We start from the raw sequence: 56,346 nt of genomic DNA, 5'->3' as shown, positions 1-56,346 counted from the left end.
CTCAACCAAATTGCACAACTTTGCGGTGTATCACGCGGCACGGTCGACCGTGCGCTGCATAATAAAGGCAATGTCCGCCCGGAGGTTGCCGCACGAATCAAAGCAGTTGCCACCGAGCACGGCTATACACCCAACCGCGCCGGTCTGGCGCTTTCCCGCGCCGCCCATCCGATCCGGATCGGTGTCGTCATGATTTCGGTAGAAACACCGTTCATGCAAATGGTGTTGGATTCCGCCCGCCGCGAAGCCCGCCGCCTGTCCGCCTTCAGCGTAGAAGTGATTTTCCGGCTGTCCCAGTCGCTTGATCCGGTCGAGCAGGTCTCCATGATTGAAGAACTGGTAGAACAGCATCATATCAGCGCGCTTGCGCTGACACCGCTCGACTGCCTGCTGGTTGAAACCAAGCTCAACGAGCTGACCGAACAGCGCGGCATCCCGATCATTACCTTTAACACCGATTTGGCCAACAGCCGCCGGCTGTGCTACATCGGACAGGATAACCTCGCCTCCGGCCGCACGGTAGCCGAGCTGATGCGTCTGGTAACGCGGGAGTGCGGCACCGTTGCCACCATCATCGCACCGTTTCTGTACCACAGCGCTTACCGCGAACGTCTGGCCGGCTTTAAGGAAGAGCTGCTCACCCCGGGTTCCCAGCTGCAGCTGCAGGAGGTCACCATTCCGAACGATAACCGCGATGTTGCCTACGAGCATACCCTCCGCCTGCTGCGTGACACCCCCAACCTGACCGGCATTTATGCCATCACACCGGGTTATGCAGGCGTATGCAGCGCGTTGGTCGATTCCGGACGCGCCCATGAAGTGCACCTGATCATGCACGACGAGATCCCCGCCAACCTGCACGAAATACGCCGCGGCGTCGCGGATTTTGTCATCGGACAGGATGCGCAGCTGCAAGGCTCACTGCCGCTGTCGCTGCTGGCCGATCACATCCAACTCAACCAGCGCCCGCAAAAAGAGTTTTATCATACAGATATCCGGGTGCTGCTGCGTCACAACATTGATAATTTACTCTAATCTTCAGGAGGTATCATGTCTATTCCGTTTCCGTCTTTCCACCATGTCCACCTAACGCAGCAATGTGTCATCCATCCGCATGGCACAGGCGGCAAATACCTGCCCTGTGCTCTGGAGGATTGGATCCTGTTCGTATCCCTTGCCCCCGCCGATGAGGGGATCACGCTGCAAACCGAGCACCGCTGCCTGCCAATCGTGCCCGGCGGCGCACTGCTGCTGCCGCCGCAGCTCTGCCACGTGCTTTCCGTCATACAGGCCCCCTGCCTGATGCTCTGCTTTTCCGCCGCCGCCGAACAGCAGATGGTATTCGAGTTCCCGCCGCTGCAAAATACACCGGCATGGCCGCTTCTCCTGCTGATTCGCTCCGAACAAACTGCAAGAAACGCTAAAACACCTCTGCTGCAAGCACTACTGCTGCAAATGAGCGCCCTTTCCCCCACCTCGCTCGCACCCTCCCCCTCGGGGGGGAGCGAATTTCCGCTTCCATTTGCTATGCTCCAACATTTGAACGCACACTTTACCGAAGATCTTTCCCTAAGCGAGCTGAGCGAACAGTTCCACGTTTCCACCAGTCATATGATCCACGTATTCAAGGCGCAGTTCGGCCTGACCCCGATCCAGTATGTGATCCGCCGCCGCATCGGAGAAGCCCAGCATCTGCTCCGCACCACGGAGGACAGCGCAGGCGATATTGCCGGCCGGGTCGGCATGGTCAACCGCAACTACTTTTACCGCATGTTCAAACGTCTGGTGGAGCTGTCACCTGTTCAGTACCGCGAAGTGACCTGCGGACAGCTTGAAGAGCACGCTTCGCGCTGATTCCGTCCACGCATCCGAAAACCGGCACCGAAAAAGCAAAAAAGCTGAGGTTATATCCTCAGCTTTTTTCTGTTGCATCGCAGCCGCAGTTCACTCCCGGTTCCATATGTACCATTCCACTGCACCGCACATTTTTGTGCCGCCGCGCACAAGCCTTCGGTCACAGCTCTGTGCTCTCCGGTAGGTTGAGACAGCGGGCGATCCGCTTTGCCACCGGCAGAAAAAGTTGCAGCCCAGGGCCAAACAGCGTCACCGCGATCACCGTTCCCATCCCCGGTGTTCCGCCCAGCAGCCAGCCTACCGCGATACACAGCAGATCCCACAGCATCCGCATCAGCCCCAGCATCCGGCCGTTCCAGCGTGATGCCGCAATCACGGGGATCAGATCGTTTGCACAGGCGCCTGCCTCCGACCGCACCGAAATACCAATCCCGATCGATACCAGCACGCAGCCCACTACCACCAGCAGCACAGTCAGCCACAAGGGCCGCTCCTGCGGCAAAAGGCGGGCAAACAACCACGCATAACTGTCTACGATCGGTCCGAGACAGAACATACAAAAAATCGTCCCCGGGCGTATCTGCCGCCGCGCAAACACAAGCAAAACCACAAGGCAAAGCAGCATCAGTACCGTGCTGCTCTGACCGTAGCTCAGCCCCAACCACTGCGATACACCCTGAACCAACACCATAAACGGATCTGCGCCAACATCGAGCGCAACGTAAAGCTGACTGCCGCATTCGGTCACCAGTACGCCAAACAGCAGCATCAGCAGCCGACGCATCCATAATTGCAATTCTGTCATACGTGTCCCTTCCCTCGCAGACATCCTCTTTATCATAAGCAAACAAAAAACCTTGTGAAACCCATGTTTCACAAGGTTTTTGTTGGTGGAAGTTAACGGGCTCGAACCGCTGACCCTCTGCTTGTAAGGCAGATGCTCTCCCAGCTGAGCTAAACTTCCATATGGTGACCCGTGGGGGAATCGAACCCCCGTTACCGCCGTGAAAGGGCGGTGTCTTAACCGCTTGACCAACGGGCCATGGGAAATGGTAGCGGTAATTGGACTTGAACCAATGACCTTTCGGGTATGAACCGAACGCTCTAGCCAACTAAGCTATACCGCCGTGTTTCCTCTATCGTCCGTTCGCCGGCGACAATGATTATTATAGAGTATGTCATCATAAAAGTCAAGCATTTTTTCAAATTATTTTAATTTTTTTATAACAGGCTGTCGAGCAGGCGTTCATAGAACGCCACATCCCACACATGGGTGCGGGCAAGCTGTGACTCCGTCATCAAAAAATACTGGGATGACACATAATCCCCCCGGTCAGGCACCGGATCATCAAACGTGCAGTCAATATAATAGGTCTGCCCCTCCAACCGCACGGCATTCCAGCCGTGGTTCATTTCCTCCGAAGAAACATAAACCGCCTGCAGACCGGCCGCTTCACACAACATGCTGAACGCACGGCCGTAACCCGCGCATACCGCGCGGTGATCGATCAGTGCGCCGTCTGCCGCAAAGGGGGCGGCTGCACCGTCCGGAGCATCCTCTTCGGCGGTCTGCTCATCATATGCGCACAGGCGCACCAGTGCATCGTGCAGGGCACGCAGCTTTTGCCGGTCACTCATCTCCCTGCTGATGCAGGAATCCGCCAATACCGCCGCATAGGTGCGCGCCTGCTCCTGCCGCGCGGCCCGCGATACCTCCACCCGCATCACAGTTGTGCGGCCCGGCCGCTCCACAGCATGCAGGGAAAACGCATAAGGATACCGCGCCTCCAGCGCGCGGTACACCTCGTCCGGATCGACCTCATCCGCGCGGAAGGTCACACCATTCCCGCCGTGCCGTGCATCCTGCTCCAGAAGCGATGCCGCCTCAAACACCGTCTGCACATGCGGCGTCATCGCCCACGGCGCCCACAATATCAATCCCGCCGCCGCCAGCAGCAGCGCCAGCATACCGACCGCGCGTTTCATCCTGCTCCCTCCAACAAAACAGGCGGACGGCTGTGCCGTCCGCCTGTTTTCCTCACATCAGCTTTACCGTATAATATACGGCGGTAATGAACAAATATGCCGCCGCTGCGCCAATAGCGATTGCCATTTGCGCCGGCATCGCCCAAACCAACAGCGTCAGTGCCGCCATCAGCAGCGGCGTGACCATCAGCATAATATAAGCGTTCCGGCTGAACTGTGTATCCACCTTTTTACCGCGGAACGTAAACTTCCCCTTCTGCCCGCGCAGGCGCACCACGCAAACCAGCTGCAGCACCGCCAACACGACCGCCGCGCCGACCGCCGCATACGGCATCCACCCAAAGCTGACCGAATCCAGCGTGCGATGCACAACAAACATCAGCCCCATGGCCAGCCCGGCATCCAACGCAATCAGGAAAAACTCCGGCGCATAGGAATGGTACACCAGATAATACACCGCCAAAACCGGCAGGATCACATACAGCATTTTGATCGGCTGCGTACCAATATAATGGATCACCGACATACAGAGTACGGTCATCACGCTGACGATCATCACATTCCGCCCGCAAACGATGCGCCGCGCTGCCGTCCGCTTTCCGGAAGCCTCGCGCGTCAGCAGCCAAACAGCCCAAAGCACACCGGCCGCTCCCACACCAATCAGCACACGCACCAACACCATACCGGCCGCCCATGTGCTAACATAATCCAACAGGCGTTCCACCACCATCAGCACCAACACGCCCAACAGGCAAACGCTGAACACCGTCAGCACCTTATTGGTCGTATACTCTTCTTCACTGATCGCCCTTTTCTTTACATTGCTTTTGGCCAATGCCTACACTCCCTCTTTTTATCCTTACATATTCCCGCCGGCAAACAGCACGGCAGCCAATGCCGCAACCGGCGCCGTCTCGCACCGCAGAATACGGGTACCGAGCGAAACGCTCTGCATCCCCGCCCGCACAGCTGCTTCGGCCTCCTCCGGGGCAAAGCCCCCTTCCGGCCCAACCATCAGCGACACCGTACCGCCAACGCCATCCGCAAGCGCATCCCGCAGCCCGGTGCGGGTTTCATTTTCATAAAAGAACAGTGCGGTTTCGCTTTGTACCGCCTGCTGCACTGCCTGCTGCACCGGTACAACACTGTGCACATAGGGCAGATAGCCCCGACCGCACTGCTTGGCGGCCTCTGCAGCGATCCTGCGCCAGCGCTCGACCTTTTTATCCGTTTTGTCCGGACGAGAAACGCAGTTTTTGCTCAAATACGGCACAATATCCCGCACACCAAGCTCCACCGCTTTCTGCACGATAAAGTCCATCTTATCGCCTTTGGGCAGCGCCATAAACAGTGAAAGATGCTGCCGCGGCTCGCTCCGTGCCGGATGGCTGTCCTGCACGCGGCAAAGCACCTCATCCGGTGTGATCTGTTCCACCACGCAGTCAAAATCCGTTCCGGCGCCGTCACACAGCGTCAGCGCTTCCCCCACGCGCAGCCGCAGCACACGTCCCGCGTGATGTGCGTCCTCGCCCCGCAGGAGCAGCATACCGTTTTCCGGCTGCCGGTCGATAAAAAATCTTGGCATGTCAATCGAATAACCTTTCCTATTCTAGCAAAAAAAACCTTGTTTGGCAAGTAAACATTCTGTAAATCATAGACAGGCAATAAATGCGCTCCAATCCTCGCTGTGCGCATGGTTTTCAACCGTAAAGCCCGCATCCGTAAGTGCAGCGCGCACCTCATCCGCCCGTTCATTCAAAATGCCCGAACAGATCAGCGTGCCGCCGGACACGAGCTTGTCCGCAAACATCGGCGCCATGCCGATAATGACATCCGCCACAATGTTGGCCACAATAATGTTATATCCGCCGCCGATCTCCTCCGCTAACGCAGGATCACGCAGGGCATCGCCGCATAGGCCGCGGCCGACCGACACATGGTTCTTTTCCGCATTCTCCTGCGCGGTTTTCAGGCAGTTTTCATCGATATCCACGATTGTACGCACCTCTGCACCCAGCATCGCTGCGGCAATCGCCAATATCCCCGAGCCGGTGCCCATATCCAGCAGGCTGTCCCCCGGATGCACTGCCTCCTCCAGCGCCGCCATGCACAACTGTGTGGTGTCATGGCTGCCCGTACCGAATGAGGAGGCCGGGTCGATCTCCAAAATCTGCCGTCCCTGCACATCCTCCACGGTTTCCCACGAGGGCTTAATTAAAAAGCGCCGCCCAACCGGGAACGGCTTAAAATACTGCTTCCAGCCCCATTCCCAATCCTCCTGCCGGGTCAGGGCGGTTTCGGTACACAGCCGGCCCCATGCATGCGTATCATCCCGCGCTTTCAGATTTTCCAACGCCGTGCGAAGCGCCGCATACTGTTTTGCACCCTCCTCGCTGTCCGGCAGATAAATCTTCAGGCAGGTCTCCTGTGCACGCTTTTCCCGCACCAGATCCTCGTCGACGTAGTCCCAGTATATTTCGGTATCCTTGAGAAATTCCTCAAAATCTGCGGCGTCCTCCAGCACATAGCCCTCTACACCGTGATCCTCCAACAGCGCTTCCACCGGGCCAATACCGGCTGTTGTTGTATAAATCGTAACTTCCTTCCAGTCCAAAACCAAACCTCCCGGTTATTTCTGTATGCCGCGCCCTTTTATAAACGAATCAGCCCGTATTTTTGTTCCAGATAATGTATCACTTCTTCGGGCTGCTCCCAGGTGCCGTCGTACAGGGCAAGACCCGCATATACCCGCAGCCCCTGCTCCAGCAATTCAGCGGATTCCGCACAAAGGCAGAGCGGCCGCGAGATCATATACTGGTATGCCTCCAGCGCGATTACATCGTCCTCACATTCCAGCACCAGCTTAAAGGCACCCGCATCTTCCTCCGCTTCGAGCAGCGCCTCCTCCAGCCGGGGACCGCACTCGATTTCATCCGAAATATCGATCGTCGGATCGATGAAGTGCGCATTGCACCCATCCGGCGCCAAAATAAAATCATCATGGTCACGCGGCACAATACGCCCCGCAGTGTGGCCCTCTATTGCCCGCAGCAGATTTTCCTCACTGTCGTGCTCTACCGGCACGAACACCTCGGTATTATACAGCGGCGTCTGCACCCGCAGCCATGCCGAATGCACCGCTGCACCCAGCGACAGCCGCGCATACGGTGCCGCCAATTCCAACGCTTCGCTCAGTGAATGCGGGTCGTGCGCCGTCAGGATCACTGTGGACACACCGATGCGCTGCAATACACCGACCGCCGCACGGATATCCGTCCCATCAGACAAACGGCCCTCGTCATCCTCCACTTCCAGCTCTGCGATCACCGTTCGGCCGGAAAGATCGGTCAGCGCCAGCACTGCTGCACGCAGCGCCTCAAAGGTCTGTGCGCCGCGCAGATAGTAAAAGGCTGCATCCTCATGCAGGATCGGGCGGAATACCTGTTTACACTGCCCGATATAATGCATGGCAACCGGCTTTTCGCAGGTATCCGTATCAGGCAGCGGCGGACAGTCGAGCGCCAGCCCGACCGGCAGGCCGCCCAGCGCCTCAGCCCACGCCGCGCATTGTGCGCCGTCCGGTGCAATCGCCCCGGCGAACCGTTCGGGCCGCGCCCGGTACAGCTCCAGCGCCTCCGCGCCGGTCAGCAGGATCTGTCCATGCTGTGCAGTATGACACAAAGGAATTTCCAACTTGACTCTTCCTCCCCAGAAGACGATTGTGACAACAGCGCCGCGGCTGCGCGGCGCTGCGTATGACTACTTGGCTTTCCAGCTTCCATCCGGCAGCGGCGTATACTGCTGCGGCTTTTCCGCTGCCAGCTTACCCATCTCCACCGCCAGCTGCAACTGGTCGTCGATCACATAGGTTTCGCCGTTCAGTGTCTGCATTGCCTGTTCCAGTGCTGCAAGCAGATCGGGCGATGCGTGCAGCAGCGATCCCATCTCATAGCTTTCCGCAAAAGCCGCAACCGCATCCAACACAACACGGTCGAACACACGGGACGGCTCTTTCAAAAGACCCAACAGGCTGAGACGTTCGGTCATCGCATACACCTGATCCGACTGCTCGCCGAAGCGCAGCGTCCCACCGGTATCCAACGGTGCCAGCGCGTCTGCACGCACGGTTACCGTGCGGTTTTCCAAACGGATATCCGGCACCAGACCGGCGCCCTCATATTGTCCCTGCCGGGGCAGCTCCATCGCCAACGTGGTAATGACCAACTTGTCCCCGTTGACCAGATCCAAATGGAACTGACCCTGTCCCTTGCCGTAGGTCGGCTCACCAACCAACGTGGCCAGCCCATTATCCTGCAGGCTGCCCGCCAGCAGCTCCGCCGCCGAGGCGGTGCCGCCGTCCACCAGCACGATGATCCGGTTAAGCGGCAGCGCCCCGCCGGTCGAATAGGTCTGTTCCAAGCCGCCCATATCCTCGCGCCAGCGCACACCGCCCAGATAAACGTCCTTTTCCGGTGTCATCGCATCCGCCATCTTGAAGGCAACATCGATCACTCCGCCGCCGTTGCCGCGCAGGTCAAGAATCACGGCGCGCGTATTTTTTTCGTCCAGACCGTCCCAGATATCGGAAAACGCCGTCCAGTCGTTTTCCGATCCCATCGCGCTTACCTTGATATACTCCACGCCGTCCGCCATCGTGCGGCCGGATACATAGACCTGATTGACCTGCCGGCGCGTGCAGGAAACTGTCACGCTCCTGCCCTGCCGCCGCACGGTCAGCCGGACGGCAGTCCCCTCCGCGCCGCGCAGCCGCTCAGCCACCTCGGTATGGGTCATCTCCGCCGCATCGGCGCCGTCGATTTCCACGATCATGTCGCCGATCTGCAAACCGGCCTCTTCCGCCGCAGAAAATCGCAGCACCTCGGTGATTTGAACACCGCTTTCGGTCTGCTGCAGCCCCACACCGATGCCGACGAAGCCCTCCAGCGTGGAAAAGCCCTGCGAATACTCCTCACTCGATAAATACATCGAGTGGGTGTCCATCAGCGAAAGGATATCGTTGATGACCTCATACATCTCTTCCGGATGCTTCTGTAAATATTTATTGATATAATTCTGCAGGATATACGGATCGTTTTCCGCCGTCAGACCGAATGCATCGATCAGCGCCCAAACGCCGTCAAACCACGTTTCGCTCTGTCCGTCCTGCGTGACCGCCCCCGCCGGCACGGTCAGCATCGCCGCTGACAGCGCCAAAGCCACCAGCTGTTTTGCTAATTTTTTCATGGCATATCTCCATCCCGGATACAACAAGCCTTGCGCGTCCCCCGCGCAGCAAAACCGAAAATTCCTGTTACACAGGAATTTTCATCAAAAGACAGGACGCATCTGCCTTTTGCACCCCATTTCGCCTTACATGCTCTCCGGCGCTTCCACGCCGATGAGCCCCAGTGCGTTGGCAATCGCCTGCTTTGCCGCCAGACACAGCGCCAAACGCGCCTCGCAAAGTTTGCGGTCGTCACACTTGATGCGGCAGGCATTATAGAAATGATGGAACTGCTGCGCCAGCGCCACCGCATACTTATTCAAACGCGAGGGGTCGCGGCTCTGCGCCGCCTGCACGATCTCCTCGGGCAGCAGCGCGATCGCCTTGATCAGCTGCCGCTCATCCGCGCCCGTCAGCACAGACAGATCGACCGCCGCAGAATCAGGCAGCGCCAGCCCGTCCTCCATGCAGTTGCGGATGACCGAGCAGATGCGTGCATGTGCGTACTGCACATAATACAGCGGGTTTTCCGAATCCTGCTTGACCGCCAGATCAAGGTCAAACTCCATCTGGGTTTCCGCCGCGCGCGAATTAAAGAAGAAGCGCGCCGCATCCACCGGGATCTCATCGAGCAGGTCGGTCAGTGTCAGGCTTTTGCCCGTGCGCTTGGACATACGAACCACTTCGCCGCCCTGCATCATGCGCACCAGCTGCATCAGCACGATTTCGAGCCGGTGTGAACCGTCGAGTCCAAGCGCGTCGAGCGCGCACTGCAAACGCTTAACATGACCATGATGATCCGCGCCCCAGATATTGATGACACGGTCAAACCCACGCTTTTCAAACTTGTTGCGATGATACGCGATATCCGCTGCAAAATAAGTGTAGAATCCGTTAGCGCGGCGCAGAACATCGTCCTTATCGCAGCCGAAGTCGGTCGAGCGCAGCCAAAGTGCGCCGTCCTCGGTTTCATAGGTCGCGCCCTTCGCGGTCAGCATATCGATGGTTTCCTTCACGTAGCCGCTGTTGTGCAGCTCGCTCTCGCGGAACCAGACGTCGTAGTCGATCTTATACCGCTTGAGGTCGCGCTCCATGCGGGCGATATTGGTCGGCAGGCCGTAGCCCTCGATCACGGCAAAGCGCTCCTCAGGGGTCTTGTCCAGCAGGCTGTCACCGTACTGCTCGACCAGATCGTGCGCCAGCGCCCTGATATCCTCGCCCTGATACCACGAGGGGTCGAATTCGATCGCATCCTCGCCGCGCAGCTCCTGAATATAGCGCCCCTCCACCGAATGGGCAAACTTATCCACCTGATTGCCTGCGTCGTTGATATAAAACTCACGCGTAACATCGTTGCCCGACCAGTCGAGCACCTCGCTCAGGCAGTCGCCGAGTACGCCGCCGCGTGCGTTGCCCATATGCATCGGGCCGGTGGGGTTGGCGGAAACGAACTCAACCATGACCTTTTCCGGCTGCTTCGCCTGCGTGCGGCCGTAGTCCGCACCCATCTCCAATACATTTTTGACTGCCTTTTCATACCAGCTCTGGTTAAGCGTGAAATTCATAAAGCCGGGTCCGGCAATTTCCACCGTATCAAAGCAGCTGCCCGCCAGATCCAGATGCGCCACAATCGCCTCCGCAATCTTGCGGGGCGCGATGCGCAGCGGTTTGGCACACTGCATGGCAAAGGTGGATGCCCAGTCGCCGTTCGCCGCATCCTTCGGGGTTTCCACCGCAACGGGCGGAATGTCGCCTGCGGGCAGTACACCCGCCTCCACAGCTTTGTGGTATGCCGCTTCAACCACACGGGTCGCTTCGGCGCGCGCAAATTCATATGCGTTCATTTGTTCACTCTCCGTTATTTTGTGATCGCCGCGCAATGCCGCGCGGCGCATTTTGCTTATGCCTGCACCGGTTCGGTCGATACGACCATTTCAAAATGATGCTCGCCCATCAGTGCGTTATCCACCTCGACCGTATAATCGATGACCAGCTCGCCGCCATTTTCCCCCACGGTGTTGCGCACCTGCGAGGTATGGGTCGCGATCGAGATCCCGCCGCCGACCGGCGTCTGATACAGCCCGACATGGCGGACATCCTCCGCAAACAGCATATGCGCCGGGCAGGTGCCTGTGCGGATGAGCGAGACCTTTTTGCCGTCCAGTTTCACAGTCGTGCGGGTGCCCTGCAGGCCGGTCAGCTCGCTTTCGTCATAGGCGATATAATATTTTCCGCTGCGCTCATACAGGGTCGCCGCAGTGACGAGATCGACCTGCTCCTCCTCGCAGCCTGTAAACTGCTGCCGGGATGAGATCGACAGCCAAACGTCCTTTTTCATGTTTTGTTTCTCCGTATGCTCTGTGTCAATAACCTGTAATATCCACGAGCCCCGCACCGGCGGCGGGGGCTTCTTGCAAAAACAGCCCTGCCAGCTGGTCAAACGCCGCGGGATCGTCGGATACGAAATAACGCGTCACACCGTTTCCGTCCCCCAGATCGAACTGGGTGGAAGCCAGATTAGCCGCCTCCGCGCCCGAGTCGATGAGCGTCACCTCCGGCCCCATATAGTCCGCGATGACCTCACCCAGCAGCGGATAATGCGTGCAGCCGAGGATGAGCGTATCCACCTCCGCCGCCTTGAGCGGCGCAAGGTATTCCGCCGCCACGGTTTCGATCACTACATCGCCGCGGCGGACGCGTCCGTTCTCCACCAACGGCACAAACAGCGGGCACGCCTGCGGAAACAGGCGCAGGCTACCGTCCGCCTGATGCAGATACTTTTCGTACGCGCCCGAGCGCATGGTCGCCGCCGTGCCGATCACCCCGACCCTGCCGTTGCGGGTCATCGTCATCGCGCGGCGGCAGGCCGGTTCGACCGTGCCGATGATCGGGATCTCGTTTTCCTGCGCGAGCAGGTCAAGCGCCACAGAGGATACCGTATTGCAGGCAATCACGACCGCCTTCAGCGCAAACTGACGCAAAAATGCCACATCCTGCCGCGCATATTTAATAATGGTTTCCCGGCTGCGCGTTCCATAAGGCACCCGCCCGGTATCGCCGAAGTAAATGATATTCTCCCCCGGCAGCAGCCGGTGCAGCTGGCGCACGGCGGTCAGCCCGCCGAGGCCGGAATCGAACACGCCGATCGCCCGGTTATCTGCCGGCCGTTCAACGATCCCCATGATGTTCCTCCATCGCCAGCGCGACCAGACGGTCGAGCAGGGCGGGATAGCAGATCCCCTCCGCGTCAAACAGCTTGGGGTACATACTGATCGAAGTAAAGCCCGGGATCGAGTTCAGCTCGTTAAACACGACCTCGCCCTCCGCACGGGTCACAAAAAAGTCCACGCGGGACAGACCGCGGCAGCCCAGTGCGGTGTAAACACGCAGCGCGTTCTGCCGCACGGTTTCGATCTGCCGCGGGGTGATCTGCGCCGGGATGTACAGCTTGGAGCTTTCATCCTTATATTTTGCATCAAAGGTGTAAAACTCCTGCGTCGGCGCAACCTCGCCCACGGTGGAAGCAACCGGCTCCCGGTTGCCGAGCACGGCACATTCTACCTCATGCCCGTCGATGAATTCCTCGACCAGCACCTTATCATCCAAGCGGAAGGCTTCGGTCAGCCCTTCCGCCAGTTCCACCATATCACCCGCCTTGGCAACACCCACGCTTGAGCCTTGCGAGCACGGCTTGACAAACACCGGGAACGCACCCAAACGATCCGCTGCGGTACGCACCACACCTTCGGGGTTCTTTTCAAAATCATAGCGCAAGGCAAGATAATACCGCGCCTGCCGCACACCGGCATCCTCCACGATCACCTTAGTGATGGATTTATCCATTGAGTTAGCGCTTGCCGCCACGCCGCACCCGACATACGGAATGCCCGCCAGCTCCAAAACGCCCTGAATCGTGCCATCCTCTCCGCCCACGCCGTGCAGCACAGGGAATACGCAGTCCAGCCGAACGGTTTCGGCCGTACCGTTTTGCAGCAGCACCAAGCCATGCACGCTGCGGTCGGGCGGGAGCAGCGCAGGCACCTTATCGGCCATGCGCTCCCATTCGCCGTTTTCCACGCAGTCCGCATCGCACGCCGGACAGTAGTACCACTGTCCCTCCCGTGTGATACCGACCGGGTATATTTCATATCGGGTCTTATCCAGGTTTCGGAGTATGGATGCGGCGGACAGGCACGAAATATCATGCTCGCTCGAAACGCCGCCGAACAATACAGCCAGTTTCATGGTTCCGGATTCGTCCTTTCTTCCTCTTTTCGTACTATCGATTCGTATACAGATATCATTATACGCTATCCATCGGGCAAATACAATGCGGAAATGTGCTTTTCCGCGCACCGTTCCTACAAAATTTACAATTCCTTCACAGGTTTTTTTGAAATGCCTGTTGACAATCTATATTATACTTCATATAATATTATCACAATCACAGAAATGAGGTGGCAGCATGTCTTATCCTATCGCCTCCTCCCTGCTGGACGGCATCGTGCTTGCTGTGGTCGACCGCGAAAGCACCTACGGCTACCGCATCACGCAGGATGTGCAGAAGGTGCTGGATATCTCCGAATCCACCCTGTACCCTGTACTGCGCCGTTTGCAGAAGGATGGCTGCCTGACAACTTACGATGAAGCCTTCGCCGGGCGCAACCGGCGCTACTACCGCATCACCGAGCACGGCAGGGCACAGCTCCGGCAGCACCGGATCGACTGGCAAAACTACCGGAACGGGATCGATACGATCTTTTTTGGAGGGTAAAACACAATGAACAGAAATGATTATATGGCTGCGCTGCGGCGTGCGCTGTCCATCCTGCCCGAGGAGGAGCGCGCCAGCGCCCTGCGCTATTATGAGGAATACTTTGACGATGCCGGCCCGGAAAACGAAGGCAGGGTCATTGCCGATCTGGGCGACCCACAGACCGTGGCTGCGCAGATTCTGGCGGACTACCGCGAGCTGACCGCCGTACCCCCGCAGCAGGATGCGCCCCCGCAGGATGCACCGCCCCGCCGCCGGTGGCGCGGCATCCCGCCGTGGCTGCTGATCGTGCTGGTGCTGCTCGCCATCCCGATCGGCCTGCCGCTGGCGGGCGGCCTGCTGCTCGCCGTGCTCGGTGTGATCGGTGCAGTGCTTGCGGCGATCCTTGCCATTGCGGCGGCCTTCATCCTTGTTCCGCTTTGCCTGCTGTTTGCCGGTTTGGTGCTGTGCGGCTTCTCTTTTGTCCTGTGGGGCATCCCGGCCAACGCTTTTGTTACCCTCGGCTGCGGGCTGGCGCTGTTTGCCGCAGGCATCCTGCTCGGTCTGCTGGTGATTAAGCTGTGCACCCTGTTTGTACCGCCCGTGTTCCGCGCGGCTGTCGCGCTCATCCGCTGGCCGTTCAACAAGATCCGCGGCCGTAAAACCGACTCCAACGGAGGTGGAAACGCATGAAAAAACTCATCATCGCCTGCTGCGCCGTCCTGACGATCGGCGGCTGCATGGCCATCGGCGGCTGGGCTGCCGGCGGGCAGCTTTACAGCAGCTATTACAACGGCGCGCTGCACAGCGTAACCGAACGCGTTGCAAACGCCGCGCACCACGGCCCGTTCCGCTACCGCTTCTGGCTGGATGACTACGGCTGGCACAGCGGCTGGTTTGATGACGACGATGACATCGACGATACCCTTGATGATATGGATGACACCCTCGACGACATCGACTATGGGTATCTGGCGCAGGAATGGAGCAACCGCACGAACACACAGAACGGTATTTTTGTGCCGAATGTCAGCGTTGATACCGTACAAAACCTGCATTTCGAGTTTCTCTCTGATGATGAGGCATCCGGAACTGCCCCCGTTCAAATCGTATTTGCAAACGACTATAATGTGACCGGCGCGGACATTCAGCAAAACAAGCTGGAACACGGGACATGGACGCTCCGGCTCCGACCCGCCAGCGCAGCAGACTGCGTTATCACGCTGCCCTTCAGCACTGCCGATGCTTTTTCCAACATTTCCTTCGAGATTGACGACCACCCTGTCCAAATTGACGGCAGCCTGACCGCACAGAGCATGGAGGTGGACATCGAGGGCGGCTCACTTACAGCCGATGTCCTGAACGCCGACCGGTTCGACATCGACATCGGCAGCGGACGCTTTGCGCCCAGCCAGCTATTCGTCGGCACGCAGGCTGACATAGAACTGGACAGCGGCACCATCACCTCTACTATTATCACACCGGGCGATGGCTCCGATCTGGGCTATCAGGTGTCAACAGACAGCGGCGTTTTCCTGTTCGACGGCCATGCGGTTGCAGGCGGGGATAGCGGCAGCCGCCACGCATCCCGCAAGGGTGCGCTTAACGGCAGCCCGATTCTGCGCGCCGAAATCGGCAGCGGCACGCTCGATCTGTTAACCCGGTAACCGCCTTCCCCCTTGACGAACCTGATAAAACACCGTATGATAGAGAAAAGGAGTTTTTTCCTATGAAAAACAAAAGATTGTACCGCAGCGAATCCAACCGTATGCTGTGCGGCGTTTGCGCCGGCATTGCGGAATATTTTGAGATCGACCCGACGCTGATCCGTCTGGTCTGGGCTTTCCTGTGCCTGTTCGGCCTGTTCCCCGCCCTGATCGGCTATATCATTGCCGCCGTTGTGATCCCGCTGCCGCCTGAGAATCTTTAACTTCACCAAACGAGAGGATGTTTCCACATGACTGAAAACCAGCAGCCGCTGACCGAAGAAGAGCAGACCGCTCCCCTATCCGAAGAGGAACAGGCCGCCCTGCCTGCCGGGACAGACGAAGCCGTGCCGGACGAACTGCCGGAAGAGGAAGATGCCCTGCTGTCGGAAGAGGACGCCGAAGGCACCGAGGACGAGGAAGAAGAGGATATCGACCCTGCCGACCTGCGTATTTTTGGTATGCCGCGTATGTGCTTCCACGGCGCCGCGTTCGGCGTTGCCGGCGGCTATATCCTCGCCGGCCTGATCGGCCTGATTTTCCATAAGGAGGTCAGCGCCACGATTTGTGCGATCGGCTGCGCCGTTGTCGGCTATTGGATCGGCAAGCACTTCAACAACAAGCGTCTTGCCGCCCGTGCAGTCGAAGAAGCCGCCGCACAGGCTGCCGAAGCCGCTGCCGGTGTGGAAAACACCGAAGCCTGACCCTCAAAAATAAAACCCGAGGAACATTGAACTGTCCGCACAATCTGGGGTAGTTCACATATCCTCGGGTTTTATTTTTGTCCGCATCCGCACCATCCGGCGCAATCAGAACCCTTCGTAGATAAACGCGCCGTGCCCGGAGAAAAAGGCCAAAACCGCCAGCAGCATCAGCGCATAGCCGAATATGCTGAGCACCATCCAGTAAGGACGGGACTTTTGCTCTTCCAGCCATTTTTTCAGGAAAGAAGCCATTGATCCAGCACCTCCGTGAACACCACCGCGCCATAGTCATAATCCAAATGCCCGGTATCATGAAAACATTTCGCGTCCAACGCATCCGTCATATCGTAAAACGTCACGCCCGCGGCTTCACTGGCTGCGCGGCACTGCTCGCGCAGCTCCACATCAAGCGGCTCCAGCGCAACCAGCGGATTTTCCGGCAGCCACAGTGCACGCACCCGGATGCCGTTTTCCGCACAGTACGCAAATACCTCGTCAAGCGCCGCAAGGTTATCCGCGTACAGCTCCATCCCGCCGTTGAAATACAGCCCATGCAACCGCTCCACGCGTTCCTCCAGCTCGGCCTGCGTCATATTGCCGTAGTAAAAAATCTTGTGCTGCGCGGTATCCGCCGTGCGGAAATCACCGCTGCCCAGCAGCGCGTTGACATTGTCCATCACAAAAGCCTGCAGACGGTCGCGCTGAAAATATACATACGGCTGATACCATTTTCGGTGCCACGGATAGGTCGGGTTGGTATCCATCTCATCATACATCGCGCCCCAGTTGAGCGCCAGCACCAGCTCGGAACCGACCTTGATATGTCCGCCCTCCAGCATCTCTACCAAATCGCGCACCGTACCGTAATCCATGCCGAGATTGACATAATCCGCCTGTGTCAGATCCTCCCGATAGGCAGAAACCAGCTCGGAGGAACCGAAGATGACCCGATCCCATACCTCCTCAGGATGATCGTGCCGGGTGATCTCAAAATCATTCAGACGGAACAGGCCGCTTTCCGGAATAAAGCCCGAAGCCGCAAGCCCGCAGTCCGCCAGCAGCGCAACGATCAGCACCGCTGCGATCCAGCCGCCGTGCTTCAAAAAACGAGTAAACCTCATGCTGCGCCCCCTCTCAAATGGTTACGAAGCCGCGCAGGACAGCCGCAAGCTGCGCCTGATCGAGCGTGTAAAAAATCGTTGTAAACGCGAACACCACGGTCACGATGCAGCGGCGGAACCACACATAATAGCGGTTTGCGCCGCGCTTTACCGTTGTAATGCCGAGCAGATGCTCGATAGCCAGCAGGCTGCCGTTCATCAGGCCGTCCAGCACAAAGGTGAGCGAAAAGCCGTGCCACAGCCCCATAACCATCATCGTGCCGAAGCCCATGAACGCGCCCTGAAAGCGGTTCAGCCGTTTTCCGTTGAGCACCACAAAAATGTGCTCGCGGATCCAGTCGGTCAGCGACACATGCCAGTTGCGCCAGAACTGCGTAAACGAAGCTGCCTTCAGCGGGCTTTTGAAGTTCTCCGGCACCTTCAGGCCGAGGAAGCCGCCCATTGCGATTGCAATATCCGCATAGCCGGACATATCCAGCCACAGCAGCAGATAGCTGACCAGACAAGCCGCCAGCGAAATCCACGGACGCGGGTCAAGCGCTGCCAGCCGCGACAGCACCGCGCCGACCAGCACCAGCAGCACGACCTTTTTGAAATACCCGCGGATCAGCCGCTTGCAGTCGCGCGTCAGGCTTTCGCCGTTCACCGACTCCGGCCGGGCAAGGCTGCGGGAAAAATCGCGGTAGCGCAGGATCGGCCCTGCCGTCAGCACCGGGAAAAACAGCATATAGTTGGCGTAGTGCAAAAAGTCCAGCCGTTCCCCCGTGTAATACACATAGTAAACCGCATCGACCGCCTTGAGCATATTGTAGGCCAGACCGGTCAGGGCAAACAGCAGGGGCAGCTCGGGGAACAGGTCGAGCAGCCGCAGATAGAAAAAGGGGACGGCGCACAGCAGGCAGCACAGCACAAACCGAACCCGGCGCACGGTATCCGATCCGCCGCGCCCCGCCAAATGCGCGATGCCATAGGTCACCACGGTATACACAGCGTAAAATACCGCCAGCCATTCGGACACATATGCAATCAGCGCCAGATCCAGAATGACCAGAAACCGGTTGAGGCTTGCCTGCGACCATAGCTTGCGGGCCAGCATACTGAGCACCGCCCACAGCAGGCAGCCGCCCAACAGCCGCAGCGCAATATCCGCTTCAAGGAACCACATTTAGCAAAGCCCCTTCTTGATGCCTACTACCTCGGCAATTTCATGAACGGTATTCATCGGATACAGCGTCAGGTCGCGCTGGCTGATGGACACACCGAAGGTCTCTTCCGCAAACACGATCACATCCATCGCGCCGACCGAATCCAGAAAGCCCGTATCAAACAGGTTGATATCCAGCCCGAATTCCGGATCATCCTCCGCTTCGCAAAGCTCCCGGATAAACGCTTCCAATTTTGCAATGATTTCTTCCATTTCAGTTTTCCTCCATCCATTTTGTCAGCCGCACACGGTCGATCTTATCGTTTGCATTGTGCGGCAGCTGCTCCATGCAGACGATGCGCCCCGGCATCATATAAGCCGGCAGTGTGCCGCGCATCTCCCGCCGGGCAATACGCAGCGGGATCTCCTTCTGCGCGGTTTCCACAAACAAAACGATCTCCTGCCGTGTGCGGTCAAACAGGGCGCATACATTTTCCGCACCGGGCAGCAGACGTCCTGCGTTCTCCACCTCGCCCAGCTCGATCCGGTTGCCGCGCAGCTTGATCTGACCGTCCCGCCGTCCGGCAAACATCAGCTCACCATGCGCATTGTACCAGCCCAGATCGCCCGTGCGGTAAAACCGCTCCTGCCATGCCGTGTTCCGCGGGTCGGCGGTGAAGGCCCGTTCGGTCAGATCCGGGCGGTTCCAGTAGCCGATGTTGACGCCCGAACCGGCTACACAGATCTCGCCGGTCTCGCCGGTTTTGACCGGCGCGCCGTCCTCGCCGAGCAGCAGCACCTTCATATTGGGCAGCGGCCTGCCGATGGGCAGCGCCTCCCCGTCGGCAAAGGCACGGTCTACCACATACGCCGTACAAACATCGGTTTCCGTCGGGCCGTACAGATTGGCGAAAATACGCCCGGGCAGCGCACGCCGCCATACATTCAGCTGTAAGTTGGGCATCACTTCGCCGGCAAACGCAATGCTTTGCAGCGCGGGCAGCTCTACATCGTCCAGCGCGCCGGAATTGGCAATGTTGATCATGACGGTCGGCACCCAGTAGATCGACGTGACCGCATTTTCCCGCAGGAATTCAGGCAGCTTGTTCGGGAAACGGAACAGCACCTCGGGCGTCAGGATCAGCTTGCCGCCGCAGCGGATCGCACCGTACACATCCATAACCGAAACATCAAAATACAGCGGCGCCTGATTGGCGATCACGGTCTCGCAGGTCCAGCCGAAGGTTTTCTCTGCCCAACGGGCAAACAGCAGCACCCCGCGGTGCGGGATCGTCACCCCCTTCGGCTCGCCTGTGGAGCCTGACGTATACATCACATAAACCGGGTCTGCATCCGTCACACGGGCAACTGCGGCATCCACCGCAGCCGCATCCTCCGCGCCCTGCACCAGATCCTCCACATACATAACGGGTACACCGCCCAGATCCACCGCCTGCAGCCCCTCTGCCAGACGACGGTTTGTCAAAATCGCCGAGGGCTGCAGGTTGGACAGGATCCGGCTCAGACGCTGCGCCGGTGCTGCGGCATCGGTCGGCACGTAGGGACGTCCGGCATACATCGCCGCATGAAAGCCGATCAGCATCTGCACACTTTTGGGCAGATACACCATCACCGGGGCGGTACTGTCCGCCGCCTGCAGCAGGCCGCTTGCCGCACGGCGGGCTGCTGTGCGCAGCTCACGGTAGGTCAGGCTTTCCTGCTCATCGGTCACCGCAATGCGCTCCGGCCAGCGGGCAGCTGCCCGCTCGAGCAGGCAAACAACTGAATTCATGTTCTCACTCTCCATATTCGATCACGAGCGTATCCGCCGCTCCGTATTTGATAAACCGTGTGCCGCCGTTTACGCCCGGCCGGGTCTCCCAGCCCGCAGATGCCGTCGCTGCCGGCACACTGGTTTCCGCCTCCATATAGCCGCCCGCCGCAAAGGCGACCTCCACCTGCCCTTCTGCCGCGGTGATCTCCGCCGGCAGGTTGACGAGCGTCAGATGCGCCGGATCATCCCCTTCCGCAGCCTCCTCCGTCTCATATACCCGTACCGGACGGTTCAGACCGATGCACAGGTCGTCACCATCCCAGTACCAGACGTCGGCATCCGTGCGGATCGCGCGGCCGCGCATTGCTTCCCCGAAGCACAGACGCACGCCGCAGGCATTCTGATACGCTGCGTCATACAGCGGAAAATCCGTCTCCTCCCCTGCGCCGCGCAGCATCAGGTCAAAGCCGCCTGTCCCATTGCGCTCCACAGAAAAATCGAGATTGATCGCCGCCGCCACCGCAGAAGCCAACTGGTTTTCCATTACAAAATTGTAGCCGTATTTTTCGCGGAACGCCTGCACCTGCCGGATCTTGTCCTCCGAAGCCGCGCTGTCTTCCGCCGTGAAATCACAGTGGTAATACACGCACATCGGCATTCCGTAACGCGCGGACATATCCGGCCAGCTCTCCTCCGCATACAGCAGCGAAGCGCAGTTCTGCAACAGGATCGTCCGCTCCCCGTTCCGCGTTACAAAAAACGGCATACTGATCACACTGTGCGCATTGTTCTGCGGATACGGATACGGATCGTTCGGCGCCGCATAGCCGGTGTTCCACAGCAGCCCGGCATCCCACTGGGAAAGGAAGGACTGCGAAGGGCTCAGGCTGCTGGTAAACCAGGTGTGCTGGGTCGCGCCGATCCGGTCGGTCGGCATGCCGTAGGACTCCAGCGCATCCAGATGCGCCTGCAGCTCATACGCTTCACGCTCTGCCGAGGAATAGGCAGACGTATAGTAGTGCATCCCCACATACATCTGGTTGTTAATAAAATAGGAAAGCTGCGCCGCCAGTTCTTCCCGATAGGGGAAGTACGGGCTGTCGATCGGATACGCCAAGCCGTACTCCAGGCTGCCGCAGAGCAGATCGTCACAGCCGTCGCCGTTCAAATCTGCCATCACGGGAACGCAGTTGTTGCCAAATTTGGCGTGGTGGTTCCCCTTGTAGTTCTGCTCCTCCAGATCGACAAATGCAGCCGGGGCAAAGGCCCCGTTTCCATCCCCGTGCAGGATAGCAACATACCCGTCAAACGTGCCGAGCAGCAGGTCGGCGGTGCCGTCACCATCCGCATCATACACACGCGGCGCCAGCCAGTTTCCGTCCACGCCCGACACTGCGACCGGCTGAAAACCCGATCCCGCCAGTCCCTGCGCTGTGCCGTACTGCACCAGCAGCTTGCCGGCGTTAGAGCCGCAGATCAAATCGGCGTATCCGTCGCCGTTCAGGTCGTTCCAATCGGGCAGCGCCTGCGATGCCAGACCGGTATCTGCCACCGCGCCCGCCGCCGCATAACGCAGACCGCCCAGCCCACGGAACAGGTACACTTTACCATCCGCCGCACCGCAAAGGATATCTGTTATTCCATCGCCGTCCCAGTCCCCGGTTGTCGGGGCGGAATAGCCGCCAACCGAAAGCTGCGCGCCGCTCTGATCGGTCAGCAGCACCGGGGCCTCGGTCACCATGCGGCCGTCATAGCCCTTTCCGCGGCAGAAATACAGCAGCCCGTCCGACGAGCCGCACAGCAGGTCAAGCGTGCCGTCCCCGTCCAGATCACACACCGCCGGATACGCCCGCAAATCATATTCGGGATAGTCCTTAAAATAGCTGCCGCCCTCTTCGATCATCGCCAGAGAGAGCCACTCCCCGCCTGCGGCAACATGCGCGCCCGAGGAATAGGCATTTTCATACAGATCCATCGCAAATGAGAGGGTATCCGCGCTTTGCCCAAGCAGGCTGGACACGGTTTCATTCCGCGCAAACCATGTATAGCTGTTGCGCACCGTGGTATAGGAGGGGATCTGTGCATATTTGCGGCAAAGCTCTGCAAACGCAACCCCCGAGCCATCGGCAAAGCCGCCCAGCTCTTCAAAATGCAGCTCCCAGCTCATCGCCGGCGTACCGAACGAGCCAAAAATCTTCCACGCGGAAAAACCGGCTGTGCGCTCCTGCCAGAACGCAGCAAACGCGCTTTCCAACAGGCGCGCGGCGCTCATCGCCGTGTCGGACAGATAGCGCTGCTCCTCCCCGCGCTGCTCCAGCATGGTTCCGCTGATGCAATACGGATTGGGCAGCAGACCGGATGCCCAGAAAACATAGCCTTCGCCGTACTCATTAACCGCAGAAAGCGTCAGTCCATCGCTCGCGCACAGCGTCACCGCAGTGGACGGCTTCATGCCAACGCCGCAGTCTAATCCTTCCAGCGCAGCAAAATCATCATACGCACGGTACAGGGTGTAAAAATCCTGCGTGACCGTCTGCATTTTTTGCAGGTCGCCGTTCACCGCGGGATAGGTCATCTCATACGGATAGGATTTGAGGGGTGTAAACTTCCGGGCGCCCAAAAATTTCCGGTCAAAAAACGAATAAAAGCCGTTTGTCAGATAAACGCCGCCGCCTTTTTCGACAAACGCACAGATCTCTTCCCGCAGGGCATCAGCGCCGTCCGCTGTCATGATGGTTTCATCCGGATACAGCAAGTCATACGCCGCAAGCGAATACGCCTGCGAAACATCCACCGCCTCCGCTTCCATACCCAGCAGCAGCGGCTGGCACAGACGCGAATACAGATCCTCCCATGTGGCATCACCGCTGCTGCCGTCATACAGCACGGCCACCCGCAGCCCGTCCTGCACGGCATCCAACGCATCGGATGACAGCACCGCTGCGGACAATTCATTTGGTTTCCCGCTGCCGGCGCAGCCGGTAAACAGCCCCAGCAGCATGGCGCAGCACACAGCGAGGGAAAGGAACTTTTTCAACGATCGCACCCCTTCCAAAAGCGGATTTTCCAGCTTTTCAATTCTTATATTCTACCATATAGCCCCTTTTTTTGCAATATCGCTTTTCGCCCCTGTCATAGATTGGATGGTCAGCGCACCTGTAAAGCAAAAGACGGCCGGTCCGGCCTCCCTTTCACAGAACAAAACACCCCATTTATCAAACAGCATGTCATACTGTCCGATAAATGGGGTGCAGTTTCCTTTGGATTTGTCCTGCTTTTGTATGGGGGTAAAGGCAGGCAGCTTATATCGTGCCGATCGCACCGACCAGAATGTTGAGTACCAGACTGGCGCCGGCGGCAATGGCACAGCCTACTGCACGGCGGCGGCAGGCAATGGCTTTGGGATCGGCCTGCTTATCTTCTCCCTCGGCACGGCCGCAGATCATACCGTACCGCATCTGCTGGAATACGGTAAGCCCTGCAAACAGGACAAACGCTGCCAGCAGCAAGCGCTGCAGCCAAATCATATCAGTGGATCAGGTTGAGCACGATCGCCGCGATCACGAAGATCACACCGACCACAGAGGTCAGGCGGGCAAAGATACGGTCGGACGCAGAGGCCTTGCCTGCGCCGAAAAAGGTTTCTGCGCCGCCGGAAATAGCGCCCAGACCCTGCTGTGCACCGTTCTGCAGCAGCACAACAATGATCAGAAACAGGCTGGCGACGATCATTACGATCGAAAGTACGTTTTGTGCGGTAGTCATAATTTACGATTCCTCCACTTGAATTTTCCTCACAGTCATCGCGCCCGAAGAAATGCGCGTCTGGATTGCGTACATGGTATCATATCATGATATGGGGGATTTTTCAAGCATTTTTTACAAAAAAGGGTTCAAAATATTCTTCAGCGGGTCTCCCATGCGGTTGGTGTGCACCTTGTGTGCGGAAAGGTCGATCACCGCCATCCGCACGGAGGACCAGCCGCTCTGCCCGTTTTTGAATTCCCGCTCGGCATTCAGCTTTTTCAGCGATTTGAGCGCGTTTTTCTCCACCGCACCTACCGCCAATATAAGGGATACGATCGAAAAATCGTGGTTGCGGTCCGGGCGGACCAGCTCCCGCTCGGCGGACCGGGCATACTGCCACCAATCCTGCAGCAGCGCTTCGTCCAGCGCGGGCACGGCAAACAGCAGACGGTACTCATGTGCGTGGCCGCTGTTGCCGGTCGGCATCAGGCCGAACAGCTTACGCTCGGCGCTCAGGTCGAAGGTGCTCAGCATGGCGGCGACCCGCCCGGCAATCTCAGCATTCTGGTTGCTGACAAAGGCCTTGTCCTGTCCGGCAAGCATCCGGTCGCGCAGAGCAACAAATTCGGTCGAAAAGTCCATGCCGCCCTCCTTACAGATCCGCAGGGTATTCGCCGCGCGCGGTCATTTCCGCAATCGCGGCGCAGACGGCAGGCTTATCCTCACGGTAGGTCACGCCGAACCACCGGGCGGTGGTGGTCAGCACCTGCGCTGTCGCGCGGCCGGCGCGGATCAGCTCATCCACAGCAAAGGGAAGGTAATACTCCCCCTTCAGCGGGTTGTGCGGCAGCTGCTCGGCAAAAAAGCGGCGCAGGCCATCCTCCAGCGAAGGCAGGAAGGACGGGGTGAAGCCCCACAGGTTGAGCGATACCGGCGTACCCGCGGGGATCTCACCGGCAGGCACCTCGCCGTCCGCCGCGTAAACAATGCGCCCATCCGCCGTGCGCGAGATCGCCGTCCGCTCGATGATATGATCCAGCAGCCCGGCTTCGTCCACCGTGCACACACCGCGCGAGACCGTGCCGTTTTCCGTCAGGGTGTTTTCCACCTGATAGCCGACCATGCAGTAACGGTATTTGCTGTCATCCTGCGCCGCTGCCAGATAGCGGTACATCTGGCGGAAGGCGTCCGCTCCGTAAAAATCATCCGCATTGATCACGGCAACCGGGCAGCCCTCGGCCAGCTCACGGGCACACCATACGGCGTGTGCCGTACCGAGCGGCTTTTCCCTCCCTTCCGGCGCGCACAGACCGGCAGGAAGACGATCCAGCGTCTGGTAGACATAGTCCACCTGCATCAGGCGGCGCGCCTTGCGGCCGATCGCCTGCTCGAATGCCTCCTGCAATTCAGGGCGGATGATAAACACCACCCGTTCGAAGCCTGCGCGGTGTGCGTCATACACCGAATAATCCAAAATGATCTGCCCCGCAGGGCCAACCGGGTCGATCTGCTTAAGCCCGCCGTAACGCGAACCCATGCCCGCCGCCATAATCAGCAATACCGGCTTTTTCATCCGTTCCCTCTCCTTTCGCCCCGGCACAGCGGGGCTTTACGATACACCTATTGCACTGCCCCCGCGCCGGCCGACCGGCAGGGACAGGGTTCATCCATTTTTTCTCTGGAATCCTTCTTATTATACAAGACCGTATCATAAAACACAAGATGTTTGCACCCCACCGCAGCTTTTTTGTCGAAAAGCATGAAAATCCCCGTGCACGGCGGCAGGTGATTGCAAACCACACGGAAAACTGATAAAATGTTACCGTTAATAATATATCAAAGTGGATAACCGATCACTTCAGAGAGGACTATGTTTCGATGCGCAAAACGAAAATCATTTGTACCCTTGGCCCCGCAACCGATGCTGTTCTGCCCGAGCTGATCAAAGCCGGCATGAATGTTGCCCGTATGAACTTCAGCCACGGCTCGCACGAAGAGCACAAGGCCCGTATGGATGCTGTGAAGGCAGCCCGCAAGGAGCTGGGTGTGCCGGTCGGCCTGATGCTGGATACCAAGGGCCCCGAGATCCGTACCAAGACCTATAAAGATGGTAAAATCGAGATTGTCGAGGGTCAGCAATTCACCCTGACGACCCGCGAGATCGAAGGCGACAATACGATCGTTGCCATCACGTACGCCGGTCTGCCGAACGATGTGAAGCCCGGCACCCGTATCCTGATCGATGATGGTCTGGTTGCATTTGATGTGGAAGAGGTCCGCGACGGCACGGATATCATCTGCCGCGCGCTCAACGGCGGCCCGCTCTCCAACCGCAAATCGATCAACGTACCGGGCATCAAGCTCAATATGCCGTTTGTTTCCCCCAAGGATCGGGAGGACATCGAGTTCGGCCTGTCGCAGGATATTGATTTTATCGCGGCATCCTTTACCCGTACCGCGCAGGACGTGCGCGACATCAAGGCCATCCTCAAGGAGCATGGCAAGGAGGATGTCGAGATCATCTGCAAGATCGAGAACATGGAGGGCGTTAACAACATCGAGGAGATCCTCGACGAGGCAAGCGGCGTGATGGTCGCCCGCGGCGACCTTGGCGTTGAGGTTCCCTTCCAGGAGCTTCCCGAAATCCAGAAAAACATCATCAAAACCTGCATCTCGCGCGGCAAGCGTGTTGTAACCGCAACCCAGATGCTGGAATCCATGGCGAAGAACCCGCGCCCGACCCGCGCAGAGGTATCCGACGTAGCCAACGCGGTATACGACGGCACCAGCGCTATCATGCTGTCGGGCGAGACCTCGGTCGGCAAATACCCGGTCGAGACCGTAAAGACCATGAGCAGCATTGCGGAAAACGCCGAGCGCACCATCCACTATGACCGCCGCCGTGCGACCCGTCTGGAGTTCCAGAACATGAATGTTTCCGGCGACCTCAAGACGCTGGCGATCTCGCACGCGACCTGCTCGACCACGGCCGATCTGGGTGCAAAGTGCATTGTGGCCTTTACCGAGGCCGGCTCCACCGCGCGTGCGGTATCCACCTACCGTCCGGGTGCGCCGATCATCGCGGCAACGCCGTGCGAGCGCACGTTCCACCGCCTTACCATGTCGTGGGGCGTTACACCGGTGCTCGTTCCCAAGCACCCGACCTGCGGCACCGAGCTGTATGACCTTTCCGAGCAGGCTGCCATTTCCGCAGTGGATCTGCGTGTAGGGGATGTCATCACCATTACCGCCGGTATGCCGGTAGGCCATGTCAACTACACCAATACGCTGCGCGTGCATCAGCTGACCGAGCGTTCGTTCGCGCAGTTCGTACAGGATTGATCTTATGTCTTTCAAACGCTTCCAGCGCAGACTCGTCCGCATACTGGCTGTTCTTGTAGCGCTGTCCGTCCTCTTTTGCATCGGCCTGTATGCATACCGCCGCTTTTTAGGCTACAACTATGATTCCTCCCTGTTTGAGGAGGATCTGGCCGCGGGCGTGCAGGCGGACCGCAACATTACGAATATCGCGCTTTTCGGGCTGGATACCCGGCCCGGCGAGACCAAAAGCCACTCGGACTGTATGATGATCGTTTCCGTAGATAACACACGCGGCAAGATCAAGCTGATCAGTCTGATGCGTGATTCACTCGTGCCGATCGACGGCTATGGCTCGGATAAACTGAACGCTGCTTATTATGCCGGCGGTCCCAGTCTGGCCATCCGCACGATCAACGAAAATTTCGGCACGGACATCACCGAGTATATCGCAGTGAATTTTGAACAGCTTGTCGAGATTATCGATGCGCTGGACGGCGTGGAGATCGATGTGCAGCAGGAAGAGCTTGCCGAACTGAACCGTGTCATCCGCGATTACGGGATCGAACAAGGCAAAGAATTTGCCGGCGTGCAGAATGCCGGCAAGCAGACGCTCGGCGGCGTACAGGCTCTGTGCTACGGACGCATCCGCAAGGGTACAGGCGATGACTGGGCGCGCGTCGAACGGCAGGGCATTGTGCTGAACGCGATGTTCCAGAAAGTGCAGACCATGAATGCCAACCGCCTGATCGGCCTGATGCAAAAGCTCGTCCCCTATGTAACGACCTCGCTTTCCGCAACCGAACTGGCGCCGCTTATTGTCGGCGCAGTGCAGGACGGTGTGCCCGCGTTTGAGCATACCCGCATTCCGCTGGATGGAGAATGGTATTATTCCGGCCCATCCAACACCTATATCGAATATGATCTGGATATAGCCGCTGATCATATCCATGCGTATATTTATAACGATGTTGCACCGGGCAAAACAGATGCAAATGACGGTGCCGCAGCCGGAGAACCAATGGACGGCATGGATTTTGACCAACCGCCGACCGGGCCTGTTGTGCAGCAGGAAGCACCGCAGCAGACGGTTGATCCCGCCTCGCTGGCCGAAGAAGGCGGCAGCTATGATCCTGTGACCGGCGACTACCGCGATTCGGACGGAGATTATTACAAACTTAATCCGGATGGTTCCCGTTCCTATTATGATCAGGAATCCTATCAGGCGAATCTGGCAGGCTGAAGCACATCGTATGAAAAGACAATTTTGCGGCCGGACGCAGCCCGACCGCTGAAACGGTCGAAAAACTTGCGTTTTCGACCATCTGTGTTTGGACTTCGCCAAACACAAACGCGAAAAGGTTCCCATATAGAAACCTTTTCTCTCTCAAAGCATAAAAAGTCAGGCACATGTCCTGACTTTTTTATGCATTTGCGCTGCAAACGCTGTTTCATACGCGCTGCTGTGCGTATGAGAGATTCTCGTCGAGAAGACGTTTTTTTCAGCAAACCGGGCGGCTGGGCACAGCCTGGCCGCTTGCACCTCCCGGACAAATTTACAGATAAAGAAGGAACGCAGCTATGTATGTCAAGCGGACTCTCCCCAACGGTGTGCGGCTGATCTCGGAACGGCTGGACACGGTGCGTACCGTGTCGGTCGGCATCTGGGTCGGCAACGGCAGCCGGTATGAACCGGCCGCGCTCAGCGGCATTTCACATTTTATCGAGCATATGATCTTCAAGGGCACGGAAAAACGCTCGGCACGCCATATCGCCATTGCAATCGATGCACTCGGCGGACAGGCCAACGCCTTTACCGATAAGGAGTGCACCTGCTACTATATGAAGGTGCTGGATGCGCGGCTGCAAAACGCCATCTCCATTCTGGCGGATATGTTCCTGCATTCCCGCTTTGCGCAGGAGGATATCGATCTCGAACGCGGCGTGATCCTTGAAGAGATCGATATGTACGAGGATTCGCCCGAGGATGTGGCGATCGACAAGCTGTTTGAACAGTGCTATGCGGATTCCGCGCTCGGACGGCCGATCCTCGGCACGGCGGAAACGCTGGCGGGGATCGATTCCGCCGCCATGCACGGATACATGAAGCAGTATTACCGGCCGGAGGATACCGTAATCGCCGTATCCGGTCACTTTGCCGATGAGGATCTGGAGTACATCGCAGAGCTGTTTTCCCAGACGGAGGGAACGGGCCGCAACCGGATCGCTCCGGCACAATACCATCCCAGCCTGCTGCTGCGCGAAAAAGAGATCGAACAGAACCACCTGTGTCTGTCCTTTCCCGGCGTTTCGCTGCTGAGCGAGGATCGCTATGCCATGAACCTGCTCAGCTCAATCATCGGCGGCGGGATGTCCTCCCGCCTGTTCCAAAGCGTGCGGGAGCAGAACGGTTTGTGCTACTCGATATATTCGTTCACAACGCCGCATCTGGATACCGGCCTGTTTTCCATTTACACCGGTCTCGGTGCGGAAACCGAACAGCAAGCGCTTGAACTGATCGTACGCGAGCTGCGCACCTTCTGCGAAAACGGCCCGGAACCGGATGAGCTGTCCCGCTGCCGCGAGCAGGTCAAAACCACGCTGCTGATGGGACTGGAAAGCACCGGAAACCGCATGATGACCATTGGACGCAGCGAGCTGCTGCGCGGTGAGGTATTGCCGATTGAGCGTGTGCTGGCTGCGTATGACAGCGTGACCGCTGCGGATGTGCTGTCCCTGGCCCGCCGCGTATTTGACTTTGCGCAGGTTTCACTGGCAGCAGTCGGGCAGCCCGGCAAGGAAGAAACATACCGTGCCCTGCTGCAGTAAGACGCTATCGTAAAAATAAGCAAAAACGCATCTGCGGCACCAGTACCCGCGGATGCGTTTTTATCTGTCAAACGCAGTGCAAAAAGCAGCGTTTCCTGCAACGCGTCTCTGCTGCTGAAAGCTGGGCTTCAATTCGAAAAGTTTACGGTTTTTTTCATTGCAATCCTATTTTTGGGATGCTATAATGCAGTTAACCCAAGCCCCGGAACGGTGGTTCGCCGTGTTCGGGGGCAAGCAAGGGCGGGGCGCTGCGCCCCGCAATCAACTCCCCGTGATGTGGGTGCGTTACGGTACAGACTCAAAGTTCAAAGCGCTGCACTTTGGGCTTTTTTTATTCTGTATTATGCAGCGCACCGCAGAACAGGAAAAAAGGAGCAATGACGGTATGAAGCCAATTTTCGTGATCGGGCATAAAAATCCGGATACCGATTCGATCTGTTCCGCGATCTGCTATGCCCGGCTCAAACATATCCTGACCGGAGACGAATATATCCCCTGCCGCGCGGGGCACATCAACGCGGAAACCAAATATGTGCTGGACGCCTTCGGTGTGGAACCGCCGCGGTATCTGTCTTCCCTTAACCCCAGCCTGTCGGATGTGCAGTACCGCGTGGTGGATGGCATCAGCTCGCACATTTCCCTGCGGCGTGCATGGAAATATATGAGCGAGAACAATATCCAAACCGTTCCGGTCGTGGATGAGGAAAACCATTTGCAAGGCCTGCTGACGCTGACCGATATCGCCCGTTTTTACATGGAGGATCAGGACGCAGACGCACTGGCCGAAGCCCGTACCAGCTACCGCAATCTGGTTGACGTGCTCAACGGAGAACTGGCGGTCGGCGATCTGGACGCGCATTTTGAACAGGGCCGCGTAGTCGTTGCGGCGGCCAACCCGGATGTGATGGAGGAATACATCGGCCAGAACGATATGGTCATCATGGGCAACCGATACGAATCCCAGCTTTGTGCGATCGAGATGAAGGCAGGCTGCATCGTGATCGGTCTGGACGCAGGGGTGTCACGCACGATCCGCAAGCTGGCAGAGGAAGCCAACTGCGCCGTCATCGTGACCCCGCTCGATACATACAGCTGTTCCAAGGTCATCAATCAGGCGGTACCCGTGCGCCATGTAATGCGCACCAAAGGGCTGCTGACCTTCCACCCGCATGATCTGGTGGATGATGTGAAAAAAACCGTTGCCAAAAAGCGTATCCGCTACTATCCGATCCTGGATGATGATGGAGTGTATATCGGCATGGTATCACAGCGCAACCTGCTGGATATCGAAAAGCAAAAGGTGATCCTTGTCGATCATAACGAGCGCGGGCAGGCGGCGGACGGCATCCAGTCCGCACAGATCATTGAGATCATCGACCACCATCGAATTGATGCGGTCGAAACCAGCAGCCCGATTTATTTCCGCAACCAGCCGCTCGGCTGCACTGCTACGATCGTGGCGCAGATCTATCGGGAGCACGAAGTCGAAATCGATCCGACAACCGCCGGTCTGCTGTGCTCCGCGATCCTGTCGGACACGCTGATGTTCCGCTCCCCCACCTGCACGCCGGTTGACCGCCGGGTGGCAGAACAGCTCGCCGCAATCGCAGGTATTGATATCCGCACCCACGCAACCGCGATGTTCCGCGCCGGTTCCAAGCTGGCAGACCGGCCGATGGATGAGATCTTCCACACGGACTACAAGTATTTTCAGGTGAATGGCAAGCGCATTGCCATCTCACAGGTGACGAGTGTCAGCCAAGAGGAACTGGATGAGATCCGCCCGCGTATTCTGGAATATATGCAAAGCTACCTGCCGGCATCCGGGCAGAACATCCTGTTTGCGATGCTGACCAATATCATTGACGAAAGCACCGAGCTGCTGTTTGTCGGCAAAGGGGCAGCTGCACTGGCTCGTGCCGCCTTCCAACAGGAAGGCAGCGATCATGCGCTGGTTCTGCCGGGCGTAGTCAGCCGTAAAAAGCAACTGGCCGGTCCGCTTCTTGCCGCACTGGAAACCGAAGATGAGCTGGACGACTGACCGGCGGCATCCCCATCAATCAAAGGCCCCGCGGCTGTGCCGCGGGGCCTTTGTGCGAGGAGCCTCATGTTTCGGGAACGGTATCCGAAAACGTCACAGTAAAGGCTTCGGTAAATACCGAGTCCTGCACCCGTTCCCGTGATGCTGCATCTGTAAACACCGCTGTGCTCATTACAGGCATGGTGTCATCCGTGCGAAAGGTGCGCACCAACAGGGGGATCTCTTCTCCATAGACGATGGATACCGTCTCGCTCTGTCCGCCCGCGCCGCTGCTGCACCCGTCAGGCAGCCCTTCGGGCAGCGGAGGGGCGTACAGACTATAACCGCCGCCGCCATCAAGCAGATTGAACGCAAACGAACCGCCCGGCGCTTCGGCCAGTGCCAGACGCCCCTGCGGCGGGATTCCCTCTTCGCTGTAAACCGCGCCGCCGTAATCCGGGTCGCGCTCCCATGTGAGCGCATCGGTCAGCACATAGCGCGCAACGGTAATGGCACACAGCCGCTCGTCCGCCTGATAGTCATACAGCACAAGCGCGGTATTGGCGCGATCCGTGTCGGCCAGCTTGAGAAGCGCCTGTTCCTCCTCGTTCAGTGCGTAGGGTGTGATGCACATGCCGGATGCCGGCGCCGGTTCATCCGATGTGCCGCAGGCAGCCAAACCGGCACACAGCAGACTGGCCAGCAGCATAGCGATCAATCGTTTCATATCAATCCCTCCCATCAGTGCGGCTGCACCATGTTCTTACGTATAGTATAGCAGAATCCTTGCAGTTTGCAACAGAATTCCCATAAACGGGAGAAACGGGATCTTGACCGCCTTATCGAATCAATTCCCGTGATCCGAGAGGATGCCTTTGCCCGTGCCCCGCCGGAGCAGCTTACAAATGACCGGAGCATCACTACAGTCCGCAGATTGCAGACGTTGTGATCCCTTGATGCATTATAATAATGCAGGACAACTCGAATCGTTTAGGATGTGATTTAGACATGTTATGAAATATAAAAAAAACAAGCGATTTCCGAAGAAATCGCTTGTTCCCACAATAAAAAGTGGTACGCCAGAAGGGATTCGAACCCCCGACCTTTTGGTTCGTAGTCCGTTCCGAATGATTTCAGTTGTGTATTTATACATCATATAAGCGCAATATATTGCGTTTTTACTCACTTATTAGCAACTTTTACAACCATATAAAAACACCTATTTTCGGGTGAATAAACACCAAGCAAACACCATACAAAACAGCCGTTCCTTTTGTGGCAACGGAGCCGCTGCCTTGCTCTTTTGGGCGGTTTCTGGTATACTGCATACAGGCGCAGCCGTGCCAGCGGTTGGCAGTTATTCCCACCATCCCTGAGAAGGGAGGTGGTGCTCATGGTTACATATTCCGAACTGGTTCAGTTTGTGATTATGCTCATAGCATTTGCCGGTCTGATCGTTCAGATAAGCAAAAGAAAATGACCGCCCCTGCTTCCAACAATGGCGGTCAAATTTCTTGACAAGTCTTTGAGGGAGTAACCGTCAATCAGCTGCGCCCTTTTCTATACTCAGTATACCCACAGCAAGAGAGATTGTCAAGTCGCTTGATTTGATTGTCGGCTTCTGTTATACTTCACTCAAGGCACTGTCACCAGACGGCAGGCGGTCGGCTACTCCCTTGTGAAAGGGGGTGATAGCGATTGTGGGAAAGCTCTTTCGGCTTTGTGTATGCGCAGCGTTCACGCTTTACATACTAACCATATACGCGAAATGACCGCCCTACCCTGACAAAGTATGCGGTCATTTCTTGATCTCTTAACTTGTTCGGGCTGACCGTCTGCCGACAGTGCCCTTTTTCTGTATTCAGTATACCCGCCCCGATCGGGATTGTCAAGCCGTCCAGTAGGGCGGTTTTCTTTTGCCCTCAGATCGCGCCTATTCGCCGTTATCCCGCTTGACCTGCTCATCTATCGCACGCCGGCCTTACTCAGGCGTATTGCAGTTTTCCGCGCGGCGCAGGAATAGGGCGCCCCAATTCGCGGGCAGTTTCTATCCATTCTGCAATTACAGTTTCGACATTGTCGAGCGCCATCCTCGCCGTTTCGCCATCAGCCATACAGCCAGGCAGCTCCGGCACTTCGGCAATATATGCTTCATCTTCACGGCTGTAGTAGATGATGATTTCATACTGATACATTACTCAGCACCTCCCATGCGATATTTTACGATCAGATCGCGGACTTGTTTCACCTGATAGGGCTTTGCCATTTTCCCTTTCGGCTGGATATTGATAATTTCCTCTATGCCGTCTTTTGTGTATATGAAATGATCGCCCTTTACGCGACAGACAAACCCAAACCGGTCTAAAATCTTGCACAAGTCATCAAATGCAATATTCTTATCTTGTGTACCGCTCAAGATGCTGTACAGTAGCTTTTCAAACCGGCTCATGCTTCATCACCCTGCTCACCGATACACTTCAATACATGATCCTTGAGTTCGGTATTAGCGGTCTTGCCCTGTGCTGCACAGTAGGCCTTAAATGCCGCCGCTTCTTCCTTCTTGACTTTGCACCCCAGCGTGGTCATGTGCTCGCGATTATATTTGTCGGATGCTTTCTTTTGTGCTTCACTTACTGCCATATATATGCCTCCTCTACTGTATTATATCGCATTTTGATATTGTTAACCATATAAACAATGCACAAAATATATGGTTAACTTTGTACATCATGTCTATTGATATATGGTTAACCATATAGTATACTATAATCACAGCAAGGGAACAGAGCCGAGGGCAAGACCACCCGACCAAGAGCCGTACCGCGTACCTGTGAGCGAGAGCAATAAACACCGGGGCGGACGGCTGGCACCGTTCCAAACTGACTGGCTGCAAGCAGCCTACTACTTGCCGCACGCGGTTTGCTCCGATAATGACCGCCGGTACAGCCCACCGAAACGGGCAACAGCCTAAAGGGAAGGAAAACCCTTGAAGCCTATGACCATATACCTTGTGAGCGAGAGCAATAGTCAGGAAGATGACGCAGGCGGGCGCGAGAGCGGCGTATATTGCTTTCTGCGGTTCAAAAATACCCAAGCCGCAAAGAGTGCACAGCGTCCATTATAAACGAAATACGGAGGTATCACACATGAGCAGAACAGAGTTAAACCACAAGATCACAGAGCTGCGCAGGCTGCGCCGTCTGGCAGATGAGATCGCCGCCGAGATCGAGAGCATCACGGATGCAGTCAAGCAGGAAATGACCATGCAGGGCGTAGACATGCTGGCCGGTGACGATTGGAAAGCCACATGGAAGCCGGTACAGTCTGCACGATTTGACAGCCGCGCTTTTAAGGCAGCAATGCCCGACCTGTACCAGCGGTTCACCCGATCCACCGAAACCCGCCGGTTCGTATTAGCGTAAAGGGGTGTACAGATGGCACTAACACTATCAGAGCGCGAAACAATCATTGTTTTCGATGAGCAGCACGACACGGCAGAGATATTCACCTATAACGCCAGATTATCCCGTAGACTTCGGGAGCTATGCAAACAACGACCAGCTGATGCACAACTTACAAAAGATAACAGTTCTGGCGGTCTAACGTTCCATTGTCCGAAAGCGTGGATCAGAATTAACCCGACCAGAGAATCTAAACCGTTAACCGATGAGCAGAAAGCCAAAATGCGCGAGAGAATGAGCGAGATTAACAAAGTCCGTTTGGCTTACACGGTGAGTACATCGAGCGGGACAGAATAACCACCGTTTGCCTTGTCATTTCATGTCGAGCAAGTATCGTGCCTCTATGCACGTTGTGCACATCGATCAGAAAGGAAAAAATCATGGATTTGACATCACCAAAAGAAAAGCCCCTTACCACCGCCGACCAAGCAAGGTAAGAAGCCAGAGTTAAACCACCGTAGGGCGGTTGTCTGTATGATAGCACAGCCGCCTGTCATCTGCAAGCATTTTTATACTACCGGAGGAGATTTATTATGACACAACCCACTGCACAAGATATTCTGCGCCAATATGAGCTGCCGAACATTCGGAAGGTAGCGCGCACGATTGCACAATGCAAGCATCGTCAAGAGGTAAAGGCCGCCTTGTCCATCCTTTTGAGCGCTTGCATGCCGGCAAAACAGCAAAACGGAGGGAATGCACATGAATCGGAATAACACCCTTCGGCGGCAATGCCGAACCATGATTGAGCAAATGTCACCCGAAGCATTGGCGTGCTGCTGCGAAGCGATTTCTTGGGCGTATTATTGGACGGACGGACACGATCCGAACCGACTGACCGCACAAGATGCTGCCCGGTATCATCTGTTGGGCGATTCCATGCATTGGGATGACCCTGATAAATTCCGCCTGATTGAAACCTTCGGCAATGCACTGCATGGCATAAAGCCTGCAAATCCATCAAGGAAGGGGACGAATATGCAATGAACCAGTCGAAAATTAACACGTCTGCCACCATCCAAGACTTTATCAACAGCGCCCGGCACAATGCCTGTCTGCTGCGTCAGATGATTGCAGCGGTATACGGCACCAGTGCAGACCAGATCAACGTACAGGTCAACATCTCTGCAAAGGGTGCGGAGAGATAGCCGAACGGCTTCCGGAGCAAAATACCCGGAAGCCGCTTTTTTTATTCCGGATGACGCGCGTCCTCCGCCTCATCCGCTTCCCACGATTCCAACTGTTCCTTTTGGTACTGTACAAAGTTTTCTACCATCTGTTCCGCCCGCAGGCGCATCCATTCTGTCAATGTCATGTTTTCACCTCCTATCCGCCTACCAAATCCACACCGAACCGCCGCGTCTGTTCTTTGTTCAGCTGATACGTAACACGCCCAAGCACCTGACGGTCAACCTCCAGAACGACGGTCTGACTGCCGCCGCCCCCAGAATTCTGCATACCGCGGGCAACTGCCGCTTCGATCTCGGAAACCGGCGCTTCGATGTTTTTGCCGCTTTTCTGATCGCCAAGCACAGCAAGGAATTCGCGGTTTGGGGGAATGACCGCACCACGGGCAAGGGCAGGGATCTCGGTTCTTTTTAACTTTGGCATACTCTGCATCGATGGCACCTGCATCGACTTACCCATTTGCTCTGCCCGGCTTTGTGCTGAATTGATCGCTGCCACAACGGCAAAAATACCGGCTGCAATCGCTGCAACACCAACGCCAAGCGTTAACGCCGACTGAAAAGCTCCGACCGCAATCGCCGCCGTTACCGCTGCAGCAGTCACCATCCCCAGCACGGCAACCAGCTTTTCATATCCGGTCATGCCGTTCCACGCCTGAACGAGCTGCAAAAAAACCGTTACCAACGCCCCAACCGCGATGGCCAGAATCCCGCTCTGCACCTTTGCCAAAAGCGCGGCTTTCCCGACTGACATCAGCGCAGCCGAAACACTCTGCAGCACCTCAATCCCTTTCATGGCCGCAAGGCCGGTGATTCCACCGATCAAAACGCTGAAAAATTCATCCAGTATACCGGTAGATTCCTGAAATTGCACAAATCCGCCCACGATTGCATTGATAATCTGTAAGATCGGGCTGAGTACCGACATCAGTCCCTCGCCGATGGTGCCTTGCAGCACGGTCAGGTTTTCGTTCAATATACGGCTCTGGTTTGCCCAGCTGTCCTGCGTTTTGACAAAATCCCCCTGTGCCAGCTTTGTTTGCTCCATGACGTATTTGTAACGGAGCTGCAGCTGCTCGGCCTGTGTCATCTCCTGCATGGTTTTATGTATCCCTTGCTGCATGGCATACTGCTCCAGATTGGCCTGCGTCATAACGATGCCATACCGCTTTAAGCTTTCGGTTTCGCCCGTCCAAATTGATGCCAGTGCAGTAGATGCTACATCCTGCGACACATTGTAGAAAGACGCCATATCCCCGGTCAGCCCGGTTACGGATAATGCCATGTCAGCGGCTTCCTGCTGCGAAAGCCCTAACGCTGTGGACATGGACATAAATTGCCCGGCTGTCTGCTTTGCTGCAAATTCGGACATACCGAAGCTCTCAATCGAACTGGCCGCGAACTCTTCCACTTTCCATGCCATATCCCCAAAGGCTGTGTCTACAACGTTCTGTACCTCCTGCAAATCCGAAGCCGTTTCAATAGCTGCCGTGCCGAAGCCCGCGATCGCATCCAGACTGAATGCCACGCCAACTGCTGACGCAAGCTCCCGCAGAGAAAGATCGACCCCATCCAAATCATCTTTTATGGATTCAGTAGCGGATTTTGCTCCGGCTTTAGCTTTTTTGAACCCATCGTCTAAGCCTTCCACCGCATCTGCGGCTTTCTCTGCCTTTTTGGTTACCCCCTCATTTAGACTTTTGCCGATACCGTCAATCGCTTTTTCTGCTTTTGATGGATCTGCATTTACTTCAATGACGATAGAACCATCCGCCGCCATCAGCCCACCCCGCTTCTTTTCTGGTACTTCTCGGTGTATTTGCGAATGCGCTTATTTCGTTCTACTGCCGCTTCTTTGATAAACGGGTGCAGCTGTCGGAAAAATTCCGCAAACAGCTCCAAGCTGGGGGTGATATTGCCGAACACCTTTTCACATACATGATCACGAAAAGCCGCATCCACCTCTGTTTTCAATTCCCGGCACAGCTGTGCACTGAATGCCGAAACCGCATGGGCTTGCGCAATCTGCTCCACTTCGGTTTCATGCGGCATCGTTTCGAGCTCCTGTATTTTCTGTCTGTATTCCTTTTGCTTGTCCTCAAACCGACGGACAACCCCGACAATGCCGGATACAAACTCCTGATCCTCCATATCGATGGAGATCGTTTGCCCGCTTTTGTTGACACAAATCGTTTTTACATGCCGTTTGACTGAAATCATATTATTCTCCATACTTGCACCTCTTGTCTTTATTGAAATAACATACAATTCAGCTCAATTTTGAGCCAATTTCTTATCTTTTTCCGCGCAGCATATCGTTAAAGAGCTGATTCCCCGCTCTGGTATCCTTGCGTTTTTCTGAAAGCTGGTTGGCATAGCGTTCAATTGCGCTGCCCAGCCCACTTGCGGGGATTCGCCCGGTCTGTTCCGATGTTCTTTTTTTGTTGGACATTTCTGATGATTTCCGGAGATTTGCGGGAAGCTTTTTTATGTTCTCGGTTTCTCGCGATTGTTCAAGATTTGCACAGCCTTTTTTTATGCGCATTTTTGTGCATTTTCGGTCAAACTGCAAGATCTTTTTTATGTGCTACTTTTTGTCTACTTTTCGTTACTTTCGACAGGGTATAAGGGTATCGATTCAACTGCCCCCTTACCGCTTCCCCCGGAAGCGGGGAAAAGCTGTGTCCCATCGCAACTTGTGGCGATGCTCTGCAAACCGGCTGGCCTTGCCCCTTTTCAGGGGCTCGGAAATTTCAGGATAGCACCCCCTTGCGTTCCAGCTTCAACACGGTTCGTTCCTCTACGCTGCCGCCGTTCTTCCAAGCGTTCCAGCCGGTACCGTGATATGCGCCCTCGCTGATGATCTGCTCGCGGTACTGTTTCAGCCGTTGGATGTTCTTGCCGCTTCGCAGCCGCCGAAGTCCTTTATCTGTAAGCTGGCGGGCATATTCCGTATTACAGCCTAGCTTTGCCCCGATCTCTGCCAGCGTCAGTCCGTCATAGTAGCGATATCGGATTGCCGCCGCCTGTGTCCGTTCTAACGCATCAAGGCACCGATCTAACGCGGCGTGCAGCTGCTCGGTATAAATGCGTTCTTCCTCATCCTCAAACTGCTGACCGGCTGCAGGATCGTGAACAAGCTCGCCGCGCGGTGCCTCGCTGCCATCCTCACCGGTTACCGGCTCATCAAGGCGCAGGCAGCAGCCGAGCGGATCGCGTTTCTGTCCCTCTGTGCGCCAGCCGACCAGATCATAAAAAACCGTCTTGACCGGATAGCTGAGAAAGGACGCAAACAGCATGCCCCTTTCGGGCTGGTACAGCTCCACAGCAAGCGCGATTGCAAGGAAGTAGGATTGTTCCACGTCCTCCCATGTTACGCCCATAGCGGCCATTCTCGCGCCCGCTTTCTGTGACAGCCCGCGAAACAGCGTAGTAAGCAAGCCCCTGTTCTGCTCCCAGAGCTGCGCCAGCGCGTCACGATCACCCGCCTTTGCCTGCACTGCCAGTTCTTCATTGCTCATTGCGCATACCTCCCGCCCGTGGTAAAATAAAACCACAATCAGAATCAAGCGGGAGAGCGGCAGGCGGTATAGGGCTTGCCGCTCTTTTGTTGTGCAAAAGCCTTTTTATGTTCAGCTTTTCTCGGCTTTGTCCTGCATCCGCTGCTTTGCGCAGTCTGGGCAATAAACCGCTGTGCCGTACAAGTCCGCTTCGCCGCCTTCTAAAATATCGTGCAGGTCAACGGTATGCTCTTTGCCGCATATCGGGCAAACCGTAAACACATTATCCTCGCGGATGTCCAGTTTCTTTCCTTCGTGCTTCAAATAAAACATTGTTTTTTACTCCTTATCCTGTTTTTTTATCTCGCGCGTTCGTCCTTCAGTGCCTCCATCGCCTGAATCACCAGATCTGGATTATTCAGCAGTTCATCTGCTGCGTATAATCCGTGCTTGCGCAGCGATGGCAGAACCTCACTTGTCACCCAGCGCTTAAACTTTTTCGCACCCGGCAGCTTGCTAGACAGCACAAGGGAATACAGGCCGCTTTCGTTGATGATTGCGGTTTTGACCAGATTCCCATTTTGGGAATCCGATACCGAAAGCATTTCAAACCGCTTGTCCTCAGCGTCAACATGGCTCATCACTGCCTTGCTTGCATTTTGATACCCCAGCGCCTGCGCCACATCCTTGCCCACCAGCCACGGCTCGCCGTTTTTCGCCCACTTGTGGTCGACTAAAGTCCTCGCGCGTGTAATGTCCACTAATTCCGCAATATGCCCGATAAAACATAATCCAGTCCGACAAAGACATGATTACTACCCACGGTTTATGATTTCTTCGGTGAAATACCGCTGGAATATCGCCAGTTTTGGCGGCATCTCTGGAAGATTGCTCAAAAGCCTTATAAAGCGATAAATTTTCTACGCGCTTGCACTCAACATGGACAAACGGCAGCCCTTCCACATCAGCAGACCCGCCATAGGGGATTGTGCCGCGTTTAGTGTCCACGCCTAATGCGTCATGTAAGATGGCCGCAAGCTCCCGTTCTCCCTGTGCACCCTTTCTCTGGGATGATTTACCGATAAGTTAACACCTCCTGATTAGTCATAAACCGTCATCGTCTCCCCATGCTGCTCTGCAACCGTGCCACAAACTTAGAAAGCGTCAAGGCTTCCGAATCCCCATTGCCCGCATCTGCGCAGAGCAGCGCAAAGATATATTGCAGAAGCGACCGTTTTTCCCTGATTTGCAGATGGGAATAATCCCGGATAAATGCAATCATCGGCTCTGCTTCGGTGCGGTCGATTTCACCGCTGCGGAAACCGGCGTATACGCGGCGGGCAGCTACGAATTGAAACCGCTCGTTTTCCGTCATCCCGTCCGGTACGGCGGCGCCGCGGTATGCGCCCTTTTTCATCTCATCAAACGTCATACCTGACCCCTCCCTGAACTGGGATAAACCGGCCTGTCTGCAAGCTGAATCCCAGTTGGAATGATTTCATGCCCGCATGGCGGTTCTTTGCGACCTGTGCAGACACAAAGACCAGTTCCCCGCGCTCACTCTCGTACAGATCGGGGCGGTGCATCAGCAGCACTGCGTCCGCGTCCTGCTCGATTGCGCCGCTGTCCCGTAGGTCGGCAAGACCGGGGGTTTTATCCGCCCGCTGTTCACTGGCGCGGTTAAGCTGCGCCAAGCACAGCACCGGAATTTTAAGCGACCGTGCCAAACCCTTCAAGCTGTTCGATATTGCGGTGATTTCTTCATACCGGCTTGACCGGCTGCGCTCCGGATGCAGCAGCCCCAGATAATCAATCACAATCAGCGACAGCCCCTTGATATGGCGTGCCATCGAGCGCACATCAAGGACGGTGCAGCCCTCTTTTCCGTTGGCATACAATGGCAAGTGCGCCAGTTCCGCATTTGCTGTTTTCACCGCCTGCCATTCCCCAGCGGTTAAATGCTCATCCAGCAGCAGCCGCGAGGAGGATATGCCCGTGCGCCTTGACAGCCGCCGCGCCTGCAGTTGGGAAACATCCATTTCAAGCGACACAAACAGCACCGCGCCCTCTTTCGCTGCGTTGTCCGCGATTTGCAAAGCCAGCGCGGTTTTACCGCAGCCGGGGCGTGCCGCCAGTATGTAAAACCCGCCCGGCAGCATGCCGCCGCCCAATGTGCTGTCAATCGGTTCCAGCCCTGTTTTGATGAGCTTCCCGCTGATTTGGTCGCGGAAGCCGTAAAAGGCGGCTGCAATATCAAAGCTGTTTAACAACTGCCCGCTGTCTCGGTGATCCAGCGCAGAAATACGCCGCTCTGTTTCGGCGATTAGCGCATCCGGTTCCTCTCCGTTCAATGCGCCATCTTCCAGCAGTCTGCCGATGGTCACCAGTTCGCGGCGGCGGGCTTCTTTCTTTACCAGCTCGATGGAGCGGTCTAAATCGCGCTCTGCGCACGCAATTTCCATACAGCCATACAGGATATTGCGATCTATGCCCGCGTCCGCGATCTCTACCGCGTTAGGCGGCTCTTTGCCGTCCAGATCAAACCGATGTGCCGCGTCATAGGCTTCGCGGTTGAAATCGGAATACAGATCGTCCCTGTGCAGCTTGTCCAGCACCACCCGCCACAGGGCAGGGTCAACCAGACAAGCCCCGATCACCGCGTTTTCGGCAGTTAGAAAATTATCGTTCAGCAAAATTGCGCCACCTCGTTTCCGTTCTCATCAATGATTGTTTTTAGCTTGGGTGCTTTCGGCTGAGCCGCTGCGGCCGGCGGTTCATCCTCCCACCTGCGGCCGTTCAGGTAAGTGCTTGCAAAAGGGATATACTGCCCGCCGTCTTTCGTCCAGTCCGGCAGCTTGGTTTGCCATTCCAGCGCGGCAAGGATATCGTTAAGTAAATCTTGGTCTGCGCCGAGCTTGTCAAATGCCTTTTTTGCTTTGGCCTTGTCGCGCTTCTTAGGGTACGCTTCCCAAAACTGCGCAAATGCGCATGCGCATATATCTTTGTTTATATCTCTTGTATTTATATGTTTGACTTTTTCGTCAAGGGTGCCTTGACTTTTTTCGCAAGGGTTATTGATTTTTTTGTCAAGGGGTATGACTTTTTCGTCAAGGGGTATGACAAAATTATCAAGGGTATAAATGCGTCGAATTTCCTTCCCGCTGCCTTCAAATTCAAGGCGAATATATCCCGCTGATTCGAGCGAGTTTATAGCCCGTGAAATAGTTTCCGGTTGCACTCCGAACTTATCAGCAAAGAACCTGTTTTGTGCCCAGCAAAAGCCGTCCTTTGCCGATAACGACGCAATCACACCATACAGCAACCGCGCCATCGGTGAAAGATTCCTGTCGAAGCACACTTGCTCCGGCAAGATAATGAATTTGTCTGACAAGTGCGCCCACCGCCTTACAGCCGCATTTGTCCGGTCATGCCGTCCAGCGCATCCAGTGCGCTTTCCATGGAACGGCGGGTATTCTTGGCACGGTTCGACAAGGTGCGGATAAACTCCCTGATCTCTGTCTCGTTGGCGGGCAGGAAATAGCCGCCGCCCTCTGTGCAGGTGGAGAGAATCACCGCGCCTGACTGCCGTTCCCTCTCGATGGCCTTTTGCAGCTCGCGCACCGTATCAAAGCCGAGCATGTCAGCAAGTGCCCTGCTGGGGATTGCATTCTCTTTGCCGGTTGGTAAGTATTCCGAAATTCTCAAGACTTGTCCACCGTCCCCTCAGGTGCATGCACGCTCATCAACGCGCCGGATACCTTGCACCTGCACTTCCTCGTGCGGGCTTTCCAGATATTCCAGCAGCGCATCAAAGTTCAGCAGCTTACGATTGCCCGCCCCCACCGGAACAGATGGAACAGCACCGGAGCTTACCAGCCGCCGAATCATCCGCAGGCTAACCGCTGTGTTCGGGTCGAGCTTGCGCAGTTCTTCTAAGGCCTGTGCAGGAAATCTCATGCGTGCGGGCATCAGATCGCCTCCTTGCGGGTCAGCTCTGTGATAATAGCGCGGATACGCGCTTTTTCTTCGTCCGGCAATTCATGCCGCAGCTTGCGGGAAAAGTTCCCGTCATTGATGCCTAAACCGTCCGCAATCTGCCAAAGATGCAAACCGGCGTTTTTGACCTCAGTACGGATGTCAGTGTTTTTCATTTCAAATCCCCTTTCCTAAAATTGATGATTATGCTGTTGTTTCTATAATACAGCGATGATGAAAAAAGTCAAGCGTTTTTTTATAAATTATATAAATCTGCAATGTTTTGCGCGTTTTGCTTTTTGTTGTTGACTTGTTTTCTTTTTGATGTTAAAATTCAAAAAAGGACGTGATGATTATGGGAGAACAAGAAAAAGCGACTTTCGCAAAACATTTACGCGAATTGCGCGCGCGTTTGGGATTAACGCAAAAGGATTTTGCCAAAAAGGCTGGAATTACAGCCGCCACATTGTCGGCCTATGAATCTGGACAGAAAAGTCCATCCATTCAAATTGCTATGCAAATTGCAATTGCGCACAATTGCTCTTTGGATTGGTTGTGCGGCCTTTCAACCACAGCTTCAAGAGAGGATAAAACGCCACTTGCGCCAGACCTTAAAACGGTGCTGCGGGTTTTCGCGTACTTCATGCGCGAACCGAGCGAAAGTTCAATTTGGATATCTTTTTATGAAGATCCCGCTTTGGAACAAGTAGCAGCAATTGAAACTAAAGACAGCGATATCATCTCATACTTTCGTACCATCGAATCTCTATCTGCGCTCAATCGCGAGGGAACCTTAGATGACGATATGTTTGCCGCTTGTGTCGAATCTGCAATCAATAAGACCTTAGACCGACTTGATGGAAATAAACCGTTTTAATTGCGAGAAAGCGGAGTGATTAAATGGCGACAATCCAAAAACGCGGTGGCAGCTATAAAATCGTTGTATCCTGCGGCTACGATCTGAACGGCAAGCAGATACGCCGCACGATGACATGGGCACCCGAGCAGGGCATGACAGCGCGGCAGATAAAAAAAGAACTCGACCGGCAGGCAGTTCTATTTGAAGAAAAATGCCGTACTGGTCAAGTCCTGGACGGGAATATTAAGTTTGCTGACTTTGCGGAAAAGTGGTTTGCTGATTATGCCGAGAAGCAGCTAAAACCCCGAACCTTTGCCACATATACCGCGCTGATGCCGCGTGTACTTGCTGCGCTGGGGCATATTCGCCTTGATAAGCTGCGCCCCAATCATATCACTGCTTTTTATGCCAACCTCGGTGAAGCAGGCGTGCGTGCCGACACAAAATACAGCTGCAAAACCGACTTCAAGTCGTTATTATCCACAACGCAATCTGCGTTTGCTGCATCAGCAGGCGTGAGCATAGGCACAATCGAATCGCTGTCAGCCGGTCGTAATATCAGCCGCCGCAGTGCCGAAAAGATCAGTGCCGCCCTGAAACGCCCGCTCGATGATGTATTTGAACCAACCGGTAAGGAAACGCTTTCAGGGAAAACACTGCTGCACTATCACCGGCTGTTATCCTCCATGCTGGAAACCGCTGTGCAGTGGCAGCTTATCCCCTCGAACCCTTGCAAGCGGGTCAAAGCACCACGAGCCGAGCGGAAAGAAGCCCGCTATCTTGATGAAAAGCAAGCGGCGCAGCTCATCGCTTTATTGGACTGTGAGCCAATACAATACCGCACCATGATTCTATTGCTGATCAATACTGGCCTGCGGCGCGGCGAGCTATGCGCATTGCAATGGAGTGATATAGACTTCGGAAACGCTGTGCTGCAAGTCCGGCGCAACACGGTTTATATTGCCGGTCAGGGATTGTTAGACGACACACCCAAGACGGCAAGCTCTCAGCGAGCTATTAAACTACCGTCTAACTGTATTCCTATGCTCAGAGAATACCGAGCATGGCAGAACAAAGAGCGGTTAAGGATAGGCGACCAGTGGCACGAAAGCGACCGTGTATTTACCCGCTGGAACGGTGCGCCCTTCCGCCCTGACACATTGACAAACTGGTTCAGCGACTTTGTCAAACGCAACGATCTGCCGCCCGTAACAATCCACAGCCTGCGGCATACTAACGCAACGCTGCTGATTTCGAGCGGAACAAACCTGCGTACCGTGTCAGCGCGTCTCGGTCATTCCCAAGCCAGCACTACCGCAAATATCTATGCACATGCAATCCAAAGCGCGGATGCGGCTGCGGCGGATACGTTAAACGACATTCTAAACGCGATCAAAAAACAGGCATAGAAAAAGGGCGCTCCCATCAGCGGGAACGCCCGATTTTTTGACCCATAAACACCAAATAAACACCAAGGCAAAATTGCAGAATTTCAAAACAGTGCAAAAAGTTAAGAAAAAACCGCTATTTCGTTTGAAATAACGGTTTAATCTGGTACGCCAGAAGGGATTCGAACCCCCGACCTTTTGGTTCGTAGCCAAACACTCTATCCAACTGAGCTACTGGCGCAAATATGAACTTTCTCTTGTGTGCCGCCGTTACTCTTGACTGCCTAATTAGGATACCACAGATATCCCCTCTGTGTCAATCTTTTTTTGAATTTTTTTTGATAATCAGAAAAATGTTCTTTTCTCCCCGAAAACAGTGTCATCTTGATTTCATCCTGCTGATACGTTATAATGCTACTATATTGCGGCGCAGGTCTGTACCGGCAGTCCTGCACAATTGTAAGGGGGAACGCATATGCACGCATTTTCTGATTTTGTCACTGCGATCGATAACTGGATCTGGGGCTTGCCAATGATTCTTCTGTTATTCGGCACCCACCTGTTTATGACGGTGCGCACCGGCTTTATCCAGCGCAAGACCTTTACCGGCATCAGGCTGTCGGTTCAAAAAGATCCGGATTCTCCGGGCGATGTCAGTCAGTTTCAGGCGCTGACGACCGCGCTGGCTTCCACCATCGGCACGGGCAATATTGTCGGCGTGGGTACGGCGGTATTCCTCGGCGGCCCGGGCGCTGTGTTCTGGTGCTGGCTGACCGGCGTATTCGGCATCGCCACCAAGTATGCGGAAAGCCTGATCGCAGTCAAGTACCGCGTGCAGACCAGGGACGGCCGCATGCAGGGCGGCGCGATGTACGCACTGGAGCGCGGCCTGCACATGAAACGCATGGGCATGGCATTTGCAGCGCTTGCGATGGTCGCCTCATTCGGCATCGGCTGCGGCACGCAAATCAATGCGATCTCCGAAGTCATTCAGGGCAACAGCCCGATCCATATCCCACCGCTGGTCATCGGCATCGCCTTCGCGGTGATCACAGCGGTCGTCATCATCGGCGGCATTCAGTCAATCGCCACCGTGTGCGAAAAGCTTGTACCTTTTATGGCGGCCTTTTATGTATTGGGCTGCATCATTATCCTTTGCATCAACTACGATTTCATTCTGCCCGCCCTCAAGGCGATCCTGACACTGGCCTTTGAGCCGGGTGCAGTCGCAGGCGGCCTGACCGGCGGCGGTCTCCGTCTGGCGATGCAGTACGGCGTAGCGCGCGGTCTGTTCTCCAACGAATCCGGTCTTGGTTCGGCCCCGCTCGTCGCATCGGCAGCACAAACGCGCAACCCCGTGCGGCAGGCATTGGTTTCGGCAACCGGCACATTCTGGGATACTGTTGTTGTCTGCCTGATGACCGGTCTGGTGCTGGTCACCACGGTTATGAAAAATCCCGGCATCAACATGGAGCAGTTTGCGGACGGCGGTCAGATGACCACCGCAGCCTTTTCGCAGATCCCGGTCGTCGGACCGCTGATCCTTGTGGTCGGCATCATCACCTTTGCATACTCCACCATTCTCGGCTGGTCGTATTACGGTGAACGCTGCTGCGAGTACCTGTTCGGCGCCAAAGGGATGCTGCCGTACAAACTGGTGTTTATCGCCGTGATCGCCATCGGTCCGGTGCTTTCGCTCGATCTGGCATGGACGGTGGCCAACATTCTTAATGCGCTGATGGCTGTGCCCAACCTGATTGCCGTGCTGCTGCTGTCGGGCGTGATCGCTAAGGAAACGCGGCATTATCTGAACCATTTGGATGAGCAGGACGACAGCGAGATCCCCGTTGTGGACCGCTGACCAAACGCTCAAACGCAAGAGAGGTGCGCACCGCGCACCTCTCTCAGTCTGTCGCAAAAGTATTTTGTTGATGCGTTTCACCAATACGCGCGGCAGCGCGCATCAAACAGCATTTGCAGCGCAAATGCATAAAAGCTGGGGGGTGTACCTCAGCTTTTATACTTTGAGAGAGAAAAAGTTTCTGCATAGGAACTTTTTCTCGTCCATGTTTGGCGAAGCCCAAACATAGATTGTCGGAAAAACGAAGTTTTTCGACAGTCTCAAAGAGGTGCGCACTGCGTACCTCTCTTCAGTTTATCCGAACGGATTCTTTCCGCTGCCATCCGCGCCGCCGTCACTTCCCAGCAGGGAAGCAAGCAGCGGGCGAACGCCCTGCCATTCGCTTGCATGCAGGCAGCACAGGCTGCTGTGCGGGATCGTCAGGACGGTACCGTCTGCCCGGCGGGCTGCAAGCGCCGCGCCGCGCTCCTGCGCGGCGGCAAAAGCGGATACCGGCACAAACACAACATCCGCCACTTCCGCACCGGGCTGAAAGGGCGGGATACCATCCACCCGCGTCAGAAAGGCATAGGCACGTTCATCATCGTAGCCGCCGCCCTCTCCGCGGGAATACTGCTGCCGGTAACTCCCCGCAGCGGTAATATCAGCAGAAGACAACGCCAACCCGATCTCTTCCCGCGCTTCGCGCAGAACTGCTGTCTCCGGCGTTTCGCCGGGATCGATATGCCCGGTGGCCGAAAGATCGTAACCACCCGGATAGAGCGGACGGTCAAATGCACGCTGCTGTATCCACAAACCGGATATATCATCCCAAACACCGGCTGTCCACAGATGGCAGACCCGATGGTACAGCCCCTGCGCATGCACCACTGCACGCGGCCGTGTGCCGCAGGGACGCTCATCCGCATCGTAAACCGTAAGCAGCTCGCCGCCGCTCTGGCCTTGGAGCAGCGCCTGCTTCTGCACGCGGGACAGCCGCTTGATCTCGGCCTCGCGGCGCATGGCCTCGCCTTGCGATGCAAACAGTTCACTGTATACTAACTGTACCGGCCCGCGTCCGCGCGTGTATTTCGCTCCCTTGCCACTGTTGTGCGCAGCAAGGCGGGCGGTCAGGTCATTGGTCCAGCCGCAGTACAGGGTATCATCCGCACAGCGCAGCAGATAGGTATACGCCCTCATTGGTGTGAATGGATATCGCGCTGGCAGACCACCCGGCATCCCTTACCCTGAATGAGTGCCCGCACCTTGGCGCGGCTTTTTTCGCTGCTGCCGCTGGAGGAGACGAGCAGCACCTCGACCTGTGCACCCGCAGGCAGCAAAGCCGCCATGCTGTTAAACGGCGGCGCAGGAAAGCCGCCCCATACCGGCGCCATCAGCACAATGCGGTCGTAACCCATTAAATCAGGCGCCTGCGCCAACGGAACACCGCGCTGGCGGCGTGCGGCAGCGCAGCCCTGCATCAGTGCAGTAAAGGGATTGTACGGTTTGGCAGGAACTGCTTCCAGCAGATCGGCAGCGCGTGCACCGGCTTCCGCGCGTGCGAACGAACGGGTGGAGCCGCCCAGCGTATAATAAACAACAGCGGTTTTCATGTGGATCGCCCCTTTGATAGGATCAAGCGCCCGAACAGCTGCCTTGCAGCCAAACGGAACGTCATAGATAGATGCATAAGCTGTTTTATAATATTATACCACAGCGGCGCATATTTCTCTGTCCTGAGCAACCGGCAGGCGCCACTGTTGGTATAATTGTAAAATAGATGTATAATAGCCGTCTTACGGCTATTATACCACAGCGGCATACACATTTCCACTGCGCTGCCAATCTGTTTATACGCACTGCCATAACCAAGGGTGTCTCCGCCTGTTTGCCTACGCCATCGCCGGGAGCGAAGCAAATCCCTCTGCCAGCTCCGCGTCGGTCGGCACATGATTGCGCATCCTGCCATTGTGATACGCCTCGTACGCCGCCATATCAAAATAACCCGTGCCGGTCAGACCGAACAGAATGGTCTTGGCCTCGCCCGTCTGCTTACAGCGAAGCGCTTCGTCGATCGCGCTGCGGATGGCGTGCGCGGATTCGGGCGCGGGCAGGATGGTTTCGACCTTGGCGAACTGTACCGCAGCCTCGAATACATCGGTCTGCTTGACCGCAACCGCCTCCATATACCCATCGTGGTATAGTTTGGAAAGGATCGGGCTCATGCCGTGGTAACGCAGGCCGCCCGCGTGGTTGGGTGCGGGCATAAAGCCGTTGCCCAGCGTGTACATCCGTGCCAGCGGGGTGACGTGGCCGGTGTCGCAGAAATCATACGCATACCTGCCGCGGGTAAGCGACGGGCAGGAGGCCGGCTCAACCGCAATAATACGCGGATCCGTGCGCCCCAGCAGCTTATCCTGCATAAACGGCGCGATCAGCCCGCCCAGATTGGAGCCGCCGCCTGCGCAGCCGATGACGATATCCGGATATTCGTCCAGCAGCTCCATCGCCTGCCTGCTTTCCAGTCCGATGATCGACTGATGCAGCAGCACCTGATTGAGCACCGAACCCAGCACATAGCGGTATCCCTCGTGTGTGACAGCCATTTCCACCGCTTCGGAGATCGCACAGCCGAGCGAACCGCCGGTTGTCGGGTCGTGTGCAAGGATCGCGCGTCCCGCCTCGGTCGTATCCGACGGCGAGGGCGTCACATCCGCCCCGAAGGTCTGCATGACCGCCTTGCGGTAGGGCTTCTGCTCATAAGACACCTTGACCATAAACACCTTAAGATCCAGCCCGAAATACGCACACGCTTCGGAGAGTGCTGTCCCCCACTGCCCCGCACCCGTCTCGGTCGTCAGACCCTTGAGCCCCTGCTCCTTAGCATAGTACGCCTGCGCGATGGCCGAATTGAGCTTGTGGCTGCCCGATGTATTATTGCCCTCAAACTTATAATAAATCTTTGCGGGTGTGCCGAGCGCCTTTTCCAGATTATACGCGCGGCAGAGCGGCGAGGGACGGTACAGCTTATACATATCAAGCACCGGCTCGGGGATATCAAAATACCGGGTCGTGCAGTCGGTTTCCTGCCGGGCCAGCTTTTCGCAGAAAATGGGATACAGCGACTCGGCCGGCAGCGGCTCATGCGTGCCGGGATGGATGAGCGGGTCGGGCTGTTCCTTCATATCGGCACGCAGGTTGTACCACCGGCGCGGCATCTGGTCTTCGGTGAGGTACAGTCTGTGCGGAATTTTTGTCATGATGGGTTCTCTCCTTTTTGTCCGTAGGTTAACAGTTGACGCGCCGGAACGGGAGGGCACAAAAAAACTCCTGTCCCCTGTGTAAAACACACATGGGACAGGAGTACAATACTCTTGCGGTACCACCCAAGTTGACGCAAAATGCGCCCGCTCGCTTTCATACATCCGACAATGTATGCTCCCCTGATAACGGGCGGAGTCCCCGTCGCAGATACTCGGGATCAGATCCCTTTCGCCTTGCCCTGATAAAGTCCATTCACCGGGGCCTTGCCTGCCGCGATCACACCGCCCGCGGCTCTCTTGAAGGTTTGGTTTCCCTGCTACTCGTCTTCGTCATTGGTTTTTCAGTATGGACACAGTATAATCTCGCATTCTCCGTTTGTCAACCCTTATTTTGAGAATTTTCCGAAAATACTTTTTTCATTTTTTCTTACCATATTTCTTTTTTATTGGCAGTGCACACTGCTCCAAGCGAAAAATATACAAAACAAAGGCAGTTTTGTTGCCGCGCCGCTGCACCTGTGCTATAATCAAAACCGAACAGAAAATCCGATGAAAGGACGTTGCGCCATGCGCATTATCGAAGGTGAAAATGAACTGCTGCTGACCTGCAAATCCGCGCAGGACGGCATCACCATCCTGCGCTGTGAAACGCAGGACGATACCGTGCGCCTGCCCGCAGAGATCGACGGTGATCCGGTAACGGTGCTCGGTGCCTATGCGCTTTCCGAACGCGCCCCCGACCTGACCGGACAGGCGTGCTTTCCGGTTCGTGTGACCTGCGGCGGCCCCGCGCCGGTGCACGATGCGGGCGCGGTGCGGCAGTGCATCCTGCCTGCCGGTATGCGCAGCATCGGCAGCTACGCTTTTTACAACTGCCGGCGGCTGGAAGGGCTGACGCTCCCCGCCGCGCTCACCGAGATCGGCGGCGGTCTGCTGATGAACTGCCGCGCCCTGCGCACCATCACACTGTGCGCTGCCCCGGACGCATCCACCTGCCTGCCCAAGCTGCTTGGCGAAACCGCCGCCGAGATCGACGTATATTTCGAACACAGCGCGCACCTGCTCTTTCCCGCCTATTCGGAGGAGTTGGAAGACCTTTCCCCTGCGCATATCTTCCAGCGCCGCATTCACGGAGCGGGCTACTATTACCGCCAGTGCTTTGCGGACGGCAGGCTGCGCTTTGCCGAATACGACCGCGCCCTGTCCGAGCTGCTGGAGCGGCACGACTTTGCCGCAGCCGTCCGTGTCACGGTTCGCCGTCTTGCGCAGCCCTACGCGCTGAGCGATGCGGCGCGCGAAGCATATCTGGCCTGCCTGCGCGCACACGGCCGCGCCTTCGCCTGCGAGCGGGCCGCTGCGAACGACAGTGCTGCGCTGCATTTTCTGCTGTCGCTCGGCGTGCTGGACGCACCGGCCGTCACCGCTGCGTGCGACGCTGCCCGTGCCGGCGGACAGACCGCCGCGCTCTCCGTGCTGCTGGCCGCAAACCGCGGCAAACAGGCTGCCGGACGGGCAAAATCCTTTGACCTGTAACCCACCCATCCCGTAAGGAGGTGTATCCCTTGTCCCAATCCGAACAATGGAGCCGCATCGGGCGGGAGATCCTGTTCTCCGCCCGCACCGAGCTGTATATGAGCCTGCCCTTTCTGGATGCGGCGGTTTCCTCGCTTACCATCACAGAGGGATACGATACCCCCACGCTGGCGACCGACCTCAATCACCTGTATTACAGCGGCGCATGGCTTGCACAGCAGTATGAACGCAGTCGGGCGAACGTCAACCGCGCCTACCTGCACACAGTATTCCACTGTCTGCTGCGCCATCCGGTCAAAGCGCACGGACGCGACCGCGCCCTGTGGGATCTGGCGTGCGATGTAGCAGTTGAAAGCATCATAGATGCACTCGACTACCGCTGCCTTGCCGCCGAGCGTCCCTCGGTGCGGCGGCAAAACCTGTACCGCCGTCTGCGCGCACAGCTTCCCGTGCTGACTGCCGAAGCGGTCTACCGTCAATTCCGGCGCGACCGCCTGAACAGCTACGACTGCGCTGCGCTGGCTCGTGTATTCACCGTGGACGACCACGCCCTATGGCCCGAAGAAGGCGATGACGAACAGGAAAAGCAGTGGCAGCGCCGCGCCGAGCGCACCCAAACCGCTATGGAGACCGTTTTTTCCAATCAGGCGGCAGGCGGGGACGCCGTGCGCGAACAGCTTGCAGTTTCCACCCGCGGCACGGTTGATTACCGCGCCTTTCTGCGCCGCTTCACCGCCCTGCGGGAAGAGGTTGCCATTGATGCGGACGCGTTCGATTACGGCTACTATGCCTATGGTCTGCGGCATTTCGGCAACATGCCGCTGATCGAACCGCTCGAAACGCGCGAGACCCGCAAGATCGAGGATCTTGTCATTGCGATCGATACCTCTATGTCTACCTCGGGCGAGCTGGTGCGCAGCTTTCTGTCCTACACCTACACACTGCTGCAGGACAGCGAGAGCTTTTTCCGTCACATCAACCTGCGCATTCTGCAGTGCGATGACCAGCTCCGCTCGGACAAACGCATCACCAATGCACGCGAACTGGCCGACTATATGGCGCAGTTCGAGCTGATCGGTCAGTCCGCAACCGATTTTCGTCCGGTTTTTGCACATGTTGACCGGCTGATCGCCGAAGGCGCATTCCACCGGCTGCGCGGCCTGCTGTATTTTACCGACGGGCTGGGCATCTACCCCAGCCGGCGTCCCCGCTATGATGCGGCCTTCCTCATGCTGGAGGGACAGGCTTACCCGGATCAGGTACCGCCGTGGGGCATCCGCGCAGTGCTGCGGGAGGAAGAGCTGACCATGCCGTAACCGGACAAACACCCTGTTTCCAACCCATACAAGGAGCAACAGCGATATGAATATCAAACGAGCCAAAAACGAGATCAAAAACACCCTGCGCGCCTATTTTGCGCGGGATGCCTTCGGCGTTTACCGCATTCCGCCCATCCGGCAGCGCCCGATCCTGCTGATGGGCCCGCCGGGCATCGGCAAAACGCAGATCATGGAGCAGATCGCCGAGGAGACCGGCGTGGGGCTGGTCGCCTATACGCTGACCCACCACACCCGCCAATCCGCGCTCGGCCTGCCCTATATCGACCACCAGACCTTTGACGGGCAGGAATACGCCGTTACCTCCTACACCATGAGCGAGATCATCGCCTCGGTCCACCGCGAGATCGCCCGTACCGGCGTTAAGGAGGGCATTCTGTTCCTCGACGAGATCAACTGCATTTCGGAAACCCTTACCCCGATGATGCTGCAATTTTTACAGTGCAAAACCTTCGGCAATCAACCGCTTCCCGCCGGATGGGTAGTCGTAGCAGCCGGCAATCCGCCGGAATACAATAAATCCGTGCGCGAATTTGATGTAGTCACGCTTGACCGTGTTAAGCGCATTGATGTGGAGGAGGATTTTGCCGTCTGGAAGGAATACGCCTACCGGCGCGGCATTCACGGCGCGATCCTGTCCTATCTGGAGATCCGCCGCGAGCATTTTTACCGTGTGGAAGCCACAGCGGATGGCATGCAGTTTGTCACCGCGCGCGGCTGGGAAGATCTGTCCGAGCTGATGCAGGTATATGAATCGCTCGGTCTGCCGGTCGACCGGCAGGTTGTCGGGCAGTACTTGCAGCTGCCCCGCGTGGCAAGCGATTTCGCCGGCTATTTGCAGCTATATGAAAAATACAAGCGCGTATACCGTGTGGACGAAGTGCTGAACGGCACATGGGAGCCTTTGCGCGCTTCCGAGCTGGCAGGCGCACCGTTTGACGAAAAGCTGGGCGTGCTCAGCCTGCTGCTGACCCGTCTGGCAGACAGCGCGCGTGAACTGTACCGTCTGGATGCGCTGACCGACGCCCTGCACGGCGATCTTACCGCCATCCGCGACGGCAGCGCCACGCTGGATGCCTTGCTGGACGACCGGCAGGCAGCGCTCACACGCCGCCGCGCCGCCGGTTCGACTGACCGTGACGCCCTGCTGACAGCGACCCGCGAGATCGAACGGCTGGAAGCGTTCCGCACCCATCTCCGGCAGCAAAGCATTCCCGCCGCGCAGGCGTTCGACTGCCTGAAAGCGCTGTTCGCAGCGGACGTACAGTCCCGCGCGGCCGCCGTCGAGCAAACGGATGCGCAGATCGCCAACGCCTTCGCCTTTCTCGACGCGGCCATTCCGGACAGTCAGGAACTGGTGCTGTTTGCCACCGAGCTGACGGCAAACTTTTTCACCTCGTGGTTCATTCAGAACTTCGGCAGCGAAGCGTATTTTGCGCACAACAAACGTCTGCTTTTTGATGACACACACCAACAGTTGACCGAGGCGATCGAGCAGGCCCGGCAGCAAATATGATGCGCATTCCTCCTGCCAGTTTCGACCGGGCAGGAAATTGCAGCCCCCTCCGGTTCACAATGTGAACTGCCCCAGTAAAAACGGACAGTGACAAAATACCCCCTGATGTAGGAAAATAAGCTACATCAGGGGGTATAGTTATGAGGAAAAGAAATTACACACAAGTTCAGGCGTTGCTGCCGGAAATCAAAGTCATGCTGTCAGAGGGGAAAACGCAGCGGGAAGTGGCAGAGCACTTTGGGTTTAAGGATAAGTATGTAGTAAAGCAGCTGCTGATACGGGAGCGCAGGAAAGAACGAAAGCTGGC

General features: G+C 56.6%; 61 protein-coding genes, 4 tRNA genes and 1 pseudogene (1 of these 66 only partly in view). 20 read left to right on the top strand and 46 right to left on the bottom strand.

Annotated elements, in window-relative coordinates; translation table 11 throughout:
- On the top strand, positions 1-1,035 hold the 3' portion of the coding sequence (locus tag T363_RS0104605; protein WP_031473683.1) for a LacI family DNA-binding transcriptional regulator. Its footprint begins 12 nt before the window's first position; the window shows 1,035 of its 1,047 coding nt (coding positions 13-1,047); its start codon lies off the left edge, out of view; it ends in the stop codon at positions 1,033-1,035.
- Between the two features lie 15 nt (positions 1,036-1,050).
- Positions 1,051-1,854, top strand: coding sequence for an AraC family transcriptional regulator (locus T363_RS15450; protein WP_078096908.1), 804 nt, complete (start codon positions 1,051-1,053; stop codon positions 1,852-1,854).
- Between the two features lie 160 nt (positions 1,855-2,014).
- On the opposite strand, the gene T363_RS0104590 is transcribed toward T363_RS15450, so the two are convergent.
- From T363_RS0104590 to T363_RS0104525, 14 genes are all read right to left on the bottom strand, one after another.
- Positions 2,015-2,659 (bottom strand): DUF6198 family protein, encoded by a 645-nt coding sequence (locus T363_RS0104590; protein WP_031473677.1) that lies wholly within the window; start codon positions 2,657-2,659, stop codon positions 2,015-2,017.
- Positions 2,660-2,742: 83 nt separating this feature from the next.
- A tRNA-Val gene (locus tag T363_RS0104585) sits at positions 2,743-2,818 on the bottom strand.
- A 3-nt stretch (positions 2,819-2,821) separates the two neighbouring features.
- A tRNA-Glu gene (locus tag T363_RS0104580) sits at positions 2,822-2,896 on the bottom strand.
- Positions 2,897-2,904: 8 nt separating this feature from the next.
- A tRNA-Met gene (locus tag T363_RS0104575) sits at positions 2,905-2,981 on the bottom strand.
- Positions 2,982-3,075: 94 nt separating this feature from the next.
- The gene (locus T363_RS15045; protein ID WP_051643093.1) at positions 3,076-3,840 is read right to left on the bottom strand and encodes a transglutaminase domain-containing protein; all 765 of its coding nucleotides are present in this window, start codon (positions 3,838-3,840) and stop codon (positions 3,076-3,078) included.
- Positions 3,841-3,892: 52 nt separating this feature from the next.
- Entirely contained in the window at positions 3,893-4,675 is a 783-nt protein-coding gene (locus tag T363_RS0104565) for a hypothetical protein (RefSeq protein WP_031473673.1), read from the bottom strand.
- Positions 4,676-4,699: 24 nt separating this feature from the next.
- The gene (locus T363_RS0104560) at positions 4,700-5,425 is read right to left on the bottom strand and encodes a 16S rRNA (uracil(1498)-N(3))-methyltransferase (RefSeq protein WP_031473671.1); all 726 of its coding nucleotides are present in this window, start codon (positions 5,423-5,425) and stop codon (positions 4,700-4,702) included.
- A gap of 66 nt (positions 5,426-5,491) precedes the next feature.
- A complete protein-coding gene (gene prmA / locus T363_RS0104555; protein WP_031473669.1) occupies positions 5,492-6,454 on the bottom strand; it encodes a 50S ribosomal protein L11 methyltransferase in 963 nt (320 codons plus the stop codon).
- 38 nt (positions 6,455-6,492) lie between these two features.
- Complete coding sequence (locus tag T363_RS0104550; RefSeq protein WP_031473667.1) at positions 6,493-7,533, bottom strand: hypothetical protein; 1,041 nt, start codon at positions 7,531-7,533, stop codon at positions 6,493-6,495.
- Between the two features lie 66 nt (positions 7,534-7,599).
- Complete coding sequence (locus T363_RS0104545) at positions 7,600-9,084, bottom strand: S41 family peptidase (RefSeq protein ID WP_031473665.1); 1,485 nt, start codon at positions 9,082-9,084, stop codon at positions 7,600-7,602.
- Between the two features lie 126 nt (positions 9,085-9,210).
- Positions 9,211-10,908, bottom strand: coding sequence for an arginine--tRNA ligase (argS, locus tag T363_RS0104540; protein ID WP_031473663.1), 1,698 nt, complete (start codon positions 10,906-10,908; stop codon positions 9,211-9,213).
- A gap of 56 nt (positions 10,909-10,964) precedes the next feature.
- Positions 10,965-11,402 carry a YwiB family protein gene (locus tag T363_RS0104535; RefSeq protein WP_051643092.1) on the bottom strand — a complete coding sequence of 146 codons (438 nt, stop codon included), beginning with the start codon at positions 11,400-11,402 and terminating at the stop codon, positions 10,965-10,967.
- 25 nt (positions 11,403-11,427) lie between these two features.
- Entirely contained in the window at positions 11,428-12,246 is an 819-nt protein-coding gene (gene murI / locus T363_RS0104530) for a glutamate racemase (RefSeq protein WP_034971659.1), read from the bottom strand.
- Positions 12,233-13,309 (bottom strand): D-alanine--D-alanine ligase family protein, encoded by a 1,077-nt coding sequence (locus T363_RS0104525; protein WP_031473657.1) that lies wholly within the window; start codon positions 13,307-13,309, stop codon positions 12,233-12,235. Before T363_RS0104525 ends, murI begins: the two co-directional genes overlap by 14 nt.
- Before the next feature lie 220 nt (positions 13,310-13,529).
- Here T363_RS0104525 and T363_RS0104520 point away from each other — a divergent pair, with 220 nt between their 5' ends.
- The 5 genes from T363_RS0104520 (at position 13,530) to T363_RS0104500 (ending at position 16,227) form a co-directional block, all read left to right on the top strand.
- Complete coding sequence (locus T363_RS0104520) at positions 13,530-13,838, top strand: PadR family transcriptional regulator (protein WP_031473655.1); 309 nt, start codon at positions 13,530-13,532, stop codon at positions 13,836-13,838.
- A gap of 6 nt (positions 13,839-13,844) precedes the next feature.
- Positions 13,845-14,510, top strand: coding sequence for a DUF1700 domain-containing protein (locus T363_RS15040; RefSeq protein WP_051643091.1), 666 nt, complete (start codon positions 13,845-13,847; stop codon positions 14,508-14,510).
- Positions 14,507-15,484 carry a hypothetical protein gene (locus T363_RS0104510; protein ID WP_031473651.1) on the top strand — a complete coding sequence of 326 codons (978 nt, stop codon included), beginning with the start codon at positions 14,507-14,509 and terminating at the stop codon, positions 15,482-15,484. The genes T363_RS15040 and T363_RS0104510 overlap by 4 nt, the downstream gene beginning before the upstream one ends.
- Before the next feature lie 62 nt (positions 15,485-15,546).
- Positions 15,547-15,747 (top strand): PspC domain-containing protein, encoded by a 201-nt coding sequence (locus T363_RS0104505; protein ID WP_031473649.1) that lies wholly within the window; start codon positions 15,547-15,549, stop codon positions 15,745-15,747.
- 27 nt (positions 15,748-15,774) lie between these two features.
- Positions 15,775-16,227: a hypothetical protein gene (locus T363_RS0104500; RefSeq protein WP_031473647.1), complete on the top strand. Its 453-nt coding sequence runs from the start codon at positions 15,775-15,777 to the stop codon at positions 16,225-16,227.
- 105 nt (positions 16,228-16,332) lie between these two features.
- Here the strand turns inward: T363_RS0104500 and T363_RS16350 are convergent, their stop codons facing one another.
- The 10 genes from T363_RS16350 to T363_RS0104450 form a co-directional block, all read right to left on the bottom strand.
- Positions 16,333-16,479 (bottom strand): hypothetical protein, encoded by a 147-nt coding sequence (locus T363_RS16350; RefSeq protein ID WP_154658738.1) that lies wholly within the window; start codon positions 16,477-16,479, stop codon positions 16,333-16,335.
- Complete coding sequence (locus T363_RS0104490) at positions 16,464-17,348, bottom strand: hypothetical protein (protein ID WP_031473645.1); 885 nt, start codon at positions 17,346-17,348, stop codon at positions 16,464-16,466. The genes T363_RS16350 and T363_RS0104490 overlap by 16 nt, the downstream gene beginning before the upstream one ends.
- 13 nt (positions 17,349-17,361) lie before the next feature.
- Complete coding sequence (locus tag T363_RS0104485) at positions 17,362-18,513, bottom strand: MBOAT family O-acyltransferase (RefSeq protein WP_031473643.1); 1,152 nt, start codon at positions 18,511-18,513, stop codon at positions 17,362-17,364.
- Entirely contained in the window at positions 18,514-18,765 is a 252-nt protein-coding gene (locus T363_RS0104480; RefSeq protein WP_031473641.1) for an acyl carrier protein, read from the bottom strand. It lies immediately after the preceding gene.
- Position 18,766: 1 nt separating this feature from the next.
- Positions 18,767-20,284, bottom strand: coding sequence for an amino acid adenylation domain-containing protein (locus T363_RS0104475; RefSeq protein ID WP_031473639.1), 1,518 nt, complete (start codon positions 20,282-20,284; stop codon positions 18,767-18,769).
- A gap of 4 nt (positions 20,285-20,288) precedes the next feature.
- Positions 20,289-23,303: an FG-GAP repeat domain-containing protein gene (locus T363_RS0104470; protein WP_031473637.1), complete on the bottom strand. Its 3,015-nt coding sequence runs from the start codon at positions 23,301-23,303 to the stop codon at positions 20,289-20,291.
- 265 nt (positions 23,304-23,568) lie between these two features.
- A complete protein-coding gene (locus tag T363_RS0104465) occupies positions 23,569-23,793 on the bottom strand; it encodes a hypothetical protein (RefSeq protein ID WP_031473635.1) in 225 nt (74 codons plus the stop codon).
- A 1-nt stretch (position 23,794) separates the two neighbouring features.
- The gene (gene secG / locus T363_RS0104460) at positions 23,795-24,031 is read right to left on the bottom strand and encodes a preprotein translocase subunit SecG (RefSeq protein ID WP_031473633.1); all 237 of its coding nucleotides are present in this window, start codon (positions 24,029-24,031) and stop codon (positions 23,795-23,797) included.
- Between the two features lie 114 nt (positions 24,032-24,145).
- Positions 24,146-24,655, bottom strand: coding sequence for a DUF8052 family protein (locus T363_RS0104455; protein WP_031473631.1), 510 nt, complete (start codon positions 24,653-24,655; stop codon positions 24,146-24,148).
- Between the two features lie 10 nt (positions 24,656-24,665).
- Positions 24,666-25,586 (bottom strand): sugar phosphate nucleotidyltransferase, encoded by a 921-nt coding sequence (locus T363_RS0104450; RefSeq protein ID WP_031473629.1) that lies wholly within the window; start codon positions 25,584-25,586, stop codon positions 24,666-24,668.
- 305 nt (positions 25,587-25,891) lie between these two features.
- Between T363_RS0104450 and pyk the strand changes: the two genes are divergently transcribed.
- From pyk to T363_RS0104425, 4 genes are all read left to right on the top strand, one after another.
- The gene (gene pyk / locus T363_RS0104440) at positions 25,892-27,355 is read left to right on the top strand and encodes a pyruvate kinase (RefSeq protein ID WP_034971656.1); all 1,464 of its coding nucleotides are present in this window, start codon (positions 25,892-25,894) and stop codon (positions 27,353-27,355) included.
- A gap of 4 nt (positions 27,356-27,359) precedes the next feature.
- Positions 27,360-28,574, top strand: coding sequence for an LCP family protein (locus T363_RS15035; protein WP_051643090.1), 1,215 nt, complete (start codon positions 27,360-27,362; stop codon positions 28,572-28,574).
- 338 nt (positions 28,575-28,912) lie between these two features.
- Entirely contained in the window at positions 28,913-30,160 is a 1,248-nt protein-coding gene (locus tag T363_RS0104430; RefSeq protein ID WP_031473623.1) for a M16 family metallopeptidase, read from the top strand.
- 385 nt (positions 30,161-30,545) lie between these two features.
- The gene (locus T363_RS0104425; protein WP_031473621.1) at positions 30,546-32,201 is read left to right on the top strand and encodes a putative manganese-dependent inorganic diphosphatase; all 1,656 of its coding nucleotides are present in this window, start codon (positions 30,546-30,548) and stop codon (positions 32,199-32,201) included.
- A 64-nt stretch (positions 32,202-32,265) separates the two neighbouring features.
- On the opposite strand, the gene T363_RS0104420 is transcribed toward T363_RS0104425, so the two are convergent.
- The 4 genes from T363_RS0104420 to T363_RS14450 all read right to left on the bottom strand — a co-directional run bounded on the left by T363_RS0104420 (position 32,266) and on the right by T363_RS14450 (position 34,820).
- Positions 32,266-32,907: a hypothetical protein gene (locus T363_RS0104420; protein ID WP_031473619.1), complete on the bottom strand. Its 642-nt coding sequence runs from the start codon at positions 32,905-32,907 to the stop codon at positions 32,266-32,268.
- Between the two features lie 1,258 nt (positions 32,908-34,165).
- Positions 34,166-34,375 (bottom strand): type II toxin-antitoxin system HicB family antitoxin, encoded by a 210-nt coding sequence (locus tag T363_RS0104410; RefSeq protein ID WP_031473617.1) that lies wholly within the window; start codon positions 34,373-34,375, stop codon positions 34,166-34,168.
- On the bottom strand, positions 34,375-34,629 hold the full coding sequence (locus tag T363_RS0104405) for a type II toxin-antitoxin system HicA family toxin (protein WP_031473615.1): 255 nt from the start codon (positions 34,627-34,629) through the stop codon (positions 34,375-34,377). The genes T363_RS0104410 and T363_RS0104405 overlap by 1 nt, the downstream gene beginning before the upstream one ends.
- Entirely contained in the window at positions 34,626-34,820 is a 195-nt protein-coding gene (locus T363_RS14450) for a hypothetical protein (RefSeq protein WP_034971653.1), read from the bottom strand. Before T363_RS14450 ends, T363_RS0104405 begins: the two co-directional genes overlap by 4 nt.
- Before the next feature lie 506 nt (positions 34,821-35,326).
- Between T363_RS14450 and T363_RS0104395 the strand changes: the two genes are divergently transcribed.
- From T363_RS0104395 to T363_RS15965, 3 genes are all read left to right on the top strand, one after another.
- Positions 35,327-35,602 carry a hypothetical protein gene (locus T363_RS0104395; RefSeq protein ID WP_031473613.1) on the top strand — a complete coding sequence of 92 codons (276 nt, stop codon included), beginning with the start codon at positions 35,327-35,329 and terminating at the stop codon, positions 35,600-35,602.
- A gap of 741 nt (positions 35,603-36,343) precedes the next feature.
- Positions 36,344-36,628: a hypothetical protein gene (locus T363_RS0104380; RefSeq protein ID WP_031473607.1), complete on the top strand. Its 285-nt coding sequence runs from the start codon at positions 36,344-36,346 to the stop codon at positions 36,626-36,628.
- The gene (locus T363_RS15965) at positions 36,625-36,789 is read left to right on the top strand and encodes a hypothetical protein (RefSeq protein WP_154658737.1); all 165 of its coding nucleotides are present in this window, start codon (positions 36,625-36,627) and stop codon (positions 36,787-36,789) included. Before T363_RS0104380 ends, T363_RS15965 begins: the two co-directional genes overlap by 4 nt.
- 41 nt (positions 36,790-36,830) lie before the next feature.
- Here the strand turns inward: T363_RS15965 and T363_RS16685 are convergent, their stop codons facing one another.
- From T363_RS16685 to T363_RS0104310, 14 genes and pseudogenes are all read right to left on the bottom strand, one after another.
- Complete coding sequence (locus tag T363_RS16685) at positions 36,831-36,956, bottom strand: hypothetical protein (RefSeq protein ID WP_278246987.1); 126 nt, start codon at positions 36,954-36,956, stop codon at positions 36,831-36,833.
- Positions 36,957-36,967: 11 nt separating this feature from the next.
- Complete coding sequence (locus tag T363_RS16345) at positions 36,968-38,608, bottom strand: hypothetical protein (RefSeq protein ID WP_031473605.1); 1,641 nt, start codon at positions 38,606-38,608, stop codon at positions 36,968-36,970.
- Positions 38,608-39,060 (bottom strand): hypothetical protein, encoded by a 453-nt coding sequence (locus T363_RS0104360; RefSeq protein ID WP_031473603.1) that lies wholly within the window; start codon positions 39,058-39,060, stop codon positions 38,608-38,610. The genes T363_RS16345 and T363_RS0104360 overlap by 1 nt, the downstream gene beginning before the upstream one ends.
- 61 nt (positions 39,061-39,121) lie before the next feature.
- A complete protein-coding gene (locus T363_RS15960; RefSeq protein WP_154658736.1) occupies positions 39,122-39,280 on the bottom strand; it encodes a hypothetical protein in 159 nt (52 codons plus the stop codon).
- Positions 39,281-39,581: 301 nt separating this feature from the next.
- A complete protein-coding gene (locus T363_RS0104350; protein ID WP_031473601.1) occupies positions 39,582-40,349 on the bottom strand; it encodes an RNA polymerase sigma factor in 768 nt (255 codons plus the stop codon).
- Between the two features lie 111 nt (positions 40,350-40,460).
- Positions 40,461-40,661, bottom strand: a complete 201-nt coding sequence (locus T363_RS0104345) for a hypothetical protein (protein WP_031473599.1) — start codon at positions 40,659-40,661, stop codon at positions 40,461-40,463.
- 26 nt (positions 40,662-40,687) lie between these two features.
- Entirely contained in the window at positions 40,688-41,089 is a 402-nt protein-coding gene (locus T363_RS0104340; protein WP_099092268.1) for a BRO-N domain-containing protein, read from the bottom strand.
- Positions 41,090-41,135: 46 nt separating this feature from the next.
- A pseudogene (locus tag T363_RS16875) lies at positions 41,136-41,411 on the bottom strand (putative PDDEXK endonuclease); the annotation flags it as partial.
- Between the two features lie 31 nt (positions 41,412-41,442).
- Complete coding sequence (locus T363_RS0104335; RefSeq protein WP_031473595.1) at positions 41,443-41,760, bottom strand: hypothetical protein; 318 nt, start codon at positions 41,758-41,760, stop codon at positions 41,443-41,445.
- Positions 41,750-43,021, bottom strand: a complete 1,272-nt coding sequence (locus T363_RS0104330) for a replicative DNA helicase (RefSeq protein ID WP_031473593.1) — start codon at positions 43,019-43,021, stop codon at positions 41,750-41,752. The genes T363_RS0104335 and T363_RS0104330 overlap by 11 nt, the downstream gene beginning before the upstream one ends.
- Positions 43,015-43,719 carry a helix-turn-helix domain-containing protein gene (locus tag T363_RS15030; protein WP_031473591.1) on the bottom strand — a complete coding sequence of 235 codons (705 nt, stop codon included), beginning with the start codon at positions 43,717-43,719 and terminating at the stop codon, positions 43,015-43,017. The genes T363_RS0104330 and T363_RS15030 overlap by 7 nt, the downstream gene beginning before the upstream one ends.
- A 14-nt stretch (positions 43,720-43,733) precedes the next feature.
- Entirely contained in the window at positions 43,734-44,033 is a 300-nt protein-coding gene (locus T363_RS0104320; protein ID WP_154658735.1) for a hypothetical protein, read from the bottom strand.
- An 18-nt stretch (positions 44,034-44,051) separates the two neighbouring features.
- Positions 44,052-44,297, bottom strand: a complete 246-nt coding sequence (locus T363_RS0104315) for a hypothetical protein (RefSeq protein ID WP_031473587.1) — start codon at positions 44,295-44,297, stop codon at positions 44,052-44,054.
- Positions 44,297-44,479, bottom strand: coding sequence for a hypothetical protein (locus T363_RS0104310; RefSeq protein WP_031473585.1), 183 nt, complete (start codon positions 44,477-44,479; stop codon positions 44,297-44,299). The genes T363_RS0104315 and T363_RS0104310 overlap by 1 nt, the downstream gene beginning before the upstream one ends.
- 179 nt (positions 44,480-44,658) lie before the next feature.
- On the opposite strand from T363_RS0104310, the gene T363_RS15025 reads away from it, so the two are divergent.
- Complete coding sequence (locus tag T363_RS15025; RefSeq protein ID WP_051643087.1) at positions 44,659-45,180, top strand: helix-turn-helix domain-containing protein; 522 nt, start codon at positions 44,659-44,661, stop codon at positions 45,178-45,180.
- A 23-nt stretch (positions 45,181-45,203) separates the two neighbouring features.
- Positions 45,204-46,571, top strand: coding sequence for a tyrosine-type recombinase/integrase (locus T363_RS0104300; RefSeq protein WP_031473581.1), 1,368 nt, complete (start codon positions 45,204-45,206; stop codon positions 46,569-46,571).
- A gap of 143 nt (positions 46,572-46,714) precedes the next feature.
- On the opposite strand, the gene T363_RS0104295 is transcribed toward T363_RS0104300, so the two are convergent.
- Positions 46,715-46,791: transfer RNA gene (locus T363_RS0104295), tRNA-Arg, on the bottom strand.
- Positions 46,792-47,025: 234 nt separating this feature from the next.
- Between T363_RS0104295 and T363_RS0104290 the strand changes: the two genes are divergently transcribed.
- Positions 47,026-48,411 (top strand): alanine/glycine:cation symporter family protein, encoded by a 1,386-nt coding sequence (locus T363_RS0104290; RefSeq protein WP_031473579.1) that lies wholly within the window; start codon positions 47,026-47,028, stop codon positions 48,409-48,411.
- Positions 48,412-48,705: 294 nt separating this feature from the next.
- Here T363_RS0104290 and T363_RS16745 read toward each other — a convergent pair whose 3' ends face one another.
- The 3 genes from T363_RS16745 to T363_RS0104275 form a co-directional block, all read right to left on the bottom strand.
- The gene (locus T363_RS16745) at positions 48,706-49,590 is read right to left on the bottom strand and encodes a GIY-YIG nuclease family protein (RefSeq protein WP_161645943.1); all 885 of its coding nucleotides are present in this window, start codon (positions 49,588-49,590) and stop codon (positions 48,706-48,708) included.
- Complete coding sequence (locus T363_RS0104280; protein ID WP_031473575.1) at positions 49,587-50,003, bottom strand: hypothetical protein; 417 nt, start codon at positions 50,001-50,003, stop codon at positions 49,587-49,589. Before T363_RS0104280 ends, T363_RS16745 begins: the two co-directional genes overlap by 4 nt.
- A 279-nt stretch (positions 50,004-50,282) precedes the next feature.
- Positions 50,283-51,650 (bottom strand): TrpB-like pyridoxal phosphate-dependent enzyme, encoded by a 1,368-nt coding sequence (locus T363_RS0104275; protein ID WP_031473573.1) that lies wholly within the window; start codon positions 51,648-51,650, stop codon positions 50,283-50,285.
- Between the two features lie 570 nt (positions 51,651-52,220).
- Here T363_RS0104275 and T363_RS0104270 point away from each other — a divergent pair.
- The 3 genes from T363_RS0104270 to T363_RS0104260 are packed head-to-tail and all read left to right on the top strand — an operon-like array spanning position 52,221 to position 56,039.
- A complete protein-coding gene (locus T363_RS0104270; protein ID WP_034971650.1) occupies positions 52,221-53,186 on the top strand; it encodes a leucine-rich repeat protein in 966 nt (321 codons plus the stop codon).
- Positions 53,187-53,215: 29 nt separating this feature from the next.
- Positions 53,216-54,502, top strand: a complete 1,287-nt coding sequence (locus T363_RS0104265) for a vWA domain-containing protein (protein WP_031473569.1) — start codon at positions 53,216-53,218, stop codon at positions 54,500-54,502.
- A 46-nt stretch (positions 54,503-54,548) separates the two neighbouring features.
- On the top strand, positions 54,549-56,039 hold the full coding sequence (locus T363_RS0104260) for an ATP-binding protein (RefSeq protein ID WP_031473567.1): 1,491 nt from the start codon (positions 54,549-54,551) through the stop codon (positions 56,037-56,039).
- Positions 56,040-56,346: the final 307 nt, after the last annotated feature.

Source organism: Agathobaculum desmolans ATCC 43058 (assembly GCF_000701665.1).
Classification (GTDB): Bacteria; Bacillota; Clostridia; order Oscillospirales; family Butyricicoccaceae; genus Agathobaculum; species Agathobaculum desmolans.
Note: the sequence above shows the minus strand (reverse complement) of the source record. Positions and strands in the feature narration are given on the sequence as shown.

Excerpts from the sequence above, each read along its gene's own strand:
- T363_RS15450 (WP_078096908.1), top strand. The coding sequence starts at position 1,051 with ATGTCTATTCCGTTTCCGTCTTTCCACCATGTCCACCTAACGCAGCAA.
- T363_RS0104590 (WP_031473677.1), bottom strand. The coding sequence starts at position 2,659 with ATGACAGAATTGCAATTATGGATGCGTCGGCTGCTGATGCTGCTGTTT.
- T363_RS15045 (WP_051643093.1), bottom strand. The coding sequence starts at position 3,840 with ATGAAACGCGCGGTCGGTATGCTGGCGCTGCTGCTGGCGGCGGCGGGA.
- T363_RS0104560 (WP_031473671.1), bottom strand. The coding sequence starts at position 5,425 with ATGCCAAGATTTTTTATCGACCGGCAGCCGGAAAACGGTATGCTGCTC.
- T363_RS0104545 (WP_031473665.1), bottom strand. The coding sequence starts at position 9,084 with ATGAAAAAATTAGCAAAACAGCTGGTGGCTTTGGCGCTGTCAGCGGCG.
- argS (WP_031473663.1), bottom strand. The coding sequence starts at position 10,908 with ATGAACGCATATGAATTTGCGCGCGCCGAAGCGACCCGTGTGGTTGAA.
- T363_RS0104535 (WP_051643092.1), bottom strand. The coding sequence starts at position 11,402 with ATGAAAAAGGACGTTTGGCTGTCGATCTCATCCCGGCAGCAGTTTACA.
- murI (WP_034971659.1), bottom strand. The coding sequence starts at position 12,246 with ATGGGGATCGTTGAACGGCCGGCAGATAACCGGGCGATCGGCGTGTTC.
- T363_RS0104525 (WP_031473657.1), bottom strand. The coding sequence starts at position 13,309 with ATGAAACTGGCTGTATTGTTCGGCGGCGTTTCGAGCGAGCATGATATT.
- T363_RS0104520 (WP_031473655.1), top strand. The coding sequence starts at position 13,530 with ATGTCTTATCCTATCGCCTCCTCCCTGCTGGACGGCATCGTGCTTGCT.
- T363_RS15040 (WP_051643091.1), top strand. The coding sequence starts at position 13,845 with ATGAACAGAAATGATTATATGGCTGCGCTGCGGCGTGCGCTGTCCATC.
- T363_RS0104510 (WP_031473651.1), top strand. The coding sequence starts at position 14,507 with ATGAAAAAACTCATCATCGCCTGCTGCGCCGTCCTGACGATCGGCGGC.
- T363_RS0104505 (WP_031473649.1), top strand. The coding sequence starts at position 15,547 with ATGAAAAACAAAAGATTGTACCGCAGCGAATCCAACCGTATGCTGTGC.
- T363_RS0104500 (WP_031473647.1), top strand. The coding sequence starts at position 15,775 with ATGACTGAAAACCAGCAGCCGCTGACCGAAGAAGAGCAGACCGCTCCC.
- T363_RS16350 (WP_154658738.1), bottom strand. The coding sequence starts at position 16,479 with ATGGCTTCTTTCCTGAAAAAATGGCTGGAAGAGCAAAAGTCCCGTCCT.
- T363_RS0104490 (WP_031473645.1), bottom strand. The coding sequence starts at position 17,348 with ATGAGGTTTACTCGTTTTTTGAAGCACGGCGGCTGGATCGCAGCGGTG.
- T363_RS0104485 (WP_031473643.1), bottom strand. The coding sequence starts at position 18,513 with ATGTGGTTCCTTGAAGCGGATATTGCGCTGCGGCTGTTGGGCGGCTGC.
- T363_RS0104480 (WP_031473641.1), bottom strand. The coding sequence starts at position 18,765 with ATGGAAGAAATCATTGCAAAATTGGAAGCGTTTATCCGGGAGCTTTGC.
- T363_RS0104475 (WP_031473639.1), bottom strand. The coding sequence starts at position 20,284 with ATGAATTCAGTTGTTTGCCTGCTCGAGCGGGCAGCTGCCCGCTGGCCG.
- T363_RS0104465 (WP_031473635.1), bottom strand. The coding sequence starts at position 23,793 with ATGATTTGGCTGCAGCGCTTGCTGCTGGCAGCGTTTGTCCTGTTTGCA.
- secG (WP_031473633.1), bottom strand. The coding sequence starts at position 24,031 with ATGACTACCGCACAAAACGTACTTTCGATCGTAATGATCGTCGCCAGC.
- T363_RS0104455 (WP_031473631.1), bottom strand. The coding sequence starts at position 24,655 with ATGGACTTTTCGACCGAATTTGTTGCTCTGCGCGACCGGATGCTTGCC.
- T363_RS0104450 (WP_031473629.1), bottom strand. The coding sequence starts at position 25,586 with ATGAAAAAGCCGGTATTGCTGATTATGGCGGCGGGCATGGGTTCGCGT.
- pyk (WP_034971656.1), top strand. The coding sequence starts at position 25,892 with ATGCGCAAAACGAAAATCATTTGTACCCTTGGCCCCGCAACCGATGCT.
- T363_RS15035 (WP_051643090.1), top strand. The coding sequence starts at position 27,360 with ATGTCTTTCAAACGCTTCCAGCGCAGACTCGTCCGCATACTGGCTGTT.
- T363_RS0104430 (WP_031473623.1), top strand. The coding sequence starts at position 28,913 with ATGTATGTCAAGCGGACTCTCCCCAACGGTGTGCGGCTGATCTCGGAA.
- T363_RS0104425 (WP_031473621.1), top strand. The coding sequence starts at position 30,546 with ATGAAGCCAATTTTCGTGATCGGGCATAAAAATCCGGATACCGATTCG.
- T363_RS0104420 (WP_031473619.1), bottom strand. The coding sequence starts at position 32,907 with ATGAAACGATTGATCGCTATGCTGCTGGCCAGTCTGCTGTGTGCCGGT.
- T363_RS0104410 (WP_031473617.1), bottom strand. The coding sequence starts at position 34,375 with ATGTATCAGTATGAAATCATCATCTACTACAGCCGTGAAGATGAAGCA.
- T363_RS0104405 (WP_031473615.1), bottom strand. The coding sequence starts at position 34,629 with ATGAGCCGGTTTGAAAAGCTACTGTACAGCATCTTGAGCGGTACACAA.
- T363_RS14450 (WP_034971653.1), bottom strand. The coding sequence starts at position 34,820 with ATGGCAGTAAGTGAAGCACAAAAGAAAGCATCCGACAAATATAATCGC.
- T363_RS0104395 (WP_031473613.1), top strand. The coding sequence starts at position 35,327 with ATGAGCAGAACAGAGTTAAACCACAAGATCACAGAGCTGCGCAGGCTG.
- T363_RS0104380 (WP_031473607.1), top strand. The coding sequence starts at position 36,344 with ATGAATCGGAATAACACCCTTCGGCGGCAATGCCGAACCATGATTGAG.
- T363_RS15965 (WP_154658737.1), top strand. The coding sequence starts at position 36,625 with ATGAACCAGTCGAAAATTAACACGTCTGCCACCATCCAAGACTTTATC.
- T363_RS16685 (WP_278246987.1), bottom strand. The coding sequence starts at position 36,956 with ATGACATTGACAGAATGGATGCGCCTGCGGGCGGAACAGATGGTAGAA.
- T363_RS16345 (WP_031473605.1), bottom strand. The coding sequence starts at position 38,608 with ATGGCGGCGGATGGTTCTATCGTCATTGAAGTAAATGCAGATCCATCA.
- T363_RS0104360 (WP_031473603.1), bottom strand. The coding sequence starts at position 39,060 with ATGGAGAATAATATGATTTCAGTCAAACGGCATGTAAAAACGATTTGT.
- T363_RS15960 (WP_154658736.1), bottom strand. The coding sequence starts at position 39,280 with ATGTCCAACAAAAAAAGAACATCGGAACAGACCGGGCGAATCCCCGCA.
- T363_RS0104350 (WP_031473601.1), bottom strand. The coding sequence starts at position 40,349 with ATGAGCAATGAAGAACTGGCAGTGCAGGCAAAGGCGGGTGATCGTGAC.
- T363_RS0104345 (WP_031473599.1), bottom strand. The coding sequence starts at position 40,661 with ATGTTTTATTTGAAGCACGAAGGAAAGAAACTGGACATCCGCGAGGAT.
- T363_RS0104335 (WP_031473595.1), bottom strand. The coding sequence starts at position 41,760 with ATGACGTTTGATGAGATGAAAAAGGGCGCATACCGCGGCGCCGCCGTA.
- T363_RS0104315 (WP_031473587.1), bottom strand. The coding sequence starts at position 44,297 with ATGCCCGCACGCATGAGATTTCCTGCACAGGCCTTAGAAGAACTGCGC.
- T363_RS0104310 (WP_031473585.1), bottom strand. The coding sequence starts at position 44,479 with ATGAAAAACACTGACATCCGTACTGAGGTCAAAAACGCCGGTTTGCAT.
- T363_RS15025 (WP_051643087.1), top strand. The coding sequence starts at position 44,659 with ATGGGAGAACAAGAAAAAGCGACTTTCGCAAAACATTTACGCGAATTG.
- T363_RS0104300 (WP_031473581.1), top strand. The coding sequence starts at position 45,204 with ATGGCGACAATCCAAAAACGCGGTGGCAGCTATAAAATCGTTGTATCC.
- T363_RS0104290 (WP_031473579.1), top strand. The coding sequence starts at position 47,026 with ATGCACGCATTTTCTGATTTTGTCACTGCGATCGATAACTGGATCTGG.
- T363_RS16745 (WP_161645943.1), bottom strand. The coding sequence starts at position 49,590 with ATGAGGGCGTATACCTATCTGCTGCGCTGTGCGGATGATACCCTGTAC.
- T363_RS0104280 (WP_031473575.1), bottom strand. The coding sequence starts at position 50,003 with ATGAAAACCGCTGTTGTTTATTATACGCTGGGCGGCTCCACCCGTTCG.
- T363_RS0104275 (WP_031473573.1), bottom strand. The coding sequence starts at position 51,650 with ATGACAAAAATTCCGCACAGACTGTACCTCACCGAAGACCAGATGCCG.
- T363_RS0104270 (WP_034971650.1), top strand. The coding sequence starts at position 52,221 with ATGCGCATTATCGAAGGTGAAAATGAACTGCTGCTGACCTGCAAATCC.
- T363_RS0104260 (WP_031473567.1), top strand. The coding sequence starts at position 54,549 with ATGAATATCAAACGAGCCAAAAACGAGATCAAAAACACCCTGCGCGCC.